This window comes from Lachnoclostridium phytofermentans ISDg, assembly GCF_000018685.1.
In the GTDB taxonomy this organism is placed as follows: Bacteria; Bacillota; Clostridia; order Lachnospirales; family Lachnospiraceae; genus Lachnoclostridium; species Lachnoclostridium phytofermentans.
The window spans coordinates 4016278-4073948 of record NC_010001.1; the positions used below are offsets into that span (position 1 = coordinate 4016278).

Genomic DNA, 57671 nt, shown 5'->3' on the forward strand with positions numbered 1-57671 from the left:
ATCTGCGAACATAAAATTATCGTTACGTTTTTCAATCACCGCAGTCTCAAATAGATAGCGGGAATAGATATCACAGATAATCTGTGTAGCATCCTGAAGCTGACCTTCGATTAATGCTAATCTTTCTTCCCCTTTTGCATCTTTAATTGCTGCATTAAGAATTACATTTTCATTAAAAGTAGATGCGGTTTCTGCTACTGGCATAGAATAATCGCTATTTAATAAGCGGTGGTCATGAATGTTATGGTTATGATAAGCATGACCAAGCTCATGTGCTAATGTAACAATATCAGAAATCGTACCATCATAATTTGATAAAATTCTGCTTTGTTTTATTGGTTGAAGGTTAGCGCAAAAAGCTCCGCCGACCTTACCTGCCTTAGGATAAAAATCAATCCAGCTTTCGTCGAATGCTCGCTCTACCATTTGAGCTAAATCTGGTGCAAAGGTACGAAAATGTGTTAATAAATACTCTTTTGCCTCTTCAATACTGTACTTTTTCTCACTAGCACCCATTGGTGCAAATAAGTCATACCAAGGTAAACCATTCTCATGTCCTAATGCTTTTCCTTTCGCACGAAGATACTCATGGAATTTTGGCATATACTCCTTCATAGCAGTAATCATTGCATTAAGCGTTTCCTTTTGCATGTGCGATTGATCTAAAGTCATATCGAGTACAGAAGAATACCCTCTTAACTTTGATAATGTTAAAACTTGGAGTTTGATACTATTTAAAGAATATGCGACACTGTCTTTTATTTTATTATAACATTCAAGTTCTGCTTCATAGGCTCTTTTTCGAGTAGATTTGTCCGTACTATATGCCATATTACGAATTTCTGATAGAGTAACTTCCTCTCCATCATACAATGCCTTCACCGTTGAAGTAAGATAGCTTTGTAATTCACTCCATGCATTAGCACCTGAAATTGACATCTTAGCAATGATTTCTTCTGTCTCATCGCTCAATAGATGTTTATTGTTTTCCTTTATTTTACGGATGAAATAAGCATATTCACTTAGTCTTTCATCCTCTTTTATTAACGCATCGATATCATCTATTTTAGCAATATATTTCATAAAAATAGTATTTGCTTTTGCTAAATTGGAGGATTTTTGATTGATTTGACCCAGATACGAAGTTGCTTCTGTTTCTTGTGTATTCGTAGACTGACGTAGAGAGCAGTAAGCAGCGAGATGCTCTAATCGAAAAGCTTCCTCTAAACAATCAAAAATTTGATTTAGTGCTTGTTTTTCCGGTAAATTATCAAGTTCTTTTGATAAATTATCCATCTTAACACTCATCAAATCAAACTGTTTCATATCCTCTTTAAAATTTTCATCATCATATCCAGTGTATAATGCATCTAATGACCATGTAGTATTCATATCCTTCTTCCTTTCGCTTTTAATATTTAATGAATCCTAAGTTGTTCTTTTGAACATAAAAATTTCAGTATGTAATCTTGAATGCTCGCTAGGTCTCTACCTTAAGTACAAAGACAATTTGATTAGTTGAAAATCTTCATCTAGCAAAATCCACAGGGTAAAGGTGCATCCCTAGAAGCATTTATCCTGAATTTTCATCTGTATTGAAACTAGCACTATACCACCTTTTTTATTATATAAGTAGTGTCATGTGAGTTTATAGATTATTATAACATAAATTTTCTCGTGTGTTGATAAATTTTGATTGGATTTTTCTTATATAACAGGAAAAAGTACACTTCTTAGCTTATCCATGTCAAGAATTAAGGAACTAGCAAAAACTAATGGATGTATGCTAGTTCCTTTCCTATTCCTCTTAATCTTATTTTGCACGGTTAATTGGTGCAATCCCTTCCTTTTTCGAATTATGCGTTTGATTTTGATTTTCTACTTTTGCCTTTTGAGTAGTACTGTTAAACTTTTCGTTTTGTTTCTTTTGCTCTCTTTTCTCAGAATTATTCGAATGAAATGAATTATTATTATTCATATGGCCTCCCTTAATGTGTTTTAACATATTCTGCCGCACTTTTTGCAGCAATTCTTCCAAAAACTACAATATCACATACCGCATTACCACCAATTCGGTTCGCACCGTGGATTCCTCCAGTAACTTCTCCTGCTGCGAATAACCCTTTGATTGGCTTGCCATCCGTAGAAATTACCTCTGCCTTCGTATTAATCTCTACACCACCCATCGTATGATGAATTGCAGGTGCTACTTTAATTGCATAATAAGGTGCTTTTGAAATAGTTGTCTCCATACCAGTGGTACGATTGAATAAATCTTGTCCCTTTTCTGTAATTGTTTTATTCCAATTTGCCACTGTCTGGATTAATTTATCTGGATCTACATTAATATCACTTGCAAGTTCTGAAAGATTATTCGCTTCTTTTACGATATCTGCATTGATATAACTTTCTACAGCACTTAGTTTCTCTCTTAGTTGTTGATCAAAAATTAGATAAGCGGAACTCCCCTCTTGTTCTAAAATTGCATTAGACAGTGAGTTTCTCGTACTTAATTCATTATAAAAACGCTCTCCGTTACGATTCACTAGGATTGCTCCTTGACCACGAACAGATTCTGTTATCATAATACTGTTTTCCTGCTCTACTGTCGAATGGGTTTGAATTTGATCCATATCAACTACATTTGCACCGATATCCTGTGCCATTATAATACCATCACCGGTAGCTCCAGGAGTATTCGTTGTTTTATAACCAGCAAGCTTTTTATCATATTCCTCTACCATAGCTTCATTAGCACCAAATCCACCTGTTGCAAGAACAACAGCTTCACATGCTATTTTATAGTCTTTCTCTTTTCCCTTTGCTAAAACTCCAGATACTTTACCTTGATCCATTAAAATTTCAGTTGCTTTTGTATTATATAGTATATCAATTCCATTACTTTCTATATTATTTAGAAAGGTATTCACAATGTAATTTCCAATTGGTGCTCCGCCTTCTGGTGCATGCATTCTCTTAAAAGTAGCTCCACCAGAAAATGATAAATTTGTTAATGGTGCTCCAATCGAATCTAACCAAGCGATAGCATCCGCTGAATTCTCCACCATAGTACGTACTAAAGCTTCATTATTTAAATATTTTCCGCCTTTCATGGTATCTGCAACGAAACTCTCAACTGTATCTGCAATTCCCAGTTGCTTTTGAAGAGGAGTATTTGCTGCATTAATACCACCGGTTGCCTTTACGGTATTCCCTCCCGCCATTGGCATCTTCTCTAAGATAACGACAGATAGCCCTGCAGCCTTGGCTTCAATTGCTGCTGTCATTCCAGCCCCACCTGCCCCGATAACACATACATCAACTGCTATCATTTCTTCTGGTAGTGAAGCTCCTTTTGTCGCTTCTGGTTCTACTGGTGCCAATTTAGATACATCGACACCAGCACTTGTAAGTGCTGCTGTAACTGCTTCTATAATTGCTTTACTTGTTGTAGTTGCACCGCTCACAACATCAACCTGAACTGATTGTTGTTCCTCAATTTTTGGTGGTAAGTCACTCACTGCAATGGATCCTATGTTCTTTGTCTCATTTGGTCCAAATACATTAACTGATTCAATTCGGTCATTACTTAGGACAACTGTCGCGGTTATTTCTCCGCCATACCCGGATGCTTTTCCTTCATAAGTTCCGGGTGTAAACCTTCCGCCCGCGGAAGGCGTTGCTGAGGGTGTAGCTCCTCCCTCGTTTTGTTTCTTACTACAAGACATTAATACAAATGCCATGATTACAATCATAGCGATTGCAACAATACGCCTTTTCATAATATTCTCCTTTACTAACAATAAAGCACAAAACTATTACGTTCTCTTATTGTTAAATATATTGCACTGCCAATTTCACAGTTGCTACCAATAGTTTGTATACTTTAATTGGAATTTATGTGTAAAAGAGAATATTATTTGGATTCTTTGACTTTCCACTCCTTAATGGTTGTTCCTAACACATTCTTAATCCGCTTACCCGCTTTCTCTAACGCTGTTGTAGTATTTCCTTTTTGAAACTCTTTTTGTGTCGGGACAATCACATAGTGTTTATTTTCATAAACAGGAAAAACTTTTAGTGGATAATATCCTGATTGCTTTAATGTTACTTTCCCATCTTCCTTACTAACCAGAAGGCGCAGGATGATTGTATCGTTATTTGCTTCGGTAGCCATACTTGATACAAAATTCCCCATAGAATACATGCATAGTACTTGTCTTTTATCACTTGTCTTTATGTATACTGCTTCTTGTAAACAATGAGGATGTGATCCGATAATAACGTCCACTCCAGCCTCTGCCATTTCTTTTGCATGTTGTTTCTGAAGATTCGTAATCTCTGTTGTATTTTCTATTCCCCAATGATTATACGCTATAACAAATTCTGCCCCAGCCTTTTTTGCTTCCTTAACATCACGTTCTACTGACGCTTTACTATAACAGTTAACAAAATTATTTAAATCATTTGCGGATAAACTTTGACGAAAATTAATATATTCCGTATAACTTAAAACCCCAATTTTAATTCCATTTACTTCATAGATAAGAAACCTAGGTAAATCATTTCCTAAGTAAGTTCCTACTTGTGCTATATGATATTCCTGTAATTTTTCTATTGTTTCTCTAATTCCGGCCATTCCACCATCGAGACAATGATTATTTGCAGTAACTACTGCGTCAAAACCTGCATACCGTAAAGCATCTAAAAAAGTTCCAGGCGCATTGCAATTAGGGGAACCTTCTATTGTTTTTTGTTCGTAGGTATAGTAATTTGAATGAGATGTTAAGGTTTCAAGATTTCCAATGACCAAATCACTATTTGAAAATATTTGTTTCACAAAAGAAAAACTATCATTAAAAACATATGTACTTTTACTCTTTGCCCCATACTGTTGAGCACGTAAGCACATAAGATCTCCAGTTATCATCACAGTCGCGCTTTTTGCGATATCCATTGGTTCATCCTTACCACTTAGTAATATTAGCTCGTCTTCGCTCATCTTTTTTCGATAAACACCATCATCCTCCAATATATAACGGTTCTTACTTATCTTACTTAGAGGCTGGTATGCTTTTCTTATTAGAGTTTCTTGCTTTTTTGCAAATACTATCTGACTTTTAAAGTTTGTACAACATAGGAATATAAGTATAAAAGTAAGAAGGAAAGCCCCTATATTTCGTAAGATATATTTCATATTCATAGTAAACTTTGTATTAATGCTAAACTTAATATTCATACTAAACATAATCTCCATATTAAAATTAAATATCATTTCTATCATATGCTCACTTGTCCCATAATATTCCACTAGAAATCCAGGTTATTTTTCTATACCATATTCACACAGTTACTTCTATAGATAAATTATGAGATAAACTATGTCTACAATAGCACACGGTGGGATACATCTTGGTTTTTACTCAGTATGAGCGAAACCTATTATTTTTAGCTATTCATCGATTTACTTATCACTTCATGGGAGTTTTACTAGAATTGTTAGACATGAGGAATTTTTATGAAAGGAAAAACACATATTATCGGTGGTCTTGCCATCTCAGGATTACTGCTTTATTGTAATAAAACTTATCACTGGGATTTACCCATTACATCATTTGATTATATCACTGCATCTGTATTAGGTTCTTTATTGCCAGATATCGACCATAAAAAGAGTTTTCTTGGGTCAATTGTTCATCTACCGATCAAACATAGAACCCTTACTCATAGCTTACTATTTTTATTTATTACCAGTATTATCGTACTTCAATTTAACTTAAGTATTGCTTTAGGGCTTTTTATTGGCATTAGTAGTCATTTAATTCTAGACATGTTACCACTACGTTCAAAAGGTATCTGCTTGTTTTATCCTTCGAAAAAACGCTACAGTTTCTTTCGTATTCCAAGATAAAAGAGTAAATGAGCTTGGAATCTACTGTGCTACCACAAAATTTGTGGCATCTGAATGCTCTGCATGAAAAAGACCTGTTGCAAAATATGATACCTTAGGTTTGGTAACTTATTTTGCAACAGGTCCTTTTGCCCCTATTATAAATCTTTTCTTTTTTCCTTCGCATGAAGCATAAAGGCTCCTAACAGCATAAAACCGATGATAACCAGTAGTATGTATATAATATCTACTTTAGCAGGTGCTTCCTCTGTATTAGCCTGTCCTTCTTGTTTAGGATTCTCTTCAATCGGCTTGTTCGCTTGTTCTTTAGGCAAAGTTTCCGATTTTATTAGGAAAGTATCAAATACCACAGACTGTAATACGGTTACGTTATCAATTCTTTTGTCAGATTCCTCTGAATATGTCGGTATAATTCCAAACGCCTCCATTGGATGAACTGAAGCTGATAAACATAACATTATCATTAGCATGAAAATGACTTTCTTCAATAAATTCACCCCTTAATCGTATACTCATATGTTAAATTTTGATATCCCCACATTTATTATAAGACGTTTGGAATTATATGTCAAACATTCATTTGTAATTTTTTACATTTCTATACAGTAATTCACATTTCATAAAGTTTAAACGGTTTATCTTTCTATTATGTAGTTGATTTGTGAAATTACTTTTATATATCATCCTACATTTTAATTATAAATAACTCTTTTTACAGATTATTTAATTTTTTACTTGATCCTTATTATATTTAAGTAACATTAAACTTGTTGAAAATCCTCTTTATAAATTATTTATTTGTTTTAATAGGTCTAATTTTTTCTACCAATTGTTCTCTTATAACTTCACAATTAGTATGATCCTAATTTTTCATGACACTTTCTTCAATTTTCACTAAGAAGATTCATTTTCTACACTATCTCAAGGTGTTTTGTATTATTCAAATATAAGATTCCACGTTTTCCATTCTCATATCGCAAACAATGGATTCCCGTATCACCAGTTGCATGCCAAATTTCAGATTCTATTGGTTGTTTTTCATAAGCTAACAAGAGCTGATTGATCATGCCACCATGTGATATGACAACCACGACCTCTTGTTCCTTATTGTTAGAAATTATCTCGGATAGTATAGCTTCTGCGCGAAAACGAAACTCTAATTTGGACTCCATCTCATATCTACTCTCGTGTATTGGCAAATCTGGAATCTCAGGATACTTACGTTTTGCTTCTTCACGATCTATTCCTGCTAATTTCCCGTTATTAAACTCCATTAAACCTTCTCTTAATTCAATTGGTACTTTAGTTTCCATTGATACCAAACTAGCAGTTTCTTCTGCTCTTAACAAAGTACTGGAATAGATTCTGTTAACTGAATAATTTTTACTAATCCACTTAGCTGCCTTACCTGCTTGTTCTCTTCCCCTATCCGTTAAAGGAAAATCAGCACGCCCTTCATGTACATCCATTAAGTCACCCTCTGACTCTCCATGGCGTAATAATAGAATAATCATAGAACCCTCCATTCTGTTGCAATACTCTATCTCCTACCCTTAAATGAAGCATCCAAGATGCCATAAGTATCTACTCCTTCCTAAAACTTATTTTTTCCATAAAAACACTCCAGCTTCTCCCAAAAAACTTATTTTCTACATAGAAACATTCCTGCCTGTTTTGTAATCTCAACTTGTCTTTTTTGCCGGAACAACTCTGCTAAATAATACTCAAACTCTTTACGATGTCCATGTAGTACCTCTATTTGGTTTCCATGACAAGAAAGAACATAGTGTAGCAATGGACGATAATCATCTAGAATTAAACTATCCTTATAATCCATTTTATTTACAGAAGAAAAATGAGGCTGTAAATAATCCATTGCATTTTCTAATCCAAATAAATCAGAAAGATTTATTTCCGATAGCGCTATCTTGGGATTGAACTTTTTGGTAATCTGTTCAATTTCCTTCATATGTTGTTGTCCGTAAGCTGTACATACAAATACACCATTCGGCTTTAAAATACGTGCAATGTCTTCACAAACCTTATTTCTGTCATTTGCATAGAATAGTACATGATTCGCTATTATAAGATCAAAGGATTCCTTCGTAAAATTAAGATGATTAATATCTAAAACATCATAGGTACAAGATAAACCGGTCTGGTCTATAGCTTCTTTTGCAACCTTTATCATCCCATCTGATATGTCTGTTATTGTAATTGATAATTTATCTGGTAGAATAGCTTCGTTTTCAACCCAAAAGGCACCATTACCGCAGCCAAGTTCTAATATCTTTTGATTTTTGGCAAAAGGAATATGACTGGCTAGGAAAGGATACCAGCCTTGTGGGTTTTTGGAGTACTTTTTATGTAATAAGATTCTAACATTCAGATGATCCGCATTTTTATAATTCTCTCTGATACTTTGTTTCATAGTCATTGCATGAATAATATCTGTAATCTTATCCCAACCGATTTCTGTTTCAGACTGCAACATATCTTCTGCTTGATCTATTGTACACTTTATCATTTCTAACTGATTAATCTTTGATTGCAGTAATTGTTTTTGCAGATGGAGAGAGTCTCTAAAACTCTCTCTATCCACAGTGCTGCTCGCCATACTTTCAATTTCTTCTAAGCTAAAATCAAAAAACTTTAATGCTAATATTTTTTGAAGTTTTAGAAAATCAGAATTCGTATATAAACGATAACCCGAGTCCGTTAGTTTTGATGGCGGAAGTATCCCTATCTTATCGTAATAACGAAGTGTTCTGATTGATATGTTCGCACACTTAGCAAATTCACCTACAGTAAAATAAACGTTCTCTTGGTTTAGTTTCATAATTTTCCTCATTTCTGCGTTTCGCAATGTCTTTATTGCAATACTCAACGAAATCTATATTCTTTTAGGTACCAATCTATTGTAACGGCCATTCCATTCTCAAAATCGGTTTTAGGTGTCCAATTAAGATTTGTCTCTATTTTATTTGTATCAACTGCATAACGTTTATCATGTCCAAGACGATCCTCTGTAAATTCAATCAAATCCATTGATAGGGAAGAATCCACGTGTTCTTTTAGATATTGAAGGATGGTAGTAACAATGTGGAGTGTACTCATCTCTTGATGGCTACCGATATTATATACCTCTCCTAATTCTCCTGTTAATAATACAGTATCCATCGCTATGCAGTGATCCTTAACAAAGAGCCATTCTCTTATATTTTCTCCATCCCCATACACTGGTATCTTCTTATGGTTTAAGCAGTTTTTGATACACTTTGGTATTAATTTTTCCTCATGCTGATAAGGGCCAAAATTGTTGCTGCATCTTGTCCTTACAATCGGTAATCCATAAGTCTTACGATAAGCGATTGCTACCATCTCTCCCCCTGCTTTGCTTGCAGAATAAGGATTGTTAGGATGTAAAGGCATATGCTCTATAAATTGCCCAGATTCCTCTAATTCACCATATACTTCATCTGTTGATACATGTAGAATTCTCTTATCGCTTATATCATCTTTCCACACGTTATGAATCACTTGATAAAGCATCCTCGTCCCAATGACATTTGTTTGAAAAAATTCAATATCTGATTGCAAACTTCGATCAACATGTGATTCTGCTGCCAGATGCACTACAAAATCTATCCCCTCTTCTTTAAAGATAGTTGTTAACAATTCTTTGTCTAGGATATCCCCTTGTACAAATCTATAGTTTTTCTTTCCTTCAAATGCTTCTAACCACTCACGATTTCCTGCATAAGTTAGCTTATCATAGTTAATAACCCTAACATCCTCACCATGAGATTCAAATAGGTACTTAATAAAATTTGTTCCAATAAACCCTGCACCACCTGTAACAAAATATGTTTTCATTCCTTACCTCCATTCAGGCACTTTTGCCCTTTCAAAGAACGATAGCAAAGTTATGCTATCATTGTTTTTAGTTTGTTCAAAGTCATCACGTGATAATTGGAGTATAAAGGGTGACGCAAGGATAGAGTCAAACACTATTTATTTTTATGTTGTTTTATGTTCATAATGTACGTTCATACATAGATAATATGGAATCACTGAAATACTTACCCATTTTTTCGACTTCACGCATAATCAGTTCGATATAATCATTTCTTGTAAACCAATTTTCTTTTGTTATACCTCTGTTATCCGTAACAGGGCAAACGAAAAACGTTGTATTCGCTGGAAACACTTTTTGGTATGAAAATAGTGCACGTCTACTATGATACGCCTTGCATACAAGAATCACTTTGGTTATATCTATACATTTTCCCATTAATAATTCGTAACTGAAAAGTGCGTTTTCATATGTGTTAGTAGCTTTATTTTCACATATAATTATATCTGAAGAGATGCCTCTTTTTATTGCTATTGTTTTTAAAAAATCCGCCTCATTTGGATAATCGGGTAATTTTTTATTTTTTCCGCCACTTGGAAGTATGTATTTTGCCATTCCCATTTCAAGCAAATCGACCGCTTTTTCCATTAACTGCGGATGGCTTCCACCGGGAATTAAGATGATATCACAAGGAAATATTTCATTTTCAACAAATATAAAATCGGTTATGCAATCAAACGGATAGTTCATTTAAATTCCTCCATTTAAGATCTAATCAACCTTTAATTAATCCTCTATAGAAAGTTTACGAGTATTTTTAGCAATATCCCTAGTACTATAACAATTACAATAAAATTAACTCCATAACTTATATTTCTTGTATACTTTAACATGCGTAATCTTGTTAAATCATTAAGTTCATCAGTTGATAAACCCGATGGAATACTATAATATAACTTCTCACATTTGGGATCATAGGATAAGTTGTCTGGTAAGGGTTGTCCTTCCTTCTTTAAATTAGCTAATTCCTCGTGCTGCTCTTTTGAACAATAATCTTTGTATATATAATCGAATTCTGCATAAAGGGTATTAAGTTCTTTCCGAATTTCCTTTTCTTGTTCCATCTGATTTTTTTGCATTTAATCCCTCCCTTTCATGGAGTGCCATTACGCATATGTTATTTTGAGTCGTAATTACATGGTGTAAATTTCTATAAAAATCTTTTCTTAACTCCATAAATTGTGATTTTAAAAAATGAAGTTTTACATAATTATGAAGTAATTTATAACTTTTCTTCATTTTAGCATAAATTATAGACGAGTTCCATATTTTCCTACTTATTTCAAGGCATTTAACCCTTCATTTTTTAGTTAATAAAAAAAGAAATGGTTGCATGAAATTATGATTCTTTTTATCATAATTTTCCTCAACCATTTCCATACATCAATCAACTATTATATTATATTCAAAATAAGCTATTATAAAAGAATTTCCTCTATAATAATACTTGGATTCTAATTGCAACCGTCTGTGGTGGTATACTAGCTGTCATAAAATTCTCATGAGTAATCCTTACCGTCTGCCCTGGTCTTAACTGTGATAAAGAGATACGATTTCCTCTTGGTCCAAATATCTCCGTGTTATTATTAACTACAAAGCGAATTTGGCTTGCAGGATTTCGAGAGTTTCCTGTTAATATCGTTTGATTTCTCACATTAACTTGTAAGATATTTTCAATCCTAGTTGGATTCCTAATTTCCCTTACGACAGTAATCTGAAACGCTGTGGTTTGCGGTGGATTACTTCTTGTAAAAATTGGTGATACTATGGCATTTACAAGCATACCCGGCTGTAAATCTCTCATTCTTATTCTTCGTCCAGAACTATCTAATATTATAGTACGTTCATCTACAAGCAAAACCAGTAATTCTCTTAAAATAATTTGATTTGGCTGTGTTACATCATAGGATACTGTAACTCTTCCTTGGTTTCCTCTAAAATCTACATCTTCAATGAGCGCACGATTAATACTCATACGGTTAGGGTCTTGCGGACAGCATAGCGGATCACTCATAGTGACCTCTTATCTTTTTTATGATATTATGTAATATTATATGATTCTTCTATGTAGCGGTGTACTATTTTTGATTAGATTAAAAATTTTGTCAAGATTAAATATTTTTTGTATTTTTTAGATCAAAAGAAAACATATTCTAATGATACACTTCAAGCTCCGCAATTTGCCCAGCTGCTGCACCTGAGTTTGCAGTAAAAGTTAGCTGAACATAACGGGTCTCAATATTTTCTAGCTTAATCTGAACTTCATTCCCCCTATCAGGGTCAAAAGTATACTGTTTGGATGGTACTATTTCCGTAAATGTCTCATTATCCTTACTAATTGATACAGAGAAATCCTGAGTTCTCTTTCCCCAGATACTCATTGGAGAGAGGCAAACACGTATTGTATGTATAGAGTATACTTCTTCTAAATCTACTGTTATGATATTCGGATAGCTTTTAGGTTTACCTTCCCAATAGGAAACTCCAACGGCAATTCCATCGGTTACTTTCCTTGCTGTATAGCTTTGAGCAAAACTATTTGAGGTAGCCTTTTTCCCAAGTGCAATATTTTCTCCCTCTGGAATGGTAGTAACATATTCTTCCTTAATAAAGTCAGGGTGTTCCAACGCTTCCGTCTGGTCTATCGCATCTACCGCAGTTACATGTGTTTCTATTGTTTCCCTCACCTTCGGTTCTTGCTTAGGTAACCGAAGGGTATAGATTAAAAGCACGGCATTAAAAACTACTAATAATAGGATAATAACTCGTTTTTTGTTCATCTTTCCCTCCATTTCTGCGCATGCTTTGTCTTGCTTGTAAGACAATGCATAATATTAAGTTTCAAGTCATGGATTACGCAGACACAAAACTTTTGGTTTCCTTCACACTTACTCAAGGATAATATTCTTTGTAGTCTTTTCATCTACTTCAAATTTTCCTTGTTCCAAATTCGTGATCTTCTCTCCTAACACATTGATATTTTTTAAAATAACACCATCAATGTTATGCTCTGCATCAAAGCCTTTAATTCTTGAAGAGCAGTTTTTACCACCAAGCACATCTACTCCGTCAATTACGACATTTTTGATAGTTCCTCGGTCTCTAGTTGAGGACCAATTAGAACTCCCGGCAATATTAATGTCAATGAGGTATGGCATCTCGTCACCATCGCCACTTCCCATCTGAGCATTTTCAACTACAATATTTTTGAAAGTAATTCCACTTATCGCTGCATCATCTGCATTATGAACTGATATTACAGGCTTATGGAAGTTATGAAGCACCGTAATATTCTCAAATGTGATATCAGAGATAAAAGCATTCTCTCGTTTGCCTTTATTCGTTTCATATCCAACCTCCATAGACTGCGCAAAATCCGTCCATAGCTGCATATTTTCAAACTTTATATTTTTTGAGTTATCATCATAATTTTTAATTACCAAAGAATCATCCCAGCTTCGAACAAAACCATTTTTAACGGTGTAATCTTGGCAGGACTGTAAAGTGATACCATCCCCATTTGGCCTTGAGGATATAATTTTTATATTATCTATAGTACCGTTTTTAGAATTAAATGCCTGACATACCCAAGCATTCGGATTTAATACTATAATATCTTTAATCGTGATGTTCTCGCAGTTATCAAACTTTAATGGTATGTATGCTTCTTTTCCCTTCCATCCATTAAATTTAGAACCATCGATAATTCCTCTTCCGCGAACGGTGATATTCTTAGCAAAATTAGCATTTACTATGCCATGAATTACAGCACCACCCGAGATATATAGTGTTTGATTATCCTCAAGAATAATGTTTTCAATATTCCATTCTCCAGGTCCAATATATACAACATCTTTATCATCTTTGGATGGTATATTCGTCTCTATTTCATTCGCAAATAAATGTACCGCTCTTTCCGGTGAGTTATTAAACATTATGGTATATTGGTCAGGTTTTGTAATTGTAAATGTAACGGTATGGTTTTCTACATCAAGTACTGGTATAATTCCATATTGCAATGGACTTACGCTAGCTGTTTCTAGGTCAATATTAGGTACCTTAATTGTTACTTCTACGATACCTTCAAAATCAAAATAGGAAATTGGAGTTCTTGCATTTGGAGGCATGTAATCGTTATACCATCTTCTAGAATGATTTACATTTGTATCATATACATAACAGTCATATCCATTTACCATTATTTTAGTATCGGTACAATGAAGAAGTGAAAAATCTTTAGAGCTCTCGTTTGCAGAAACCAAATCCTCCTTGGTAGCATCACGTAAAGACTTTGGGCCTTCATACAAAACTAGATTTGTTTCCTGAACCGAAATCACCTCCTTCGCTGGCCTTTTCTTATTCACTAACATAACCGAAAGACCTATCAGACATACGAATAACACTACAATTGCGATACCTTCCAACTTACGAAACTTTTGGCTCATATAGCTCCTCCCTTGTTTATACAATTTTTTTGCATACCGTATTCTGGTGCTTAAAAATTGTATGATATCTTTAACATCAAGTCCCAATCTGTCTCACTTAGCAATGTCTCTGAATCATAATCTGCCTCTAATAACTTACGTTCTGGTCCTACTGCCAAACTCTTCATCCCTGCTGCTTTTGCAGCCACAACACCCGCATAGGAATCCTCCACCACAAGGCATTCATTTGGTGGTAAACAAAGTTTTTTAGCAGCAACCAAAAAAACTTCCGGATCTGGTTTTGATTTCGTAACATCAATCCCACATGAAACTGCATCAATACTTGGCTCAAGTCCTGTTTTTTCTAGAATAAGAGGGGTGTTTTTTGAGGCTGAACCAACTCCTATCTTGATTCCTCTATTCTTTAGCATTGCCAGAGCTTCTTTTACATCCTTTAACACAGCAGAATCATTGAGAGAGTCTAGCATTTCTACATAGTAGTTGTTCTTTCTATCCGCAAGTGCTTCTTTCTCCTTCTCGGTATAAGCTATGTTTCCTTTCTTTAACACAATTTCTAAGGACTCCATTCTACTAATTCCTTTTTGTGCTTTGTTGTCCTCTTTCGTATAATTATTGATATTTAATTCTCTTGCTAATTTAGCCCATGCTTCATAATGCAGTTCGTCGGTGGAAACCAAAACTCCATCTAAATCAAAAATAACTCCCTTAATCAAACTATCTCCTCCTACTATTATAGGTTTTGTAATGAACAGCTACACTAAGTAACTTATTTTATTCATGACAAGAAAAAGTAAGCTTCATAACTCTTTCTTTTCATGAATAATGAATTTTATATAAATACTCACTAATTGACTACATCTGAATGCTGATACAGTGCTACACAACTATAGATTCTTTAAATGCTCACACTGATCTCCTTAAAAAATAACTCTATACATTTTTACATTTTAATGGTAAACTTACGCTATTAGGTTTAACCTTAAACCTGTTAAAAGGAGGAAACATCTCATGGCTACAATTAAAGATATTGCTCAAATCGTTGGTGTCAGTTGTACCACTGTTTCTAATGTCATAAATGGGAAATCAGGTCGTGTATCTGCTGAAACAATTGCAAAAATAAATGACACTATTAAGGAACTTGGCTATGTACCGAATATGTCTGCCCGTTCTTTGGTTTCTAATAATTCTAAAGTGATAGGAATTATCAATCACTTAATCGTCAATAAACAGGAAAACTTCATGGAGGACCCTTTCCACTCTGCTTTTATCGGAGCAATTGAAGCTACCTTACGGGAAAACGGTTACTATTTAATGTTACGAACAGTAGAAACTTCGGATGACTTACAAACCTTTCTTCGAAACTGGAATGTAGACGGTCTATTCTTTACTGGTATATTTAAAGATTCTTTTTATGAAGAATTAACGAAACTATCGATACCGATTGTATTAATCGATAGTTATGTCAGCCATCGTAACATGTGTAATGTTGGTCTTGAAGACTATAAAGGCGGATACCTTGCTACAAAGCATTTATTGGAGCACGGTCACCGAAACATTGCCTTTGTTTCTCCAATGATAAAAGAAAATGGTGTTCTCTATCAACGTTTGCTTGGATATAAGCAAGCATTGCAAGAATTTCATATTCCAATTCGTTCTGAGATGATTTTACAGGCTGGTATGGATGTTACTTCCTGCTTACGCACCGGCGCTAAAATTGCAGCAAGAAATGATATTACTGCATTATTTGCAACAGCAGATATTATGGCTGCCGGATTAATTGCGGGACTTCGTCAGGCTGGAAAACGTGTTCCTGAAGATATCTCAATTATTGGTTTTGATGATTTAAGCATTAGCCGTATTACCGATCCTCCTCTAACCACCATCCATCAGGATGCAAACGAGAAAGGTAGACAAGCGGCCTACTTTATGTTAGACCGCCTGGAAAATCGTACTCTAAAGCAAAGAGAGATTATACTTCCGGTTCACTTGGTGGAAAGAAACAGTGTCTTAACTATCTAGAGTCGAGACTTTTTGAATGATGCATCTGGAAGTTTCGACAAGTAATCGGTCTAGTTAATTTGTGAACGATACTAAATACACACTGCAAAAGCTTCTTCCTTCGTCACCGTAACTCGATATTTTTTCTCACCTATTTGAACTAAAAAACTTAACTTTGTTATGGAAGAAGGAAGGCATGGCTTAACGGCAATACTTCCTTCTTTTATGGTTAGTCCTGCAAATCCATATACTGCCGTCATATAAGCACCGCCAGCAGCGGCAGGATGAGTTCCTCCAATATATAATAGCCCTGCCCATTCCTTTCCACCACCTTTTAAATCAGCCATAGCTGACTTTAAAAAGAATGGATATGCCTGATCGGGATTACCACAATAACACGCTAATAATGCATACATACAAGCACTTAAACTTGACCCATGCTCTGTTCTTGGCTCATAATAATCCCAATTCTTTTGTAACGCATCCTGTTCATATTCCTCACGAAACAATGCCAATGTAGTTACTACATCTGCTTGTTTAATAATCTTTGTATCAGCAGCTACCCCGTACGCTCCACCCCAATATTCCTTTGGATGTATAACCTTACTTCGAACTTCATCAAGGGTAGAATCTTTTAATTTATAATAGCCGTCAAATTGCTCTATTAGCTTCGTATATTTATCCGGGTCTTTTAAATAGATCCGTTTGGAAGCTTCTTCAAACTTCGTTAATAATGCAGATAACCCATACTGTTTGGCTAATTTATTTTGTGTCTCCTTTGAAAGTTTTGATATGTTTTGAATTAATTCAACTGCCATATCAAAAGTAAACTTTGCCATACGATTGGTATAAAAATTGTTATTCACTCTTTCATGATATTCATCCGGCCCTACCACATCATGTAATTCAAATTGTCCAAAAGGAACTTTTTGAAGCAGCATGGAGTAATAAAACTGTGCACACTCAAGAACGACCTCGACTCCTCCTTCTTCTAGAACAGAGTAATCATTCGTCGTATGAACATAAGACATCAATCCATACACAACTGCTGAAGAAATATGGATCTGTTTATCACGAAAGTAAGTACGCATTGGACGTTCGGTAAATACATCGATAACGTTATAATCAGAACAAGCCTCGTATCCACCTTCTTGGCTCTCCCATGCATAAAATGCGCCTAAATAACCATACTCCTTCGCTTTCTTCTTAGCACCTACTAAAGTATCAATCCGGTATTTCACTAAACTTCGTGCGACCTTTGGCTCTGTGTAAAGGTAGAAAGGAAGTAAGAACATCTCCGTATCCCAAAATACAGCACCTTTATAAGTTTGTCCTGATAGACCTCTTGCCGGTATTGACATACTCTTACTATGTCTTGGGGCTATACAAATCAAATGATATAAAGAGTAATTTAATGCCTGCATGGCTTCCTCATCACCTTCTAGTACTACTTGATCTCTTTCCCAACATTTTTTCCACCATTCCATATGGTCACTTTTTAGGGTTCCGTATCCTTGTAGTAGGGCATGATGTAAAAGTTCTTTATTCTCCCTCTCATATAAGGCACTGTCTTTCTCTGTATAGATTCCTATGTATTTATAGAAACACACCATTCCATTTGCAGGCAATGAAATCGTAAATCGATTTAATATTTTACTTTCTGCTTTTACAACCTCATGTGTATATTGCTGTTTCTTTCTTTGTTCTAAACAGTCCGGGATAATATCATCTAGGATACGTAAAGAAGTGATCTCCCAAACATTGATTCCTATTCTCTTCTCTGAAGTATTCGCATGGACTGAAAGCTCAAAGGTATTCTCTTCTTTGCTGGAACTAGAAAACTTTACATTGTTAAGGTGTGGTCCATTGATATCCCAAACATCTGCATCAATTCCAGATACTAAAGTTACTTCCATATCGACACCCGTGTGAATGCAATATTTCATACAAATGATGTGAGGTTGCTCCATACAGCAAAAACGCTCACTTTCAACTGTAATCTCTCCATCCTTGGTAGGATAGGAAGTCTTCCTACCAAACAGTCCATGAGCAAAATCTAAGGTAATCTGATGAGATTTCGTCTCTGAATTAGGTAATCCAATTCGCTCACCTGCAATCTCTATATAGGTGTAAAGAGCATTCGGAGCATTAATTGGTTCTCGAAACTTCTTTTCAACCTGATCGTAAATTCCTGAAAGATTAATGGCAACCAATTGGTCTTTTTCGTATTCCTCGAGAGTACCTCGTATTCCCAGATATCCATTGCCTATAAAAAACTTATTTCCAAGCGTTGCAGCAAGGCTACTGTCATAACCATTTTCCGTCAACATCCAGTCCATAGCTTTCCTCCCCCATTCTTATGTTGCTCCTTGTGTATCTTTAGTTTGTGGATGCAACGCAGAACACAAACATACTGAGTAATAGAATCAATATAGCCTTAATTAAGGTAAAGGATCCCCTTTTTAGGTCAACATGGTATCTCAAGTTTTAGTTTCGATTGGTCTAAGGTATATTCGTTCTCATAGATTTTTACGAGAACATCACTTCCCTCCAATACTTGAAATGTAGCTTCCTTTTTTGATACCTCAACTAATATTACGTTTCCACGATACCCTATACGGAAGGAGTATGAAGTCCAAGTTTCTGGAATACTTGGTGTAAAACTTAGGAGTTCTCCATCTGCTCTCATACCACCAAATCCATATACAATATTCATCCATGCTGCTGCAATCGAAGTAGTGTGTAAACCTTCATCCGTATTACGATTATAATTATCTAAATCCATTCTTGTTGCAAAACCAAAGAACTGATAAGCTTCCTTATGTTTCTTTAACTGACTTGCCAGGATGGAATGAACCGATGGAGACAGGGAACTCTCATGAATACACCTTGGCTCATAAAATTCATAATTTGCTTTTAACTGATCTATTGTAAAGTTTGAGTTAAACAATAACATCATCATTAAGACATCCGGTTGTTTAATCATATCGTTTCGATAGATTCTATCATAGGTCCAATGGTGATAAAGAGGAAATTCCTCTATTGGTATTGCATCTACATCTACATGAGGAAGGTCAAAATACCCTTGATGTTGCTCAAATAGCAAGGTATCCGCATGATACGGTATCCACATGTCATCCGCTTTTTTCTTAAAATCTTCGATCTCCTCACTGGATACTTGATAACGATTTACGATCTCCTGCTCACTTAGTCCTTCTTCTTTTAGCTGCTTCATAACATCATAAGTAAATTTAAGTGTCAATTTGCCAAGAACATTCGTATAACAATTGTGATTCACCATCATCTGAAATTCATCTGGCCCCATCACACCATAATATCCATACTTAGTACCGTCAGCGTTATAATCTCCCCTCGTAACTAACATACGGCTTATTTCAATTAACATCGGAATTCCATATTGGTGTAAAAATTCAACATCATTCGTTAATTTCACATAACTCCAGATTCCATAGGCAACTCCTGTGGAAGCCTGTAGCTGTAGGCTTGAATGCTGCCATAAACTGCAACATTCTCTACCACTAATTGTAGCAATTGGATAAAATGCCCCTTTACAATCCAATTCCTTTGCGCGTAGCTTTGCTTCTTCTAAAGTCTCATAGCGAAACATTAATAAATTTTTTGCTGCTTTTAGGTTGTTAAATATATAAAATGGCAAACAATAAGTCTCGGTATCCCAAAACGCATTGCCGCTATAAGCCTCACCGGTTAGCCCTTTAGCACCAATATTAGTTCCAGCTTCTGTTCCGTGATAAGTCTGATGCATTTGAAAAATACAGTAACGGATCCCTTGTTGATTTAGTTCATCACCTTCAATTACAATATCCGATTCTTTCCACTTTTCTTTCCACCACATGATACTCTCAGCAAGAAGTTGGTCATAATGGAAGTTTGCTCTATTGTTCCATTTCTCTTCGCATCTAACGTTAAACTTTTTATATTCAGATTCATCTTTTTTCTTACAAACTAGATTACATATTACTTTTGTAATCACTGTTTCACGTTGTTTCTTTAATTCAATTTGATAAGCTATTGCAATTTTGTTTTCTTCTTTCTCAATGTTACCTGTTGCTGAATTCGGAACATCGATTTTACACATGGAAGCAATTTTTTGACCTGTGTTCTTCGTTGTTCCAATTAAAAATAAGCTGTCATCTTTTGCGCTATCTTCTAATGCCAGGCTCTTTTCTTCTGCCTGGCTATTTTCTTCAACCATGCTATTTTCTTCAGCCTTACTAATTTCTTCAGTCAGGCTATTTTTTTCAGCCGCGCTATCTTCTTCAGCGCTACCTTCAACACAGGTAAAATAGTTTTTGCCTGTCATATAATGAGGTCTTGTAAAATCTAATCCAAGGCTAACGTTTAACTTTCCATCAAAATTTAGTGGCAGGAATCGTATTCTCTGTCCAGCCATACAAGCGTCACTCATGGATAAAAAACGCTCAAACATGATTTCTATTTGTTTTCCATTTTGCAACTCCCATATAAAACTACGCTTTAAAACTCCTGTTTTTAGATCGAGGTAACGACGAAACTGATTTATTTTTACCTTCGCCAAATCAAGTTGTTCTCCGTCCAAAGATACTTTCGTATAAAAATAATCCACCGAATTCACCATAAACTCGGTATAATCTATAATACCTTTATAATTTTGTGAAGAAACTTCTGCTCTTTCATAAATACCATTGAAATAGCTTCCTACTAAACTATCGGAAGAATATCCTTCTTCAAAATATCCACGGACTCCCATATATTCATTTCCTAGAGAAAATATGGATTCCGAAACTTTTGCGTAGTTTGGGTCAAATCCTTCTTCAATAATTTGAAAAGGATCTGCTTTATAATATAAATCTGCTATTTTTGCCATAGTCTATCCCTTTATTGCGCCCATTGTGGCACCCTCTGTTATTTTTTTCTGGAAGATGATAAATAAAACGGTCGGAGGTATCATAGAAAATGCTACCGCACGTAAAACTTCAACGTCAGTTGCATTCGAAGTACGGAATGCAAACAATCGAACCATTACCGTTTCCTTTCCAGAACCATCCAAAACTAGATAAGGTAATAGGAAGTCTGACCAAGACGCTGTAATTGCAAAGATCATAATAACAGCAATAATTGGTTTTGATAATGGTAAAACAATTTGTTGAAATACGCGTAAAACGCCACAACCATCTAGCCTTGCTGCCTCCAACAATTCTGATGGAAGGCCTTCAAAAAATTGCTTAAACATTATGACAAAAAATGCATTTGCTCCAAATGCTAGCCATAGTGGAATAAATGATTGATTTAATCCCACACGATTAATGTTAACAAAAAGTGCAACAACACTCGTAGTAGCAGGAATTAATAAGCTCCACATGACAAGACCCAATAAAAACTTATGTCCTTTTGGGCGTAAAATAGCTAATCCATATGCGAGTAATCCATTAAAGATAACAGCACACACAACGGAGCCTGCGACTGAAATAAATGAGTTCATATAATACTTTAAGAAGCCTAAATCCTTCCAAGTCTTTGCAAATACACTTAAATCAAAGTGATTTGGAAGAATGGTTTCACTTTTTCGAAATTCTTTAATATCCTTAAAGCTCCCAAGGAAAACCCATATTGCAGGAAAGATGGATATGATAAACATCAAGAAGCAAAGAAGTAAAATTAGAATACAGAGTATTTTAATCTTCTTTGAATGAAGATCGTAAAATCGTATGGTTCCATCTTTTTTCTTACGATATTTTTCAAAAAACATACTCTCCCCCCTAATCTTCTTTCTTTGTAGTAAGTTTAAAGTAGATTCCACTTAAGATAATTAAAACGATGCAAATCATGACCGATAATGCCGCAGCCATTGGATATTTATAATCACGGAAAGCATAATTATATACTAGCTGCATAATAGATATACTAGCATTGTTCGGCCCACCATTGGTCATTACCAATGGTTCATAAAGTATCTGAAATACTGCAATCACCTGAAGTATTAATAATGTCTTAGCTAAAGAAAATACACTTGGCAGCGTTATAAAACGAATTCTTTGTCTAATACCTGCGCCATCAATTGTTGCTGCTTCATATAATTCTGGATTAATTCCGCTAATACCAGCCATATAAATCAAAGAGGTAGATCCGGCACTCTTCCATGTCATGGTTAAGACAATCAGTGGTATTGTCAACGCCGCATTATTTAACCATTTCTGACTTTCAATTCCGATTTTTGATAATAGAATATTTAAAACACCAGTATTACCCGGACGAAAGAAAAACCCCCACAACATAACTGTGGCAAGTCCTGGGATTATATTCGGAAAGTATACCCCCACTCGAAATAAACTACGAAAATGTATTGTCTCCGTGATAAGAAGTGCAATTATAATCGGAACTGCAAATCCAATAACTAATGACCAACCTATGTAAACAAACGTATTTTTTAATGCATCCATAAAGTCTGGATGTCGTAACACTCTTAGATAATTATCAAAACCAACAAAATCTTCTGTATGAATCCCCTTAGCCGTATATAATGATAACCGAACGCTTTCAATAAGAGGCTCCCATACGAAAAATGCAAATAAAATAATTGAAGGCAGCATGATCATCCAGCCAAGGAAATCTTTTTTCTTCCAAGATGTTTTTGGCACTTTCTTTTTTTCTTTCATTCCTTTAATTCTACCTCCATTCCAGTCAATGTTATAAACCATTTGCGTATGCAGTTTACTATTAAATCCACATACGCAAATGATTTTCTCACAATCTCTTAGCGCTGTATTCCAGTGCTAAAAAATTGTATACTATTTTTACTTATTTTTTGAAAAGATCATCTAATATGCTTTGATAATTAGCATTTGCTTTTTGCATTAATGCTGCAACATCTGCATCCTTATCTGTAACTACAGCCTGTAACACTTTCGTTAACTCTGCATATAAATCTTGAGCAGAACCTGGTTCTTCCATTCTAAGATTTCCGCTTTGCTTTGTTGCATTAAAATAACTCTCAAACATCTTAGGATCTACGTTACCATAATCTTTTATAATCTGAGATTCTGCGTCTAAAACTTTCTGAACAATCCAGCATGGGAATCTTGGAATTACTGGAACACCATTTGCTACTCTGTTCTCAGCATCTGCCTTCATACCAGCGATTGCTTCATCAGTAGCAACAGGAGCTTTACCCATAATCTCGAGATAATCTAAAGCTGCATCGATTTCTTCTGAAGTAGCATCCTTAGAGAACATGTATGGAGTACCGCCGGATAAAGAATACTGAGCACCATTAGGTCCTGCTGGTAGAGCACACATAGCTAATTTGTCTACAGGAAGACCATTTACCTGAGTAGGCTGATTTACTGCGTCATTCGCAGCTATGTACATTGCTGCTGTTCCAACACCAAGGTTAGCAAAGCCAGTACCCCAATCTTCGTTGATTGGATCTGGTGTTAAAACATCATATTTCCATCTTAAATCTTTAACATATTGCATAGCTGCAATAGCTTCTGCGGAATCTACATTTGCAGTAAAGGTTCCATCCCCATTATCTTTGGTTAATGTAGCACCAAATGCCCATGCTATATTGGAGAAATGCCATCCACCAGCACCGTCCTTAGCAAGTATGCAAATACCTGCCATACCAGTAGCATCTTTAATCTTCTTTGCTGTCTCAGCTAATTCGTCCCAAGTCTTTGGATAGATTGGGTAACCGTTGGCATCTACAAGACCTGCTTCTTCAAATAATTCCACATTTAGCATTAAGCCAAGAGCGTAACCATCACGTGGAATACCATAGATTCTTCCATCCTTGGACAATAAATCACGGATAGATGGATTAAGAGTATCTAACCATCCTCTTTTCTGTAAATTATCTGTGATATCAGCAACAAATCCGCCTGCAATTAACTTCTGTGGCTCTGTATACCAGGATTCAAAGATAGTTGGTAAGTTACCAGACTCAGCCTTTGGAACAAAGGTATCAACAGCGTATTTATAGTAAGCAGGAACTACTTCAACATTAGGATGGGTCTCATTAAATCTCTTTACAAATTCCTTGTGCATATTAATATCATCAGTAAGGGTATCTTCTGGCCAGATACCTAATTTTAGCTGGATCTTTTTTTCTACAGGATTACTTGCTTCTTTTGTAGGTACGGGAGTATTCGTCTGTTTTGCAGCATCTGTTGGCTTTGTATCGCCTGAGGTAGAATTTGCATCATTTTTCTTGCAGCCCGAAAGCAAACTAATTGCTAACGTTAAGCATAACAATAGGCCGATCATTTTTCGTTTCATAAAACTTATCCCCTTCCATTTTAATTAGATTTAACGTTAAACGTTAGAGAGTTTATTATTTACTATCCAATTGTGCACATTGTATAGATTTAACGTTCAACCTTATTGTATCATTTATATATTATGGTGTCAATACGAATTAATATTTTTATTTTTTGTATTTTAATTGTACAAAAATGCTATCTTTTCTATCTCTGTCTGTATAAAATTAAATATTTTCAGAAAATTTATGCTAGGATCTTTTTATATTCTATTCTTCTAAATACTGAAATTTCTCATGATTTAAGTGATCCGATAATAATTTGTATATGGATAAATATGTAAGTTGTGTAATTAATAAACGACTTAATATAATTCTTTATCATTTTTTATTGACAAATACTACTTTATCCAGTACGATTGATTTTAAAATATTGTTCATTTTTGAACTATTTATTCTAACATTAATCTCCTATCAAGCGAGAAAGGAAAAAGGGAATTACTATGGAAAGTTTTCTTGTAAATTTTATAAAAATGGATAAACTCTATCTTCAAACTTGTCATGAAGTAGTATGTGATTATGATCTCACAAGAAATGAAGTAATATGTTTGTTATTTCTCCAGAATAACAAACCTCTTGATAGTGCAAAAGATATTGTACAATACCGTAAGATATCAAAAGGTCTTGTGGCTAAAAGTGTCGAATCCCTTATAGATTCTGGGTATTTAACTGTGATAAAAGATGCTTTGGACAGTCGTATCTTGCACCTTCATCCTACAAAAGAATGTGAACCCATTTTAATAAAGTTGGCCAAAGCTCGTGATGAATTCCATAATTATTTAATGGCTGGTATCAGTGAAGAAGATCAATTATTGTTAGATAAAATTAGTCAACAAATGATAACGAATCTAGAAGGGATGATTTCATGAACAAACAAATGAGTGCTGATTTAGGTAATGGAAAGATCGGTAAGCTTTTATTTCAACTATCCGTACCTGCAATCGCAGCACAGATTATTAACGTACTCTACAACATGGTTGACCGTGCTTATATCGGTCATATTCCAGACATAGGTACACAGGCGTTAACTGGAGTTGGAGTAACTATGCCAGTAATCATGGCTATCAGTGCCTTTGCAGCTTTAGTTGCTATGGGAAGTGCCCCTAGAGCAGGTATTATGCTAGGAAAAAAGGATCCAGAAAGTGCTGAGAAGATTCTTGGAAACTCTTTTTTCTCCTTAATTACCGTGTCAATTATACTAACCGCAGTCATTTTAATATTTGGAGAACCAATTTTAATGATTTTTGGGGCCAGCGAGAATACCATAGGATACGGACTTGACTACCTTAATATCTATGCACTCGGTACCATCTTCGTACAAATCACACTTGGTATGAACGCATTTATCTCGACTCAGGGCTTTGCAAAAACTAGTATGTATACGGTGGCTATTGGTGCCATTATTAACATCATCTTAGACCCTATCCTAATCTTTGGTTTTGATATGGGGGTAAAGGGTGCTGCATTAGCAACAATACTTTCCCAGGCCGTATCCTGTATCTGGGTAATTCGATTCTTAATATCGGACAAATCAGTACTTCGGATTAAAAAAGAAAATGTAAGATTTACTCCTAAGATTATGCTTCCATGTATTGCACTTGGACTTTCTCCTTTTATCATGCAGTTCACAGAGGCCGTAATTATTGTTTGTTTCAACTCAAGTTTATATAAGTATGGTGGTGATCTCGCAGTAGGAGCGATGACCATCTTAGCCAGTATCATGCAATTTTCAATGTTACCACTCCAAGGACTTACCCAAGGTGCCCAACCGATTATTTCTTATAACTTCGGAGCAGGTAATATTGACCGTATAAAAAAGACTTTTAAAATTTTGGTAACTTCCTGTTTGACTTACTCCACATTGCTTTGGGCAATTGCAATGTTTGTACCAAAGCTATTTATTATAATCTTTGCTAATTCACCAGAGCTTATTGATTATACAGTATGGGCAGTTCGTATCTATATGGCGACTTCTTGTATCTTTGGTATTCAAATAGCATGCCAGCAAACTTTTATAGCGATAGGAAATGCAAAGATTAGTATGTTCCTTGCTTTATTAAGAAAAGTGTTTTTACTCATTCCACTTATCTTCATATTACCAATCTTTATTGAAGATAAAGTATTTGCAGTTTTCCTAGCTGAGCCAATTGCTGACTTCATAGCTGTTTCGACTACAGCATCGATGTTTATTTACACCTTTAGGAAACTTGGTGTGAATAAGGAAAATGCTATAGATGCTGCGAAGTAAGAGTTCGGAACTTAAGGATCAAAACTCGCATTACCTCAATTTTTACAGAGATATCTAATTGCGGAATGAGAGCGCCTTATAATAATATAGCCTTATAAATTTAAATACATTTAAACGACTATGCTTCCCTTACGATTATTCTTTAGATTGTAAAACAAAGATCATAGGGAAGCATATTTAACATGTCAAGTGCTTATATCTTTCGTTGTCTTATATAAATCCACCGTGATATAAATTATCTTCCATCAACATCCCTTCCTTAGATTAGATTATCTTTCCGTTCCTTATATATTAATTTCATGTAAGTTATTAATACAGAGAATAAAATACCACCTACCGTATGATAGATGGTCTTTAAGCATTAATATATGACACTAGTTTCTTTATTACATCTGTATCTTTAGCCTTAATACACGCACCATAATTAATATCATATAGCAACAGAAATGGGCTTCCATTTAAGCTGCATTCATTACTAATACCACCGCTTTGTCTTTAAATCGCTTGTATTCGATTTAAAGACGGATGATATGTTATCATAATCCATAGTAATAAATGTTTGGGAATACTGTTTCTTTAAAATTTCCTACTTCTCATTATTAGTATACTTTATTAATTGTCTTGAGCCAGATATGCGGCCAATGACACCTAACTATTTAAGAAAGACTATGGGAAGGATACTTAAACGCAATAATATGTCACACATATCCCCTTATAATGCTCGACACAGTTTTGGAACAAACATGATGAAAAACGCTGTAAATCCAAAAAAGTATCTGAAGCAATGCGTCATTCAGCAGTTAAAACAACACTTGATAGATATTCTCACGTGGATGATGAAATGAAAAAAATACATTTGAGGATTACGCAAATGGCGTCATGTAATAAACTCATAGAAAAACTCATTGAGCACAGGCAAAAAAATAAGACTTCCAAAATGCTGAAAGTCTTGATTTTACTAGAAAGCTGTTAACGGGAATCGAACCCGTGACCTCCACCTTACCAAGGTGACGCTCTACCGACTGAGCCATAACAGCTTAACGTTTATTATTACGTCCGAATTGTATGATACCATATTTATAAGTAAAATGCAACATCTAAATGAAATAATTAGCTAAATTGTTTAAATTGTTTTAATATTATCCAAAATTTGTTGATTCTAAATTATTCCTTAACCTTTTCCTTGTAGGTCTTTTAATGCAGTATTAAGCTTACGTTTGATACGCTGCAAACCATTATCGATTGCTTTTGGTTCTTTCTTTAGCATCTGTGCAATCTTACTGTAGCTATTATCGTTCAGATATAGAGTCAGGATCTTCTTTTCAAAAGAACTTAACGAATCCATCAGTTTCGTTTCCAGCTGAGATGTATTTTCTCTGTCAATTAGCATCTCTTCTGGATTCATGCTTCTAGCATGAGCCAAATGAGCTACATATGAGATAGAATCAGCTCCCTCTACATCATTATTGTAATTCGAACTATCGATTGAGATATAGTTATTTAGTGGCTGATTCTTTTTCGTATTCGAATTCTTGATTGCGGTATACATTTGTCTGGATACGCATAAATCAGCAAAGGTAAGAAAGGAAGCCTCCTTATCTTTTTGGTAGTCACGAATGGCTTTGTATAAACCTATCATTCCCTCCTGGATTAGATCTTCCCTATCTCCTCCAATCAAATACAAGGCTTTCGCTTTCTTACGCACTAGATTCTTGTATTTGTCGATTAAATAATCCATCGCTAGGCGGTCATCCCCGCGAATGAGTGAAATGATTTCTTCATCACTAATCATCTCATACTGCTTCTTGGACATTGCTCCCCCTCCTTGTGGTAAAATATTCACATCTACATCGTTCTTACCTTGCCTTTATCCACTATTACTGCTTGTTTTGTTACTTCTATCCACTTTTCATGAGAACTATCCACAATTATACGAGACTAGCATACCATTTAAAACGGAGTAACTTTAAATTAAATATACAACTATTTTCTCAATTTTTAATGCTAAATATTGGGGCTTTTTTCGAGTTTGCTTTAATAATAGGTCTACAGCATAGGAAACCGCCTCTATAAATAGAACGGCGGTTTTCTTTTATCATCTTATCAATTTTCTGTTTAAATAAATTTATTCTTTTATTTCGCAAAACTTCTCTGTCTAACAATTTCATAAGTTAATACACCCATAGCAACAGATGCATTAAGAGAATCGATGTCTCCTACCATAGGAATCTTAGTTACAAAATCACATTTTTCCTTTACAAGTCGAGAAACACCCTCTCCTTCACTACCAATTACCAAGCCGATTGGTCCAGTTAGATTCTGACGGTACATCACTTCACCACTCATATCGGCACATACAAACCATAGGCCTTTTTGTTTTAATTCCTCCATGGTTGCTACAAGGTTGGTAACCTTAGCAACTGGTGTATAATTGATAGCTCCTGCGCTCACCTTAGCTACAGTAGCTGTAAGTCCTACTGCACGGCGCTTAGGAATAATGATACCATGTGCTCCCGCTTGGTTTGCAGTTCGAAGCATTGCACCTAAGTTATGGGGATCTTCAATTCCATCTAATATAATTAAGAATGGTGCTTCTCCCTTTGCTTTTGCAGCCTCTAACAAATCATCAACTTCCGCATATTCATAGGCAGCTGCGTAAGCAATAACCCCTTGATGTTTCCCTTCTTCAGACATCTGATCAAGACGTTCCTTCTTAACGAATGTAATGATGGTATCGTACTTCTTTGCTTCTCTTAAAATTGATTTAATCGGACCATCCTGACAGCCATCTAAAATAAATAATCGGTCTATTGTCTTTCCCGCACGAAATGCTTCTAATACAGCATTTCTACCTACCATTGTTAATTCTTCGTATCTCATTTAACCTCCATAAATATATGTGAGAATCTTTTTTACACAATCTTTAAGCATACCCCTATCGTTTTAAAACATCGCTGGTATGAAATGTATTTCTTCACATTTTTAACGTAATGCCTTTTTATTGTTACACGAACAATCTAGAAGACATCAAACAAGTAAATCGGTTTTAGTCAAACCTTCCTTAACCAAATAGAGAATTCGCTCCATCTGCTCCGTCATATACAGGTAACCTATCATAGCTTCAAATCCGGTTGCTATTCGATAATCAGTCACAGATGCATTCTTTGCCGTTGTGACAGACTTAGCATTTCTTCCTCGTTTGAATACACCAAGTTCCTCCTCGGTTAATATATCCTGTATTGCATGGAGGATTTCCTTCTGTGCAGTTGCTTTTACTAAGCTACTAGCTTTTTGATGCAGTTTATTTACCTGTGAATTACCCTTCTCTACTAGCATCGTACGAATGATTAAATCATAGATGCCATCCCCAATATATGCTAGGGTGAGTGGAGAATAGGTTTTAATATCAGTCTCTGGGAGTGCAAAGGTATCACGTACCCTAGCGATTAAGCTCTCTTCCATTTTACTCCTTCTCTGGTATCTTCTAAGATAATTCCCTTTTCAAGGAGAAGATTTCTAATCTCATCTGATTTCGCAAAGTCTTTTGCTTTTCTGGCACTTTGTCTATCCGCAATGAGTTGTTCGATTTCTTCGTCCAGAATTTCTGCTTTTTTCTCTGTTTCCAATCCAAGTATATCACAAAATGTCGTGATATTGGAAAGAACTTTTTGAATCATTTCTACACTGCTCTCTACTGTTACATACGTATTTGATAACTTTACCATCTCAAAGATAGAACTAATAGCATCCGCAGTATTAAAGTCATCATCCATCGCGTCTTCGAACTTTTTAATTAGTGCATCAAATTCCTTCAAAAGAGTGCTTTCAGACTCTGTTAATTCAGTTGAAAGCTCACCTTTCTCAGCTTTTACTTTCGCTAAGAAGTGAAGCTGTTCTACTGCGGTTTGGATACGCTCTAAACCATTTTTTGATGATTCTATAATATCACGGCTAAAATTAATCGGGCTTCGATAATTTACGCTTAATAGGAAGAAACGAAGTACAGCCGGTGCATACTCTGCGAAGATTTCACGTACAGTAAAGAAATTTCCTTCGGATTTTGACATCTTCTTATTATCAACGTTTAAAAACCCATTATGCATCCAATACTTTGCGAATTCTTTACCAGTGCAGCATTCAGTTTGAGCGATTTCATTCTCATGATGCGGGAAAATTAGGTCTTCACCGCCTGCATGAATATCAATCTGATCTCCAAGATATTTTTTACTCATAACAGAACACTCAATATGCCAGCCTGGTCTACCATCACACCAAGGCGCACTCCAAGCAGGCTCGCCAACTTTCTTTGGTTTCCAAAGAACGAAATCCATTGGATCATCTTTCTCATCTGCTACTGCAATTCGCGCGCCTGCCTCTAGATCGTCTATATTTTTCTTTGATAACTTACCATATTGCTTAAAACTTCTTGTCTTAAAGTAAACGGTTCCATTTTTTTCGTAAGCATGACCTTTCTCTATGAGTTCTTCAATCATGTCAATCATACCATCGATTTCTTCTGTTGCCTTTGGTCTGGTTGTTACCGGTAATACATTAAGAGCTTCAGTATCTTTTAAGTATTCCTTGATGTAACGTTCTGAGATTTCATGTGCAGAAACCCCTTCTTCGTTTGCTTTTTTAATTATTTTATCATCAACATCAGTAAAATTAGATACGAAATTAACATCATATCCTTTATACTCTAGATATCGTCTTACCGTATCGAATACGACTACTGGTCTTGCATTTCCTATGTGGATATAATTATAAACAGTCGGGCCGCATACATACATGCTAACTTTACCTTCCTGTAAGGGTATGAATTCTTCTTTAGCTTTTGTTAATGTGTTGTATATCTTCATACGTTTCTCCTTCTTATTTATTGTATATAAATTAGTATTACCAATTTTTTTATTGTTTTTGTTCTAGTGCTTCTATTCTTTGCTTCATATCTCTTAATTCGGAACAAAGACGTTCATTTTCTTTTTGTAATTGCTCACAATCATTACGAACTGGGTCTGGTAAATGTACTTGATCCATCTCTTCTCTTGGCACCTTTTGATTATTCCTCTTCACAACACGACCTGGAACACCAACAACAGTGGAATTCGGCGGTACCTCTGACAATACAACAGAACCTGCACCTATTTTCGAATTTTCACCAACCGTAAAAGAACCAAGTACCTTCGCTCCAGCACTTATCATTACATTATCTCCGATCGTTGGATGACGTTTTCCTTGTTCCTTGCCAGTTCCTCCAAGTGTAACTCCCTGATAAAGGGTAACATTATCACCTATAATTGCTGTCTCTCCAATTACTACGCCATGTCCGTGATCAATAAATAATCCCTTTCCTATCGTAGCACCAGGATGAATCTCTATCCCAGTTTTTCTAACGGTACGTTGTGAATACCATCTTGCTAAGAAATAATGTTTTCTAGTATATAACCAATGAGCAACACGGTGCCTTAATAATGCTTTAAAGGTTGGGTAAAGAAAAACTTCCCAATTTGACTTTATAGCAGCATCTCTCTCTCGTATTACTTTCATTTCTTCTTTCACATAACGGAAGAATCCCATAATATTACCCCCCTATGTTAACACTACCATCCCTGTTTTAGCAATAGAAATGCACTTTTCTAATTTAAAGGTAATCGAAACGCAATATCCTATAATTAAGAAAAAGTAATCTTCGCGGACTATTCCTTGTCATGAACAAAAAAAACTTCGTCTCTTAATCTAAGAGACGAAGTAATCCGCGGTTCCACTCAAATTCGCATAATAGCGAGCTCAAAACAGGTAACGGCTGTAACCGAGTTAAGCTACTCTCTTCGCCTAACCAGCTCACGGATGCACTTCGCTTATAAGAAATTCAAGAATGCTTTCAGCCGGTGACATTCCCTCTCTGTGATTTCAGAATAAGCTACTCTTTCCGATCAATGCTTTTCACATATTTTGTAATTATTCTATGAAAAGATTTTGCTTTTGTCAACCTAAATTTCAGATAAGACAAACCAAATTATCATTTATTCCTGCAACATCCCTGACAACCAGAACAGTTTTTTGTTTCTGTGGCTTCAGGATCATAAACATATGCAACACTATCTGTACCATCGTACGCATAGTTATCAACTGTATTTAACAAACAAATTGCCTGAGCGGAAATTCCATCCCCGCTACCAGTAAAGCCAAGTCCTTCTTCTGTAGTTGCCTTGACATTAACCTGTTTTTCTGAGATATGAAGAGTTTTTGCAATATTAGTAACCATTTGAGGAATGTACTGTGCCATCTTTGGTCGCTGTGCGATGATTGTAGCATCGATGTTCCCAATGATATAACATTCTTTCTCAACTAATTCTTTCACTTTTTCTAATAAAACTATACTTGAAACACCTTCATACTCTTTTGATGTATCTGGAAAATGCTTTCCTATATCTCCAAGCGCTGCAGCACCAAGGATGGCATCCATAATGGCATGAACTAAAACGTCTGCATCTGAATGACCTAACAAACCCTTTTCATAAGGTACCGTAACGCCTCCTATAATTAAATCGCGTCCTTCTACTAATTTATGAACATCATAACCCATTCCTATTCTCATAAGGATTCCTTTCTAACGCTTGCGCTATGTGTATCATAAAACATTTTGACTAAGAAAACAAGGGGCATTAGCAAACATATTTTCCTTCCATAAGTTTACCCATTAACCTAGTACGATATTCTGATGGATTAAGACCGGTGCTTCTACGGAATACCTTGGTAAAATAATTATTATCGGTGTATCCAACTCTAGCACCAATCTCCTTAATACTAATATTTTGTTTTAACATCAATTGCTTTGCTATTCTAATGCGATATTGTGTAAGATATACTGTAAAATTTACATGAAAACACTGCTTAAATAACCTACTAAAATAAGCTTCGGAATAACACATAGTCTTAGCTGCATCTTGAAGTGAGATGTCCTTCGAATAATTTTCCTGAATGTATCTCTGCATCTGAGCAGCTATTTGTGCGAAGTAAGTTCCTTGCTCCAAATCCTCCGCTTGTACTCTGCATTCTTCCACTCGGTCCATTTTCTCATCCTCTATTAACATTACATTGTACATTCCTAAATCTCCTTTCTTAGGCACTTACCGCAAGTATATACAGAATTCTAACTTCCTCATCTGCTCCCTATCACGATTCCTAAGTTTTCATTCGTTCTTGCATTTAATATATCTGGGGTCTCACACTGCCTTTTCCCCGAACATAAGCAGTATGATTTACTATATTTTATATGATAACATGAATTTCGTTAAGTTGGTGTTAAGATTCTCATTATCTCTACTAATTTACTAGGAATTGTGACAATTTTTATAAAATCCCTGTATGGAGTTACACCTTACAAAAGAATCTTCTATACTAATATACCATCCTGGCTCTATGTACAAAGTTCGTGCTCACATGAGAATCAATAAAATTATTTTATAATATATAAATTTAGTTTAATTAAAAAGGCCATTATTAAGTAGCACATAAGAATCTCTTCTTAATAGCATACCTAATAATGGCTGTCCCTTTGATAACCGCATTAATTGGCGTGGCATACGCTGTTCCACTCACAATCACAGCATATTTCTTTCCACCTTCCAGTGTTTTTCAGTTTTTCATCAATCAATCTTGAGTAATCACGAAACATAATCTGATCACCTTCTTGAATGCCACATTCACTTAAACATTCTATATCATATCGCTTTACTTTTTCATTCGTCTCACAACCATTCTTATTGTGAGGACAACAATCGCAAAGCAAATCCTCTTTAAGACTTATAACAATTGGTTCTTCTTCAATTCGTTCTATCACATTAATCATATTTTGAACGAATTCTTTGCTATAACTTTTCCTTCAAATTTTTTTATACACATACCATGATGAGCTCTTAATTGTATCATCTTTTTCCTCATTTCTAATAAGTTTCTTTAGAAATCATTCTGCATAGAAAGAGGATAATTTCATCTCTTCTAACAATGTAATTTTTAATGTAATGACTTCATTGCATGTTATTCTATCCCAGTTAATTGGTATGATAACATCACAAAACTTATCTTGATTCTCTAAAGTAATATCACCTAGTTTTACCTCGGAACTCGCTACATCACTTTGCTTAATGTATGAAACTATCAGACTTCCTTCACCCACACATTGAACGGTAGAATGAAATTTAATTGGCTTTTCTTCTATTCTAACATCTCGGTAAAGAAGTATCGCTGCTTCAGTTTTATTCTTAACAACAACCGCAGTATCACCTAAGCTTCCACGGTGTAGGTACGAATTCCTGCAGTCGTCATAATGATCCGCTAAAATCTTTTTCCTAAGATTTCGAGATCCCACTTTCACTCCAGGAATGAAAGCTGTTTCGCGTAGTCTAATGTCCTCAGAAGATGCCCCAACTAAGATTGTATACTCAGATTCTTCTAATATCATACCACCATTTACTACATCATAATAGGTTAAATCACTGGTAGAAATTATAAATTCTATCTCCCTCTTCTCTCCAGGTAAGATATTCTTTACTCTCTCAAAAGCTTTTAGCTGCAAACGAGGTCTAACAGTTCTTGAGACTTCCTGCCTCACATAAACCTGCACCACTTCATCACTAATTCTATTTCCTGTATTTGCAATAGTTACTTTAATTAATAGATTAGTAAAATCCTCTAATTGCACTGTAAGCTTTTGATATTGCATAGTTGTATAGGTAAGACCATGTCCAAATGGGTATAACACCTCTTTGTTAAAATACTGGTAAGTTCGGTTACCGCGAATAATATCATAATCCTCTATCGGTGGTAAATCCTTCGTATCGAGATACCAAGTCATTGGCAACCTACCCGATGGTGATACATCACCAAATAACACAGCAGCAATCGCATTACCAAGTTCTTGACTTCCAGATGTAGTCGTTATAATTGCCGGAATATGTTCCTTTTCCCAGCGTATTGCATATGGATAATTTGTTATAAGTACAAGAATTACCTTAGGATTTACTTTATGTACTTGCTTTATTAATCTTTCTTGATATGGCGGTAGATCTAAATCATTCCGATCAATTTCTTCTTTACTGTTAATAACAGGATTACAACCCATTACTAGAATAGCATAATCACTATTCTTTGTATATTCTTTCGCTTCTTCGATACCATCGGATACAAGTTCAAGATCCAATGTAACTTTTTCTTCCTTAGAAAATGAAAGCTTTCCTTCCTTATTAATCGCTACATAATCATCCTTCCAAGTATCTATTGTTACGGATATTTCCTGTCTTTTTTGTTCACTTAGAATTTCAAATATAGTTTGAAAACTTTTTTCGCCTAAATTACCCACAAGATGGAAATCAAATGCTTCTTTTACAAACCATTCAAATACTTCCGTCTTAGTTGCAGTAATAAGTCCTTCTTCCTCATCTGCTGACAGGTATTTCCCTTGACTAGTCGCTATGGTCAGATTTCCGTTACCCCAGTCTGTGATAGTAAATGTCTCTGCTAATTCTTTACTCCCTAGTGTGACAAAACCTTCCTCTGTTACACAAAGATATTTCTCTTGATATCGAATTCTAACGCGAGGTAATCCATCCACCACCTTAGAATTCGTAAGATTCTTACGAGTCCCTTTGTTGTACTCTTTGATACCTTGTAATGGTGTTACGGAATATGGTGGTATCCCACTATACCAATCTTTATACCAAACATCGGATAATGGACCGATCACACAAAAGGATGAATTTTCTTTAGTAAGTGGCAATATCTGTCCTTCATTCTTTAATAATACCATGGCTTTTGTTGCAGCTTCTAGCGTTAAAGATTTATTCTCTTCACTATTAATATATTTTTCGGTTATATGTGCATATGGGTTTTGTCCTATCGCATCAAAATAACCAAGACGGATTCTGGTTGAAAATGAATTACAAATCGAGGTATCCAAATCTGCCTCTGTAATCAACCCGGCTTGATAAGCTTCTTTGGCTGCTTGTTTAACCACTTCACGATTATCAGTGAAACAATCAATACCTGCTTTTAACCCATAGGCAATGGTTTCTGCATGGGAGCCAAAATATTTATGATCACTAACTGTTTGCATCATGTCACCACCATCACATACAACATGCCCACGAAGCCCCCACTGTTCTTTTACAATGTTTTTTACTTCATTATTTACAATACAAGGGACTCCATTAATTTCGTTGTATGCCGTCATAATAGCTTCGGCTTTCCCCTCTGTAATTGCACGTTTGAAAGGTTCTAAATAATACTCATGTTTATTTCTAGGGTCGATAGAAGAGGATGAAAAAATTCTATCCTTTTCTGTATTATTAGCGTAGAAATGCTTTAAGGTCGCACCGCAACGAATATAAAACGGATCAACTCCACGCATACCTTGAATATATGCAGAAGCCATCTTCCCTGTAAGATAGGGGTCCTCCCCATAAGCTTCTTCTGTTCGTCCCCAACGTGGATCACGTTCCATGTCTATCGTTGGCGCCCAACGGCACAAACCTCCATTTTTGTGACGTTGATATAAAACTCTAGCTTCATTACCAACTGTTACGCCAATCTTAGTTAAAAGTGTCGTATCCCAAGTAGAGCTCATTCCAATCGGTTGCGGAAATATTGTCGTTGGTTCCGGCTCTCCTTTATTAAATGACTGGTCGTGTCTTGCTTCTATACCATGCGCAGCCTCTCCTCCATGAAAGGTACTTTGTATTCCAAGGCGTTCAATCGTCGGACATCCTGTCCCTAGAAACTCAAATTTTTCTTCCAATGTCAGGTTTTCAACGAGATAATCTAACCTTTTCTTAAGAGGTAAACTATTATCCCATAATGGTGTTTCAAGATATGATGCATTACCCATAAGCCCATCTCCTTTCCTAATTTCATTATACGAAGATGGGCTCTTTTAGCAATGTAGTATATATTTTATCTTGTCTATGATTCATGTCATATCTTTTCTTACTATATGCTATGGATTTACCTTAGCTACTCACTTTTGTTAATATCTTTCCGTCGTTGCTCTAAAACAATTCTTTGAATACTTTTCTCCGAGAGATAGAATTCCGCTGCAAGAATCCTATAATTCTTCCCCTGTGAATATCGCTTGTAAATAGCAACATTTCTTTGTTCCAGTTCCAATCTAGTATTGGTTTTCGCACCCCAGGGACTCTTATTTTCCTCTTTCTTAGGTATATAAATGGATGTACCATCAATATAATCTTGTATTTGTTCAATTAATTCATAAGGCAATATATTTTCAGCCTTTACATAGCTCATAGTTGCTCCTCCTAAAATGTTTCTACCTAGGATTAGCAAGCGCTATTGGCCAAAGAATCTGAACGCAATAGCTCTTGCTATGCGTTAGTTATTAGTTTTCTCATATATACCTCCATTTTTTCGAAAGTTCTTGATTAGTTCTTGATTGTATTAACACCTTCTGTCGTATCTTAACAACCTTATTACTCTATAATACCATACACTTATTTAAGAATGAACTTTTAACCGAAACCAACTATTTTTATCTTATTAGAGATAATATTCCTTCTGGTGATTGATTTGCTTGGGTTAACGATTCGTAAAATTTGATAGCATATTATGCTGAATAATCATAACTATGAATTCCCCCTACATACGTTGACATAATTCTCCATAATAATATCATTATAGTCCATATGACCTAAGTACGCAACAATATTTGTAAATATAAAAGCTATTAATCCTAATGATAATTACCAATAACAAAATCGCTTAGTACTCTGCTTTCTATTGAAAAAGGAGATGTATTGAATAATTCAAACAGGACTAAGTCCCTTCTGAAAGAATCAATAATACATCTCCTTTTTTATACAGCTGATTTCATTCATGCTAAATAAGAAAAGCTTATAATTTGTTGTATACCTGTATAGGCTGGTTATAAATCTCTAATTATGAGCTTCTATAACCATACCAATTCCTTATCAAATCACGGGTATTCATTCGTCTATTAATGCATGAATATTATATTACCCTAAAATTAGTGTTTCACAATACGATAATAAGTTCTGGCAGTAAGTCCATAAACAACAGCATAGAATATAATAAATACTCCTAAAGTCACTAATGTACAAGTTGCAAATAGAGTAACATTGAATAAACCTAAAACTGCCAATAGCTTTGTAATTACGTTAAATGCAAAAGCAATATGGATAGCAGCAGCTACGATCGGAAGGAAAAATACCGTTAACACCTGACTGTGAATCGTCTTTTTTACTTCCTCTTGACTCATACCAACTTTTTGCATAATTTCAAATCGTTCTCTATCGTCATTTCCTTCTGAAATCTGTTTATAATACATGATCAGTACGGTTGCCATTAAGAACAGTGTTCCTAAAAAGATACCAAGGAAAAAGAGACCGCCATAGACAAAGAAGAATTCATCTCTTACGTTTTCTACACTTTGTACATAAAATTTTTGATATAATTCTACATTATCTTGAGTTCTTAATTCTTGAATATTTTCATATAGCTCCAATTGCTTTTCTCTTGGTGCATCAAGATCAAATCCGTAATAATATTGGATTTTTCTATTGAAATCTTCTCCTATATCACTTAATTCTTTACTGATTTTTTCTAAGGAATCTGTATCAGGCAAGATGATATAATAGGTATCGATCATCTCCGGTGAATAAAAGAAATCATTTTGGGACACTTCTGATATTTCTTTAATATGATAACTTTCTTTCCCAAATGTTATCGTGTCCTCAGATAATTTACTTTTCATATACTTAACAAATACTTCATCTGATTCTAGTGTTTTTGTTTCTCCAAGTATCTTATTATAATCTGAAAGTGGTATCATATAAAGAAGTATTCCATCCTTATAGTAACCAGTGTCACTCTTTAGAAACTGGTTTCCCTGTTTCTTTGCCAATTGACTCACAAAACGATAAGAAATCATATCTTTTTGCTCTACTTGCTGGCTATTAGTAATCCCTGCTATCACTTTTTCAATTTCTTTTCCCTCTTCCTCACTAATATCACGTCCAGATATTTGAATGTTTTTTGGGAACATATTTTTTAGAGAGTCATCAAATCCAATATAAAGAGATACAGTAGAGGATATCATAACAAGAACCATAGTACTTAAGATACAAATATTTGCTAAACCGACTGCATTTTGTTTCATACGGTATATCATACCAGATACTGAGATAAAATGATTCGCTTTGTAATAATATCTCTTATTTTTACGAAGCATTTTTAGAACAGCGATACTACCTGCGGTAAATACACAGTAAGTTCCTATAATAACTAAGATTACTGCGATAAAAAATAATCCTATGGCATCCAAAGGCGATGTTGTTGTTACGGAAATATAATAACCGCCAGATAAACAAGCTAAACCAATCAACGTAAGAAGCCACTTTGTTTTCGGTTCTTTCTCCCCTACTTGTTTTCCACGTAGTAATTCAATTGGATTTGCCAGATGAATTTGTCGTAAATTATTTAGTAAAAGTAATAAGAAAATAACAACAAATAAAATCAATGTAGTTACTACAGCAAACTCAGAGATTTCAAATCCAAAAGCTATCTCGAAATTTAGCATCTTACCAAGCGCTAAGACCATTAACTTACTAAGTAAAATGCCGAATGATAATCCTAAAGTTAGGCTGATTATTGCAACATAAAGATTTTCAAATGCCAACACCTTGGCAATGTGCTTCTTCTCCATTCCCAATATGTTATAAAGACCGATTTCTTTTTTTCTTCGCTTAATTAAAAAACTATTCGTATAAAAAAGAAAAATAACTGCAAAAATTCCGATTACTATCGTTCCTAGACCTAAAATTACGGTAAGCGATCCCCCACCTGACATAGTACTTAGAGCAGAATTATTTGCCAAAAAACACATCATGTAAAACATCATTATCGTTATCAAACAAGTAAGAATGTATGGCACATAATTTTTAGCGTTTTTACGAATGTTCGTTGCAGCAAGTTTTGCATATAAAGAACTATTCATGTATGTCACCCCCGCGAGCAGATCCAGTTGCTATCATAGTTAGTGTGTCAGATATTTTAGCAAACATATCTTCTTTTGACATACCAGCACGGTATAGTTGATGATACACTTCACCATCCTTGATAAAAAGTACTCTTTTTGCATGGCTAGCAGCCTTTGTACTATGGGTTACCATTAAAATAGTCTGACCTTCGTCATTGAGATCTGAGAATACCTTTAGTAAACTATCGGTAGCTCTAGAATCAAGTGCACCTGTTGGCTCGTCCGCAAGAATTAAGCGTGGATTTGTTATCAATGCTCTTGCAACTGCAGCTCTTTGTTTCTGTCCTCCGGATACTTCATAAGGGAATTTATTTAACAAATCTGAGATACCTAATCTTGCAGCAATCTTTTGAAGTCTTTCTTTCATTTCATCATACTGCTTACCAGATAAAACTAATGGTAAAAAGATATTATCTTGTAGGGAAAATGTATCAAGTAAATTAAAATCCTGAAATACGAACCCTAAATTATTACGTCGAAATGCTGATATCTCAGACTCTTTTATTGTGTTAAGGCTCTTACCATCTAACAGCACTTCTCCACTGCTTGGCTTATCAAGAGAAGCTAAGATGTTTAGTAATGTTGTTTTTCCAGAGCCAGACTCACCCATAATGGCAACGTATTCTCCTTGCTCCACCGAAAATGAGACATTCGATAAGGCTTGAACCTGATTTCCACCAAATCGTGTGGTATATATTTTCTTTAAATTTTTAACTTCTAATAATGACATATCTATCCTCCTAAATAATTTTCTACCTCGAATATGGTGTTAGTATAACAAAGAAAGAGAATGCGTAGCCATCGCTTTGGCTTACATTCTCCTGTTCAAACTTACATTATTGTAAGATATTAAAGAAAAGTGCGCTTGTAAATCTTTTCTTTAAAAAAAGTATACTCTGCTAACTCTTTTAGTATAAAAGCACGCTTCTCGAATTTTTCTTTGTGAAAAGGCACACTCCAACCTTTTTTTGCAACAAAGCGCTTTGCGAACTTTTCCATGCCATGATTATTCTAGTTATTCCACGGTTAATTCTTTCGTAGCCAAGCCTATATACACCTTAGTTCCTATCGAAACTTCGGAGGTTATCGTCAGGGTGTGCGATAACTTATTTAAGATACGTTTGCAAAGATATAAACCGATTCCAGTAGATTTTTTATCTGCTCTACCATTATATCCAGTGTAACCTTTCTCACATACTCTTGGCAAATCCTCAGGGCTAATACCAATACCGGTATCTTCTATTACTAAGGTATCTTCAAGTTCTGCATCTAAATAAATTGAGATACTACCTGAATTCGTGTATTTTAATGCATTTGATATTAACTGTTCTATCGCAAAGACGAGCCATTTTTCATCTGTTAATACAATTTTTTGAATTTCTTCATAATGTAATGTAATCTTCTTTCTGATAAAAGACTTTGCATGCTTTTTTATAGCTTGTTTTACAATATCATCAAGGTCATACCGTGATAATAGCATATCTCCTGACATACTCTCTACACGCAGGTATTGGAGTACCATTCCTACATATTGCTCTATTTTAAATAATTGATCTTGTAATTCCTCTGACATTGACATTTCTTCACTCTGTAATAACAAACGCATTGCTGCAATTGGTGTCTTAATCTGATGTACCCACATGGTATAATAGTCTATCATGTCTGATAATTTTACATCTACATCAGATAACATCTTTGTATACCTTTCACTTAATATGCGGATAATTTCTTGATAATCTTCCTCTATCTTATCCTGTGGTTGCGGAAATTCTAGTTCTGATAGGGTGATTGTCTGCTTTAACCATTGAAGTTTTTGCTGCCTCTTATAATAGATATAAAAACGTATTATACCAAATAAACTAACTGCTACAATGGATAATGCAGTGGCATACAAAACCGCTTCGACTGGAAGATTATATAGACTGAATACGATAAGAAATAGTACTATCGTTATCCCTGCGGACACAATAATTGATATATGTCTTTTTATATAAGAAACTAAGAGCTTAAATACTATGTTAATACTCTGTTTCTTATTCTTCCTTATGTTCTTCCTTATGTTCTCCATCTCTACTCCTAACTATTTCTACATTACCATGTACCCAACACCTTTTTTTGTAGTGATATAATTTTCTAATCCTGCATCATCTAGCTTTTTTCGAAGTCTATTCACATTGACCGTCAAAGTATTATCATCAACAAAGCTATCATTTTCCCATAAACGTTCCATAATCGCTTCTCTTGTAATAGCACGTCCGATATTCTCCATTAAGATTTGCATAATACGGAACTCATTTTTTGTTAACTCTACCTTTTCATGTCCACAAATCATAGACATATCACTTAGATTTAAAATTGCTCCATTATGTTCAATCGCATTTAATTGTCCTTGAAAGGAATAAGTTCTGCGTAGGATTGCCTGAACTTTTGCAGTCAGTACATTAAGGTCTACAGGCTTTGCTATAAAGTCATCGCCACCCATATTCATCGCCATCACTATATTCATATTATCTGCGGCGGATGACAAAAACACCACAGGTACTTTCGATACTCGTCTTATCTCACTACACCAATGAAAACCATTATAATAAGGCAGATAAACATCCAATAAAACCAGATGAGGTTCGAATTTAATTACCTGTTCTGTTACATTCTGAAAATCGGTAATATATTCTGTTTCATAACCCCATTTGCACAGATGATCTTTAATTGCCTTTGCAATGGTCATGTCGTCTTCTATCATTAAGATTTTATACATAGTTTTCCTCATTTCTACGCTGCTTTTGTCTTTCTTGCAAAAATGCGTATGCTTGCAAATGTGGTACTGCTATAAACAAGTGGTAAAATTTCTTTTTATTTTTCACTTACCTCCTGTTATACTATTCGCCACCTCTTGAGACTGAAATAACAGCTAGATAATCTTTCAACTCTTTTCTACTTACCTTCATATAATTCAGATAGTGATCTGCTAATTGTTCTCTGGCCTTTAATAATTCCTCCACTCCAGGCATATTTTGCGGAATCGGTGAATATTGCATTAGATATAGACTCCTAGCAATATCATATTCTCTAGGACCTTTACAACAGTTCATAAAGTCAATGACAGATACCTTATCCCCTTCTATAAAAATATTGCCCGGATGATAATCTCCATGGCATAGATTCTCTCCATCTTTTAATGTTGTAAGCAAGTGAAGCATCTCTTCACCCTGTTTTCTAGCTTCCATATCCCCTGAAAGGACAACGCGCTGTAGATTGTTTTGCAAGAATTCTTTATAATCCATAAATTCATTTGCTTTATTCTCATTAATTCTATTTTGTAGCTGTGCTATTTTTTGAGCACAGACTTTCATATCTCCAGTCGTCATCAGCCAATCGAACATAGAAATTCCATTCACTTTATCATATAGAATACCATATTGCTCTGAGACCGCAACAATATCATACACCATTGGTTTTTCAAAGTTCATCAGATTCAATCTCTTTGCATTCTCATACTCTTTTTTAACAGAATTGATTGGATATCCTTGATGAAATAATTTTAATACCTTTCCATCTTCCCATTCATAAACGTTAGCGGTATTTCCTTGCCCAATCATTTTGTATTCCATGACAAATGACTCCCCCATTTTGCTATTCTTATAACGTTTTTATTTCTAATCCATAATTTATTCTAGCATTTTCCCCCTCATTCGTAAAGAATGAGATTCATTCGTAAAGAATGAGTTCAGATGCGGTTATACTTCGTAACCTGGCTGGGGGCGCGGTTAATTTTATCGTCTATTATTACTGACAAGAGCTATGATAGCACATAACATAAAAAGCAGAACTGAATTAAATAGGTTATTCCTCTATCCAATAATCCAATTCTGCTACACATCAAAACATATCAATTGCTTCAAATATACTTAATTTCTTTCAACCCAGCCATCATCTGTTAAATAAATTTTTCCTATTTCCTTATCTGATGCATTTTCTATTATTTTCTTAGGATTTTTTGAGTACTCCACACTAACTTCTTGTTCGTTTATAGAAATGTGACTACCTCCAATAGCATTCAGTTTAATTACTTTGGCTAGCACTTTATCAAATTTATCATCCATGATGGAAAGTATTAACTGATCCACTTTTGTTTCATTATCAATTGTTGTACTTCTAGTTACCACTACCGCCTTACCAAGTTTACATGGTATGGTTTCTACCTGATATTGTCTAGTTAATGATTGACTATCTACGGTTTCATAAAGAATAACCTTACCATTCTGTAATTCAAATTCATTTATCGTTGGTGGAATTTCCATCAACTTATCCTGTTCTGATTGATAGGTTCGTTCTTCTTTACTGCACAGCTTCTCCATAATTACTTGGGGTAAAAAAGAGTATTTACTAATCTTAATATTAGTAACAGCACCATCTCTACTCGATATCTGTAGATATCCATTTGCATAGACATACTCTTTTATAATACTTCCATTGTTTTTGTAAAGGCTTATATCCTCTTCCCCATAGATACTTTGAACCTCTTCTACAGAACTCTGAACCCGAATCTTGCCCTCTGGTGAGAAACCAAAACCAATTTCAATAGTTTCTAGCTTACCACTATCCGAAAATTCAAGCACACTACAAGCATATTGATTTCCAAAGTAATTATGACTAATCTCAATTTCATTACTAACTTCAAATGCTTGATAAGAGATTTGCTTTTTCTTTAGATACTGAATCACCTCGAAATATGAAGTCCCTAAAGGAAAATCTCTAAGTTCATGATTCATGATTTGACTATCTTTGCTGGTTAACCCTACTGGCACTAAGTCTGCTGATAGTTTAATTTTCTCTCCACTAACTATTTTCTCGTACTCACCAAACCCTACCCCACAACCCCAAAAGGTACCATCTTTCTTTTGAATAATCATTTGAGGAATAGGAAGCCTTGCTTCACTTTGTCTCATTCCATAAGTTATCTTCGTAACTGTAGAATTAAATGCTACTTCACCGAGCCATACCATATTTACATCAGTAGCGATCTGTTGAGGGGTTTCTACAGTACCTTCTTCATAATTTCCAGTACCTAAGACTCCTTTTCTGTTATCTCCCCAAGTCCATAAAGTTCCATCCGAGCGGATTGCTGCGCATTGAAAGCTATCTGTGGAAATATAGATTGCATCTTCTAACATCTTCTTTGGTTCCGAAATCGGGGTGTTTTCATACCAATCTATTGTTCCCATCGAATCTGGTTTTTGACTATCATCCTTGGTATCTCCAATTTTCCATACAGTTCCGTCTTTTTTAAGTACTAGGATATGATATTCACCACATCTAGCATAAGCAACGTCCTTCATTAACAAAACAGGACGAATTGCACAGACATCGATAGAATGATTAAAATACGAGCCTACCTGTTTTATTCCCATAAGTCCATCAAAATTAGCCCCCATTCCATAGAGACTGCCATCTTCCGTTAGATATACAGCAAAATAATTTCTGCTAGCATCTACATGGACAACATTCTCTGCTATTTTCACTGGTTCCTTGGTATAATCAACATATGCCTCACCGAAATAACCTTGCACACTCTGACCAAGCTGTCCTGCACGATTATCACCTAGTCCCCATAGTATTCCTTCTTTATCTATAATATATTGATTCTCTGGTTGCACTACATTGGTAAGATAACAATCCGATAGCCTAAACTCTCCTGTAAGATGAAGTTCTTCCATAGAAACTCTGACAGGAACTTCTCTTTCATTCCCGAATAAATTATCTTTCCCGTACTCTTCATTAATTTGATTACTCTCTTTGTTTTGCTGATTCTCATGGCTTTGTTCACTGTCTGAATTCTGTGAGTTATGTTCTCCTTGTTTATTTTCGTTTTGTTCTTTATTTTCGTTTTGTTCTTTATTTTCTTTATTTATTTGATCTACCTCATTTAAATCTACCGCTGCTTCTTTTTGTTTCTCTAATCGAATATGAACATTATAAATCAAGACACTAACAAAGAATATAACTGCTGCTATCGTCAAAATACGTGCTCCTAGCTTTAAGAAAGATACTCCTCTTCCTTCTATTTTCTTTTGATTTCTTAAGTTCAAATAGACATAGTCATGCGTTTCTTCTGAACTAGTGTCATTTTTTCTTAGTTCTATTTGTTGAATCCGTGCTAACAACTCTTGCTTTGATTTCGATTGGTATTTCATTCCTTCATATACTGCTTTCATATTAATTTTTAAATCATTTTCATTAAGTTCTCCATACTGTTTTGACTCTTTTTTCATCAATACACCCCTCCTTTCATTTGAAACTTAAGTTTTTCCTTGGCTCTACGTAACTTCGTAGCTACCGTGTTACTATTCATCTCTAATATTTTTGCTATCTCAGCCAGAGTATACTCTTCATAATAATATAGATAAACTATCGTTCTCTCCTGCTCTTTTAACTTCATCAGTTGGTTATAAAGTTCCTTTTGCTCCAAGGTATACTCAATCCCACTGCTATACGGAATATCCTCTGTAAGTTCTGTGATTTTTCGAAACCACCCTGATTTTAAATAATTTTTACAATAATTTATTGTGACGCGAATTAACCACGCTTTTTCATGTTGCATTGACTCAAAGGTAACCTGTTTCTCTAATAGTTTTAAAAAAACTTCCTGTGTGATATCTTCTGCAGCTGAAATACTTCGTACCGAATTAAGCGCAATACGGTAAACCATATCTGAATACTGATGAAAACTTTCCGTTATGGAATGTTTTTCATAGGAACTCTCCACTGCCACTCCCCCCAATCTATATGATGTTTTCTTAACCTATTGTTAGAATAATTTTTAATCCTTTAATAAGAATACAACTCAGTTACCAATATTTGTTCATTATTTTTTATTTATTAGGTTGTTTTTATCTATTTACTACTATTTGTTCTTTCTCATTACTGTAATTTGCCTTTTTAAATAAGATAGATATTAATTTTATTTTCCTTATATTTACACAATAAAATAAAACGAGTGTTATAAATCAATTTTGAATTAACAAACTTTTGATTATAACACTCGTTTAATATTATTATTTCTTAGTATAATTAGTATAATTTAAGCACTACCTATAATACTCGCTAGATAAAAATCAATGATTCTAGATGATCCAATGGTAAAAATAATGCCACTCTCACATTACTTAGGCTGTCTTGGAAAGAATCCAGCGTTTGACACTGGTTCTCCTTTCACATACAAATGAGCTGTGTCTCCTACCTCCCTACAGCGAAAGAATGCTTCATTATTCATACGCTCTTCTGTTTCTATTATAGTAACTGAAGTAGGTGCAATAAAGAATCCGTGCCACATTAATTGTGCTGAGATTCCAAGTAGATGTGAAAGTATAACACAAGTAATTCCAAGGTGGCAAAATAGCACGATTGTATCATCACTTCCTGGTATAGCTCGGTATAATCTACCATCTCTTTGATATCCATGTTTTAATAAAAGTTCATCAAGTCCAGCAGCTACTTTTTCATACTCTTCCTTAACCGGTCCTGTCTTCATCAAATCATTGTCAAACCATCGATCTCTGTCGTAAAATTCCTCTTGTTTCGTCCAATAACCAGGCATAAAATCCCACGGTACCAACTTTTTTTCATTACCACCAAGTTCAATTGGAGCATCGAACTCTCTAAGCCAAGGTAATATCTCAGCTTCGGTACCTAATTTTCGTAATGTTGCTTTTGCTGTGTCTTTTGCCCTTCCAAGAGGTGAACAATAAATTGCCGAAATTGGAAGCTTGCTGATTCTTTCAGAAAGAAAATCCGCTTCTCTCCATCCTTTTTCAGTAAGTGAATCAATCGAATAATTTGGTTCTCCGTGTCTTATTAGAATTAGTTTCATACTTTTCCTCATTTCTGCGCTAATTTCATACCTCACAAGCGTAAAGATAGAACAGCCACAAACTTGGAGGTGAAATTATCACTCATCTTTTCGTGTTTTTTATTTTTTTTAAAGCTTAGGTGTAAAACTTGCGTAATTAAAGTAACATCTTATTTCTTATCTTATTTGTAACTCTAGTTGTAACCCTATTTGTAACCATATTTGTAACCATATTTGTGACCATAAGAATAGGACCGAACATTTCTATCTTTCATCACTATTTATTAATGAGACGATATATAAAATCTACTATATTTTCATTTAAACTCTTAGAATATATTAATTCACGAACCATAACAGGATTATCCGTAATGACATTATCAACACCTACATCGATCACTTTCTGTACACTACTCTCATTATTCACAGTCCAAGCATAGATTTCTTTCCCTTGACGGTGAATGTCATTTACCAATTTACTTGTTACAAAGGTAGCTTCAATGCTATAAACATCCGCATACTCCATGGTTAATAAGGAGCCGTATGCAACCGTTGTTATATAAACTGTTTTTATATCAGGTGCATATTCCTTCACCTGTTTTAAACAATCATAACTCATCGAGGCTACGACACAGTCACCCTCTACCTTATACTTTTTAATCAAGTCAACAACATTCTTTTCAAAATCGACTTCATGACCACTTGGCTTAAGTTCAATATTTAATTTAATCTTACCCCTTGTCTCCTTAATTACCTCTTCTAATGTAGATAATCTAACAGAAGAAAAGTCACTGTGAAACCAACTTCCAACGTCGATATCTTTAATCTCATCGTAGGTAACTTCCCATATATTTATATTTTTACCAGAGATTCGTTTCAAATTGGAATCATGCGCTACTACAATCACTCCATCCTTCGTCTGTTGAACATCAAGTTCTATATAATCCGCTCGTTGTTCTATTGCACTTTGGAATGCGGGCATGGTATTCTCTGGCGCTATACTAGAATTACCACGATGCGCGGACACCTGTGTATGTTCAAATAATTGTACATTCCAATCAAAATTTTTATTGGTTACAACAGATACGTAGAAGACATTTATCACTGCAGCAACTAATACGCTAAATACTAATACCTTTTTCAACTTATGGAATGTAATATCAGAAGAACGATAAGTTGGGATTTCCTCCCCTGCATATCTCTTTTGTTTATAATATAATGCACTGATAAATGCAAAAGATATAGCCACTGAAAAATTGGCAAACACGATTAATAGTAATAGTAGCACACCTGCAACAATAGCAAGTGTCATAGAATAGGCAATCGTTGAATTGGTTAACGATTTAATTACAAGAGCCACTGCACCAATGGAAAGAGAGGTAAATAGTAACACAATCAAAGTTATGGATATATTCCATACAATTAATCCTATGGCATGCTTAATATAACGTCCTTTATTCATTCGAAGGCTTTCTTTTCTTGCTTTTTTATAGTTACAACCTTCTAGTGTAAACGCATGAATACTAAAAATCCAGCGCAATGCAATAATAGCAAAAAGGATCATACATAAAATAAATAGTACCGAAAGCAACCGATTGTTGTTGATATAATCCATAATAAATTCTGGTATTTTGATACTTGAAATATAACCAGACACTATCGCAAAATTCGTAATCGGGATAATAAATAAAACAAATACAACAATTAGTCCATTCCTTCTCCTAAATAATCGAAAAGCAGATCGATAGCCAGCCTGAAACATTTGTGCAACCGTCATCTTATTATTATGAAACGAAGCATGAAAACATTGAACTAAGGCAGTCATCTCAAATAAAGTAAATAATGTTACAGCCAATAAGACAATTAAGCTGATACCTATCGTTGTAGGCCTTCTTAGAAACTCGAAAAAATTATCATTAGTTAGATATTGTTCTCCCGAAAGCTTTAAGGCAAGATTTAACATACCAAGAAGCAATGGAGTAAATACAGTGGATCCAATTAATTTATAAAATAATTCAAATAGTAATACAGTTTTATAGTTCTTTTTTAACAAACGAAATGCTAAGGTATATTTGTTCACAGGCGTTTCCTTCTAATTCTCAATAATTTCAGTTATGATACTTTCTATTTCCTTTGGCGAAGTTACAACATAGTCTGGTTTCACTACCCATGTGGAAGCATCTGAACCGCTGTAATTCACTCCAATTGTAATTATTTTCACAGTACTATTTGTGTTCTTTTCACTTAACTGTTCTAACAAGCACTTTTCTGCATTCTTAGCAAAAATAACATCTTCTGCATGATCTCCAATATAAATTAATACGGAATCTTCATAATCTACCCCTAGCTTCGATAGACATTTTAAATATCCCGAAGGGTTCGGCTTTTGTTCATTAAAACCAACTTCGTCCACACCGATAATCACAGGAAAGAACGATGCTAGTCCATAGGAATCTAAAGTATTTTCTATGTTTTTTGAACTATTTTGAGAGCATATTCCCTGGGCTTTTACTGGCAACCTTGGAATTATTTCAAGTAATCCCTGAAACAACTCTGCATTTAAATCATCCTGTAGCTGATAAGGACTCCAAAGCTTCCCTGCCTCTTCAATCTGTTCCATAGACAACCCATATGCATGTTCATATAATTCTTTCCAGTTCTTATATTTATAATTTGCTTTTTGATATTCATCAATTGAGGTTAGCGCTATCGGCATATGTTGCTCGATTTCAGGTATAAAGTGCTTTAATACCTCTTTTGTAACGCGTATATTTTTTTTAGTACTATCGACTAAAGTACCATCATAATCCCACAGTATCGCTGCTAATCTCATACTGATTCCCCCTTTTCCTTCTACTATAACTCAAGATAGTTCTTTAAGTTATCGATGTCTTCTTCCATACGTCTTCTTCAGTACGTTTCCTATCACAATGACCTTTTCTTCGATATATAAGAAAATACTTTTCCTTCCATAATCTTCACATACAACCATAATAACATGTTTCAAATGACTGTCAATGCTAATTATAAATCAAGGAGAAACAAATATGTGCTACAGGCATGGCAAATTCTCCATACCTCGAATCTCTGGATTATGCTGTTAGTATTTCGTCATATAAGAAATTGTATTATCCGACTTGATGAATTTCGCACAAGTCCAGAAATGAAGATATTCTGTATTAAATGATTTCCCCATATTCTCCGCCAAATGTTTATGTGATATATTTCTCTAGCATCGCTTCCAAACGTCTTTGTAACTCGACTCGAACATAATTAGGTTCTATGCAAGTTAACTTGTTTCCGAAACTCATTAGAATACCATAACCATAGTCATCGTCAATAAAATTAATCTTTAAAAACAAGACGGTGGGGCTCAATGCTGTGAAGTTTTTCTTGCCCCCTGTGTCCGTAGTAGGAAAAAGTTACTGTATGCTTTTGTTCCATTGCGGATTTAACAATATCCAATACCTTGTTTAAATCTTTACCTCTTATCCACGAGGATAGGTCAAAGAAAATTTGATCTGTTTTTACAGTTATATCATCCGCCAGTTCTTCAGATATAAAGCTTCTTAACTTAGCATGTGCTGTTGTAATATCTTTACCCGACAGCGCACTTTGAACAACTCCAAGTCCCATCAGCATTGTACTAATATCATCTGCTGTAAAGATACCTTTTTCTATTTTATATTGTTCTATAATACTGATTCCTCCGCCGATACCAGAAGTGGTTAATATCGGAATCCCGGCTACATTAATTGCTTCAATATCCCGATAAATTGTTCGAAGCGATACCTCAAACATTTCTGCAAGCTCTTTTCCTGTTACTTTTTCCCTTTGTAAAAGTAGCATTACGATTGCTAGCATTCGTTCAAACTTCATAATTACACCTTGTACTTTATTTTAATTGACTGACATATAGATGTCAACAATACTTGGTTATAATAGAAATAAACCCAACAGGAGGATATTCGTATTGAAAAAACTATTTTTATCTTCATCGTTTAAGGATGTTGCAAATTTGTTCCCAGAGTTCGCATCCAGCGATTTAACAGAAAAAACTGTAACCTTTATTCCCACTGCTGCATTACACGAAAAAATGAATTTCTACGTAAAGTCAGGCAGGAAAGCACTGGAGAAACTGGGGCTTAAAGTGGATGAACTGGAGATTTCCACAGCAACGCAATCTGATATATTAAGCAAACTGCAAAACAACGATTTTATTTATGTTTCTGGTGGAAATACCTTCTTTTTACTTCAAGAGCTACGAAGAGTGGGAGCTGACAAAATAATTATGGAGCAAATCGAATCCGGGAAGATTTATATTGGTGAATCAGCTGGTTCAATGATTCTATCTCCCAATATTGAATATGTGAAAGATATGGACGATTACAAGAAGGCTAATGATTTAACTAACTTTAATGCCTTAAACATTATTGATTTTTATCCATTACCACACTATAATTGTTTCCCATTTCAGAAAACAGTAGAAAAAATTATTTCTAAGTATAAAGACACTTTGGTTTTGACACCTATTAATAACTCTCAAGTAATACTGATTAATGGTAGTGATATAAGAATTGGCGAATAAGTGCGAAGTCACTTTGTCGCACCGAACCAGTAGGGTGAGTGTGCATCCCTCGGAGAGTTTTTGATTTATAGGAAATTGTATTGTAATTTCCTATAAATTAAAAAAGCACCCTCTTTCAGGGTGCCACACTTTTACCTAACTGCTACAGCTATTAATTTTACTAATTTTTTAAAGCCGTTAACCGGAATCGAACCGGTGACCTATTCATTACGAGTGAATCGCACTACCGACTGTGCTATAACGGCATAATATTTTGATATGATTTAAAATTAAACCTATCCTCGAGGCGACAAGATTCGAACTTGCGGCTTCTACGTCCCGAACGTAGCGCTCTACCAAACTGAGCCACGCCTCGAATTGTGACTGTTGTATGTACAAGGAAAAAGAAGCAGGTCGCTATGATATTATGCTACAATTTATTTTAATTGTCAAGACCAAATAAAGGAAAATAATTCAATTAAATTAGCTATAACATTAGATGAAACCAAGGAAGATAGTATCTCAAAAAAGAACTTTTTGATCTATCTCCTTGGTTCACTCATGTAGTTAAATAATAACGTAAGTTTTATTTATCGATGCTCTCCCATATAACAAATACCGATTGCACCAGGACCGGAATGAGCTCCAATACTTGGGCTTACTGTATTCACAATAATGTCGTCGGTATGTAACTTTTCCTTTATGAGATTTACTAAGAAATTAGCATCCTCTTCGACATCTCCATGTACAACACAGATAACATTATTCTCGTTCTTATATTTTCCCATGGTAGATAGCATATTATCCACTAATGTAGCTAGTGATTTCTTTCTTCCACGAGTAGTTCCATTCGATACAAGCTGACCTTCGTTGTTAACGACCAAAATAGGCTTAATATTTATCATAGATCCTACAATAGCTGTTGCCTTAGAAACTCGACCACCTCTATGAAGATGATGTAAATCATCTACGGTAAATTGAACACAAAATTCTAATTTATGTTCTTCAATCCAGGCAGCTACTTCATCGATACTCTTGCCCTGCTCTCTCATCGCGGCAGCTTTCATTATAACCATACCTTGACCTAAGGATACATTCAAGGTATCAATAACAATAATCTTAGCGCCTTCATTTTCCTCACATACTTCTTTTGCACCTACCATAACATTGTTACAGCCACCACTAAGTGCAGATGAAAAACTAATATGAAGAACATCATACCCCTCACTAACATATTTCTGAAAGGTTTCGCGAATTACGGCAGGGTTACTTGCCATAGTTGTTGGCATAACACCTGCACGCATTTTATCATAGAATTCTTTCGCAGATAATAAATGGTCCTCCCCGTAAGTTATGCCTTCTAAATCATAATAATGAGAGATAATACCAATATTTTTCTCTTTAATGTAGGATGGCAATAAATCCGAATTGGAATCTGTTGTAATGACAAACTCTTTCATTTGGTCCTATCCTTTCCTTTCTCTACCGATTAGTAACAAACAATGATGCCGCCTTCATTTGCATATAAGCTAGAAATACCGCCCGTGTTTGCTATAAAACATTTTGCAAAAGGAATACACTTCATAATTTCTTCTTTTACAAATATTGCACGTTCAAAATTATTACAGTGTGAAATGCCAAGAACACGGTTCTTTGCATCAATCACATCCTCTTCCATATATTTTACCATCTTTAGTAGTGCTTTTTCAATCCCACGAGCCTGATCAATTTTAACAATATTTCCATCATCAGCTCCCATAATAGGTTTAATATTGAGAGCACTACAAATAACTGCGGTTAAGTTACTTAATCTACCATTTTTTCTTAACGTATCTAAGGTCTCTAAAACAAACTTTGTTTTTAATCCATCACGGAACTCATTTACTTTAGATACTACTTCAGAGAAGGAAAATCCTTTTTCAATCAACTCTTGAATCTTCATTGCGATAAGGGTCTGGCCAACCGATGCAGATTTGGAATCAACCACTTCGATGTTTTTATTTGGATGATCTTCTAAATATAACTTTTTAGCAAGTTCCGCACTATTATAGGATCCACTTAAACGAGAGGATAAGGTTACCACATAGATATCTTCTGCTTCATCAAAATGAGACATATAACTGTCTGGAGACGGACAGGATGATTTCGGACAATTCTTGCTATCGTTCATTTTCCGTAAAAAATCAATCTGATTAAATGTCTCGTCGTCGATAATGTTTTCTTCTTCTATTTGAATGGACAATGCTACTTTTACAATATGTTCATCCTGTTGTAACTCCATTGGTAAATCAGTACAACTGTCGCATAAAATTTTATAAGACATAATAGTCCTCCTGTCAATTGTAAATATTGTGATGATGTCTTTATCACGTAGTAATTATCTATCACATAACGTAGTTTTAAATACTATATAATATCATATCATAGTTTTTTAATTTTGAAAAGTGAAAATTTTAAAAACAAAAAGTGATTTTATCTAAGTAAATACGCATCGCCTTGCAAAAAAAGGATGAGCAATCTAAATAAAAAAAGCAATAGAAAGCCCGTTAATTTGCTTTCTATTGCTTACTAAATGCTTTTAACAGAACCATTTATTATTCTGGGTAAAAAAATGAACTCTATTCATTTTTTTATTATTTCCCTTGAAAGATTACTCCTCACAATATAAATGTCTTGGAAGTCCCTCAACCATAATTGGAGTAAGTTCTGCCTGAATTAATGGTCTTGCATAATTAATGAAATCCTGTGTTACATAATAATTTGGAACGTCAATCCATTCCATAGGTACACGTTTTTCTACGTTAGCAATTGCCTTTATGTCATAGATATCGGTAGTACACTGATATGGTTCATCACTAACACGTTTTAAGGTAATCATCTTGCCAGTCTCACCTTCATAAGCTGCTTTTACTGCTGCACCACCAACTTGGAATGCTTCTGAAATATCCGTACGTGATACGATATGAGAGGCACAACGTTGCAAGGTACTAAATTCAATCGCACGTGCTTTACAGCCAAGCTCACCAGCCACTAAGTTAGCTAATACACGACCTGTACCAGAAAGCTGTTTATGCCCAAACGCATCGACACTGCCATTTGCATCTCCGACCTCACAAACATATCTACCATCTGCAAGACGAACACCCTCTGAAACAGCAATCACTACGGACTTCTTACGCTTTTGAATTTCATCCACTTTTTGTATAAAGTCTTTCGTATCAAATGGAACTTCCGGAAGAAGAATCATATCCGGTCCTTCGCAGTCTTCACTCTTAGCAAGAGCAGCTGCACCAGTTAACCACCCAGCATTTCTACCCATGATTTCTAAAATAGTAACGCTTTTAATATCATAAACTAATCCATCACGAATTACCTCTTTTGTAATTGAAGCAATGTATTTTGCCGCACTACCAAAACCAGGAGTATGATCCGTTGCAGCTAAGTCATTATCGATTGTTTTTGGTACGCCCATAAAACGAATGTGACTTCCTGTCATTTCTGCATACTCAGATAATTTCTTGATAGTATCCATGGAATCATTACCACCAATATAGAAGAAATACTCAATGTTTAATTCATGAAGCTTTTGAAAGATGGTCTCATAAACTTCTTTGTTCACGGAAACTTCAGGAAGCTTATATCTGCATGAACCAAGATAAGAAGAAGGTGTACGCTTTAATAACTCGAGGTCGAGATTGCTCTTAATATGATCGGATAAGTCAACAATCTGCCCGTTAAGAAAGCCCTGAATACCATGTTGCATACCGTAGACTTTATTAGCCCCTCGATCCATTGCTGTTTTGTATACCCCCGCCAAACTTGAATTAATAACCGCTGTTGGTCCTCCAGACTGTCCAACAATGACATTGCCACTCATGTAATTGCCTCCTCATTTTTAGTTGTGTCCCATTTAGTTACCATAACGCCATGTATGGAATTTGCACTCTATGTACAAATTGCACAATTTTGCGCAATCGCGCTCACTACGAGATTATAGCAGATGATTTTTGATAATACAATATTAAAAGGTGTTAAATAATAAACTTATCATGCACTTTTAACAAAAAACTATTCTAAATTTCACTCTTTTAACGATATTTAAGATATTTTTACCAAAAACTTGTTAACGATACGGACATAGAATTAGGGTCACGGATAGCAAAAATGCCAATTCGTAACCCCATAAATTCCTAATATTTAAAATATGGAACTGTAAATATTTCTTATAATAATGCTAAAATTACAAAGTTTGCAATAAATAAACCTGTTGCCACCCAAAGTACCGGTGTTACCTCTTTTACTTTTCCCTTAACACATTTTACAATAATATAGAA

49 protein-coding genes, 3 tRNA genes, 1 pseudogene and 1 other annotated feature (2 of these 54 only partly in view) are annotated in these 57671 nt (G+C 34.9%); of the genes and pseudogenes, 5 read left to right on the forward strand and 48 right to left on the reverse strand.

Going from position 1 to position 57671, the window contains the following annotated elements; genetic code table 11:
• The 4 genes from CPHY_RS17085 to CPHY_RS17095 form a co-directional block, all read right to left on the reverse strand.
• Positions 1 to 1392, reverse strand: the 5' portion of a protein-coding gene (locus tag CPHY_RS17085) for a M3 family oligoendopeptidase (protein WP_012201301.1). The gene continues 357 nt to the left of window position 1, outside the view; the window shows 1392 of its 1749 coding nt (coding positions 1-1392); it begins with the start codon at positions 1390 to 1392; the stop codon falls past the left edge of the window.
• 421 nt (positions 1393 to 1813) lie between these two features.
• A complete protein-coding gene (locus CPHY_RS22010; protein ID WP_198301324.1) occupies positions 1814 to 1978 on the reverse strand; it encodes a hypothetical protein in 165 nt (54 codons plus the stop codon).
• A 10-nt stretch (positions 1979 to 1988) separates the two neighbouring features.
• Positions 1989 to 3782, reverse strand: coding sequence for a flavocytochrome c (locus CPHY_RS17090; protein WP_012201302.1), 1794 nt, complete (start codon positions 3780 to 3782; stop codon positions 1989 to 1991).
• Between the two features lie 134 nt (positions 3783 to 3916).
• Positions 3917 to 5239 carry a CapA family protein gene (locus tag CPHY_RS17095; RefSeq protein ID WP_041703757.1) on the reverse strand — a complete coding sequence of 441 codons (1323 nt, stop codon included), beginning with the start codon at positions 5237 to 5239 and terminating at the stop codon, positions 3917 to 3919.
• Between the two features lie 279 nt (positions 5240 to 5518).
• On the opposite strand from CPHY_RS17095, the gene CPHY_RS17100 reads away from it, so the two are divergent.
• The gene (locus CPHY_RS17100) at positions 5519 to 5911 is read left to right on the forward strand and encodes a metal-dependent hydrolase (protein ID WP_012201304.1); all 393 of its coding nucleotides are present in this window, start codon (positions 5519 to 5521) and stop codon (positions 5909 to 5911) included.
• 137 nt (positions 5912 to 6048) lie between these two features.
• Here CPHY_RS17100 and CPHY_RS17105 read toward each other — a convergent pair whose 3' ends face one another.
• From CPHY_RS17105 to pgmB, 10 genes are all read right to left on the reverse strand, one after another.
• Positions 6049 to 6399 carry a hypothetical protein gene (locus CPHY_RS17105; RefSeq protein ID WP_012201305.1) on the reverse strand — a complete coding sequence of 117 codons (351 nt, stop codon included), beginning with the start codon at positions 6397 to 6399 and terminating at the stop codon, positions 6049 to 6051.
• A gap of 423 nt (positions 6400 to 6822) precedes the next feature.
• A complete protein-coding gene (locus CPHY_RS17110; protein ID WP_012201306.1) occupies positions 6823 to 7425 on the reverse strand; it encodes a histidine phosphatase family protein in 603 nt (200 codons plus the stop codon).
• Between the two features lie 128 nt (positions 7426 to 7553).
• Positions 7554 to 8750: a MerR family transcriptional regulator gene (locus CPHY_RS17115; RefSeq protein WP_012201307.1), complete on the reverse strand. Its 1197-nt coding sequence runs from the start codon at positions 8748 to 8750 to the stop codon at positions 7554 to 7556.
• Between the two features lie 44 nt (positions 8751 to 8794).
• A complete protein-coding gene (rfbB, locus tag CPHY_RS17120) occupies positions 8795 to 9787 on the reverse strand; it encodes a dTDP-glucose 4,6-dehydratase (RefSeq protein ID WP_012201308.1) in 993 nt (330 codons plus the stop codon).
• Positions 9788 to 9947: 160 nt separating this feature from the next.
• Positions 9948 to 10517 carry a YdcF family protein gene (locus CPHY_RS17125; RefSeq protein ID WP_012201309.1) on the reverse strand — a complete coding sequence of 190 codons (570 nt, stop codon included), beginning with the start codon at positions 10515 to 10517 and terminating at the stop codon, positions 9948 to 9950.
• A 44-nt stretch (positions 10518 to 10561) separates the two neighbouring features.
• The gene (locus tag CPHY_RS17130) at positions 10562 to 10906 is read right to left on the reverse strand and encodes a hypothetical protein (protein WP_012201310.1); all 345 of its coding nucleotides are present in this window, start codon (positions 10904 to 10906) and stop codon (positions 10562 to 10564) included.
• A gap of 356 nt (positions 10907 to 11262) precedes the next feature.
• Entirely contained in the window at positions 11263 to 11841 is a 579-nt protein-coding gene (locus CPHY_RS17135; protein ID WP_012201311.1) for a hypothetical protein, read from the reverse strand.
• A gap of 139 nt (positions 11842 to 11980) precedes the next feature.
• The gene (locus CPHY_RS17140; protein ID WP_012201312.1) at positions 11981 to 12607 is read right to left on the reverse strand and encodes a discoidin domain-containing protein; all 627 of its coding nucleotides are present in this window, start codon (positions 12605 to 12607) and stop codon (positions 11981 to 11983) included.
• Between the two features lie 108 nt (positions 12608 to 12715).
• On the reverse strand, positions 12716 to 14272 hold the full coding sequence (locus tag CPHY_RS17145) for a glycosyl hydrolase family 28 protein (protein WP_012201313.1): 1557 nt from the start codon (positions 14270 to 14272) through the stop codon (positions 12716 to 12718).
• Positions 14273 to 14322: 50 nt separating this feature from the next.
• A complete protein-coding gene (pgmB, locus tag CPHY_RS17150) occupies positions 14323 to 14985 on the reverse strand; it encodes a beta-phosphoglucomutase (RefSeq protein ID WP_012201314.1) in 663 nt (220 codons plus the stop codon).
• A gap of 295 nt (positions 14986 to 15280) precedes the next feature.
• Here pgmB and CPHY_RS17155 point away from each other — a divergent pair, with 295 nt between their 5' ends.
• A complete protein-coding gene (locus tag CPHY_RS17155) occupies positions 15281 to 16291 on the forward strand; it encodes a LacI family DNA-binding transcriptional regulator (RefSeq protein ID WP_012201315.1) in 1011 nt (336 codons plus the stop codon).
• Positions 16292 to 16362: 71 nt separating this feature from the next.
• On the opposite strand, the gene CPHY_RS17160 is transcribed toward CPHY_RS17155, so the two are convergent.
• The 5 genes from CPHY_RS17160 to CPHY_RS17180 all read right to left on the reverse strand — a co-directional run bounded on the left by CPHY_RS17160 (position 16363) and on the right by CPHY_RS17180 (position 24565).
• The gene (locus CPHY_RS17160) at positions 16363 to 18609 is read right to left on the reverse strand and encodes a glycoside hydrolase family 65 protein (protein ID WP_012201316.1); all 2247 of its coding nucleotides are present in this window, start codon (positions 18607 to 18609) and stop codon (positions 16363 to 16365) included.
• Positions 18610 to 18737: 128 nt separating this feature from the next.
• Positions 18738 to 21155, reverse strand: a complete 2418-nt coding sequence (locus tag CPHY_RS17165; protein WP_012201317.1) for a glycoside hydrolase family 65 protein — start codon at positions 21153 to 21155, stop codon at positions 18738 to 18740.
• A 3-nt stretch (positions 21156 to 21158) separates the two neighbouring features.
• Positions 21159 to 22037 (reverse strand): carbohydrate ABC transporter permease, encoded by an 879-nt coding sequence (locus CPHY_RS17170; protein ID WP_012201318.1) that lies wholly within the window; start codon positions 22035 to 22037, stop codon positions 21159 to 21161.
• Between the two features lie 10 nt (positions 22038 to 22047).
• Positions 22048 to 22944 (reverse strand): carbohydrate ABC transporter permease, encoded by an 897-nt coding sequence (locus CPHY_RS17175; RefSeq protein ID WP_012201319.1) that lies wholly within the window; start codon positions 22942 to 22944, stop codon positions 22048 to 22050.
• A 142-nt stretch (positions 22945 to 23086) separates the two neighbouring features.
• Entirely contained in the window at positions 23087 to 24565 is a 1479-nt protein-coding gene (locus tag CPHY_RS17180) for an ABC transporter substrate-binding protein (protein ID WP_012201320.1), read from the reverse strand.
• A 483-nt stretch (positions 24566 to 25048) separates the two neighbouring features.
• Between CPHY_RS17180 and CPHY_RS17185 the strand changes: the two genes are divergently transcribed.
• Both CPHY_RS17185 and CPHY_RS17190 read left to right on the forward strand, forming a co-directional pair.
• Positions 25049 to 25474, forward strand: coding sequence for a MarR family winged helix-turn-helix transcriptional regulator (locus CPHY_RS17185; protein WP_012201321.1), 426 nt, complete (start codon positions 25049 to 25051; stop codon positions 25472 to 25474).
• Entirely contained in the window at positions 25471 to 26853 is a 1383-nt protein-coding gene (locus CPHY_RS17190; protein ID WP_012201322.1) for an MATE family efflux transporter, read from the forward strand. The genes CPHY_RS17185 and CPHY_RS17190 overlap by 4 nt, the downstream gene beginning before the upstream one ends.
• Positions 26854 to 27817: 964 nt before the next feature.
• Here CPHY_RS17190 and CPHY_RS17195 read toward each other — a convergent pair.
• The 23 genes and pseudogenes from CPHY_RS17195 to CPHY_RS17300 form a co-directional block, all read right to left on the reverse strand.
• Positions 27818 to 27890 (reverse strand) — tRNA-Thr (locus CPHY_RS17195).
• Between the two features lie 134 nt (positions 27891 to 28024).
• The gene (gene sigH / locus CPHY_RS17200; RefSeq protein ID WP_012201323.1) at positions 28025 to 28666 is read right to left on the reverse strand and encodes an RNA polymerase sporulation sigma factor SigH; all 642 of its coding nucleotides are present in this window, start codon (positions 28664 to 28666) and stop codon (positions 28025 to 28027) included.
• A gap of 320 nt (positions 28667 to 28986) precedes the next feature.
• Complete coding sequence (gene rlmB / locus CPHY_RS17205) at positions 28987 to 29733, reverse strand: 23S rRNA (guanosine(2251)-2'-O)-methyltransferase RlmB (protein ID WP_012201324.1); 747 nt, start codon at positions 29731 to 29733, stop codon at positions 28987 to 28989.
• Positions 29734 to 29880: 147 nt separating this feature from the next.
• Positions 29881 to 30315, reverse strand: a complete 435-nt coding sequence (locus CPHY_RS17210; protein WP_012201325.1) for a Mini-ribonuclease 3 — start codon at positions 30313 to 30315, stop codon at positions 29881 to 29883.
• The gene (cysS, locus tag CPHY_RS17215; RefSeq protein WP_012201326.1) at positions 30300 to 31712 is read right to left on the reverse strand and encodes a cysteine--tRNA ligase; all 1413 of its coding nucleotides are present in this window, start codon (positions 31710 to 31712) and stop codon (positions 30300 to 30302) included. The genes CPHY_RS17210 and cysS overlap by 16 nt, the downstream gene beginning before the upstream one ends.
• Positions 31713 to 31761: 49 nt before the next feature.
• A complete protein-coding gene (gene epsC, locus CPHY_RS17220) occupies positions 31762 to 32430 on the reverse strand; it encodes a serine O-acetyltransferase EpsC (protein ID WP_012201327.1) in 669 nt (222 codons plus the stop codon).
• A gap of 159 nt (positions 32431 to 32589) precedes the next feature.
• Positions 32590 to 32799 (reverse strand) — a binding site (T-box leader).
• 73 nt (positions 32800 to 32872) lie between these two features.
• The gene (gene ispF / locus CPHY_RS17225; protein WP_012201328.1) at positions 32873 to 33451 is read right to left on the reverse strand and encodes a 2-C-methyl-D-erythritol 2,4-cyclodiphosphate synthase; all 579 of its coding nucleotides are present in this window, start codon (positions 33449 to 33451) and stop codon (positions 32873 to 32875) included.
• A gap of 67 nt (positions 33452 to 33518) precedes the next feature.
• On the reverse strand, positions 33519 to 33959 hold the full coding sequence (locus CPHY_RS17230; protein ID WP_012201329.1) for a helix-turn-helix domain-containing protein: 441 nt from the start codon (positions 33957 to 33959) through the stop codon (positions 33519 to 33521).
• A gap of 464 nt (positions 33960 to 34423) precedes the next feature.
• A pseudogene (locus CPHY_RS17235) lies at positions 34424 to 34717 on the reverse strand (DUF1284 domain-containing protein); the annotation flags it as partial.
• A gap of 102 nt (positions 34718 to 34819) precedes the next feature.
• Positions 34820 to 37738, reverse strand: a complete 2919-nt coding sequence (locus CPHY_RS17240) for a glycoside hydrolase family 3 C-terminal domain-containing protein (protein ID WP_012201331.1) — start codon at positions 37736 to 37738, stop codon at positions 34820 to 34822.
• A gap of 125 nt (positions 37739 to 37863) precedes the next feature.
• Positions 37864 to 38154: a CD3324 family protein gene (locus CPHY_RS17245; protein WP_012201332.1), complete on the reverse strand. Its 291-nt coding sequence runs from the start codon at positions 38152 to 38154 to the stop codon at positions 37864 to 37866.
• 736 nt (positions 38155 to 38890) lie between these two features.
• A complete protein-coding gene (locus tag CPHY_RS17250) occupies positions 38891 to 40879 on the reverse strand; it encodes an ABC transporter permease (RefSeq protein ID WP_012201333.1) in 1989 nt (662 codons plus the stop codon).
• Complete coding sequence (locus CPHY_RS17255; RefSeq protein WP_012201334.1) at positions 40872 to 41651, reverse strand: ABC transporter ATP-binding protein; 780 nt, start codon at positions 41649 to 41651, stop codon at positions 40872 to 40874. Before CPHY_RS17255 ends, CPHY_RS17250 begins: the two co-directional genes overlap by 8 nt.
• A gap of 285 nt (positions 41652 to 41936) precedes the next feature.
• The gene (locus CPHY_RS17260) at positions 41937 to 42989 is read right to left on the reverse strand and encodes a sensor histidine kinase (protein ID WP_012201335.1); all 1053 of its coding nucleotides are present in this window, start codon (positions 42987 to 42989) and stop codon (positions 41937 to 41939) included.
• A gap of 18 nt (positions 42990 to 43007) precedes the next feature.
• Positions 43008 to 43679: a response regulator transcription factor gene (locus CPHY_RS17265; RefSeq protein WP_012201336.1), complete on the reverse strand. Its 672-nt coding sequence runs from the start codon at positions 43677 to 43679 to the stop codon at positions 43008 to 43010.
• 121 nt (positions 43680 to 43800) lie between these two features.
• Complete coding sequence (locus CPHY_RS17270; protein ID WP_012201337.1) at positions 43801 to 44532, reverse strand: aminoglycoside phosphotransferase family protein; 732 nt, start codon at positions 44530 to 44532, stop codon at positions 43801 to 43803.
• Positions 44533 to 44829: 297 nt separating this feature from the next.
• Positions 44830 to 47193 (reverse strand): RCC1 domain-containing protein, encoded by a 2364-nt coding sequence (locus CPHY_RS21010; RefSeq protein WP_012201338.1) that lies wholly within the window; start codon positions 47191 to 47193, stop codon positions 44830 to 44832.
• Positions 47193 to 47687: an RNA polymerase sigma factor gene (locus tag CPHY_RS17280; protein ID WP_012201339.1), complete on the reverse strand. Its 495-nt coding sequence runs from the start codon at positions 47685 to 47687 to the stop codon at positions 47193 to 47195. The genes CPHY_RS21010 and CPHY_RS17280 overlap by 1 nt, the downstream gene beginning before the upstream one ends.
• 396 nt (positions 47688 to 48083) lie before the next feature.
• Entirely contained in the window at positions 48084 to 48791 is a 708-nt protein-coding gene (locus tag CPHY_RS17285) for a histidine phosphatase family protein (RefSeq protein ID WP_012201340.1), read from the reverse strand.
• A gap of 256 nt (positions 48792 to 49047) precedes the next feature.
• Positions 49048 to 50850 (reverse strand): glycerophosphodiester phosphodiesterase, encoded by a 1803-nt coding sequence (locus CPHY_RS17290; protein WP_012201341.1) that lies wholly within the window; start codon positions 50848 to 50850, stop codon positions 49048 to 49050.
• 12 nt (positions 50851 to 50862) lie between these two features.
• On the reverse strand, positions 50863 to 51603 hold the full coding sequence (locus CPHY_RS17295; protein WP_012201342.1) for an HAD family hydrolase: 741 nt from the start codon (positions 51601 to 51603) through the stop codon (positions 50863 to 50865).
• 379 nt (positions 51604 to 51982) lie between these two features.
• Positions 51983 to 52081, reverse strand: coding sequence for a hypothetical protein (locus tag CPHY_RS22725; protein ID WP_456297496.1), 99 nt, complete (start codon positions 52079 to 52081; stop codon positions 51983 to 51985).
• 34 nt (positions 52082 to 52115) lie between these two features.
• Positions 52116 to 52649: a helix-turn-helix transcriptional regulator gene (locus CPHY_RS17300; protein ID WP_012201343.1), complete on the reverse strand. Its 534-nt coding sequence runs from the start codon at positions 52647 to 52649 to the stop codon at positions 52116 to 52118.
• Between the two features lie 94 nt (positions 52650 to 52743).
• Between CPHY_RS17300 and CPHY_RS17305 the strand changes: the two genes are divergently transcribed.
• Positions 52744 to 53358: a Type 1 glutamine amidotransferase-like domain-containing protein gene (locus CPHY_RS17305; RefSeq protein WP_012201344.1), complete on the forward strand. Its 615-nt coding sequence runs from the start codon at positions 52744 to 52746 to the stop codon at positions 53356 to 53358.
• Between the two features lie 172 nt (positions 53359 to 53530).
• On the opposite strand, the gene CPHY_RS17310 is transcribed toward CPHY_RS17305, so the two are convergent.
• The 6 genes from CPHY_RS17310 to CPHY_RS17335 all read right to left on the reverse strand — a co-directional run.
• Positions 53531 to 53603, reverse strand: a tRNA-Thr gene (locus CPHY_RS17310).
• Between the two features lie 36 nt (positions 53604 to 53639).
• Positions 53640 to 53713 (reverse strand) — tRNA-Pro (locus tag CPHY_RS17315).
• 214 nt (positions 53714 to 53927) lie between these two features.
• Complete coding sequence (locus tag CPHY_RS17320; protein ID WP_012201345.1) at positions 53928 to 54797, reverse strand: DegV family protein; 870 nt, start codon at positions 54795 to 54797, stop codon at positions 53928 to 53930.
• A gap of 29 nt (positions 54798 to 54826) precedes the next feature.
• Positions 54827 to 55660 carry a DegV family protein gene (locus CPHY_RS17325; RefSeq protein ID WP_012201346.1) on the reverse strand — a complete coding sequence of 278 codons (834 nt, stop codon included), beginning with the start codon at positions 55658 to 55660 and terminating at the stop codon, positions 54827 to 54829.
• A gap of 327 nt (positions 55661 to 55987) precedes the next feature.
• Positions 55988 to 57214: a 6-phosphofructokinase gene (locus CPHY_RS17330; RefSeq protein WP_012201347.1), complete on the reverse strand. Its 1227-nt coding sequence runs from the start codon at positions 57212 to 57214 to the stop codon at positions 55988 to 55990.
• Positions 57215 to 57560: 346 nt separating this feature from the next.
• A protein-coding gene (locus CPHY_RS17335; protein ID WP_012201348.1) for an NCS2 family permease crosses the window boundary here: on the reverse strand, positions 57561 to 57671 show its final stretch. It continues 1251 nt past the right edge of the window; 111 of the gene's 1362 nt are visible here — the last part of the coding sequence; the start codon falls outside the window, past its right edge — the gene reads right to left on this strand; it ends in the stop codon at positions 57561 to 57563.

Excerpts from the sequence above, each read along its gene's own strand:
- CPHY_RS22010 (WP_198301324.1), bottom strand. The coding sequence starts at position 1,978 with ATGAATAATAATAATTCATTTCATTCGAATAATTCTGAGAAAAGAGAG.
- CPHY_RS17090 (WP_012201302.1), bottom strand. The coding sequence starts at position 3,782 with ATGAAAAGGCGTATTGTTGCAATCGCTATGATTGTAATCATGGCATTT.
- CPHY_RS17095 (WP_041703757.1), bottom strand. The coding sequence starts at position 5,239 with ATGAATATTAAGTTTAGCATTAATACAAAGTTTACTATGAATATGAAA.
- CPHY_RS17100 (WP_012201304.1), top strand. The coding sequence starts at position 5,519 with ATGAAAGGAAAAACACATATTATCGGTGGTCTTGCCATCTCAGGATTA.
- CPHY_RS17110 (WP_012201306.1), bottom strand. The coding sequence starts at position 7,425 with ATGATTATTCTATTATTACGCCATGGAGAGTCAGAGGGTGACTTAATG.
- CPHY_RS17115 (WP_012201307.1), bottom strand. The coding sequence starts at position 8,750 with ATGAAACTAAACCAAGAGAACGTTTATTTTACTGTAGGTGAATTTGCT.
- rfbB (WP_012201308.1), bottom strand. The coding sequence starts at position 9,787 with ATGAAAACATATTTTGTTACAGGTGGTGCAGGGTTTATTGGAACAAAT.
- CPHY_RS17125 (WP_012201309.1), bottom strand. The coding sequence starts at position 10,517 with ATGAACTATCCGTTTGATTGCATAACCGATTTTATATTTGTTGAAAAT.
- CPHY_RS17130 (WP_012201310.1), bottom strand. The coding sequence starts at position 10,906 with ATGCAAAAAAATCAGATGGAACAAGAAAAGGAAATTCGGAAAGAACTT.
- CPHY_RS17135 (WP_012201311.1), bottom strand. The coding sequence starts at position 11,841 with ATGAGTGATCCGCTATGCTGTCCGCAAGACCCTAACCGTATGAGTATT.
- CPHY_RS17140 (WP_012201312.1), bottom strand. The coding sequence starts at position 12,607 with ATGAACAAAAAACGAGTTATTATCCTATTATTAGTAGTTTTTAATGCC.
- CPHY_RS17145 (WP_012201313.1), bottom strand. The coding sequence starts at position 14,272 with ATGAGCCAAAAGTTTCGTAAGTTGGAAGGTATCGCAATTGTAGTGTTA.
- CPHY_RS17155 (WP_012201315.1), top strand. The coding sequence starts at position 15,281 with ATGGCTACAATTAAAGATATTGCTCAAATCGTTGGTGTCAGTTGTACC.
- CPHY_RS17160 (WP_012201316.1), bottom strand. The coding sequence starts at position 18,609 with ATGGACTGGATGTTGACGGAAAATGGTTATGACAGTAGCCTTGCTGCA.
- CPHY_RS17165 (WP_012201317.1), bottom strand. The coding sequence starts at position 21,155 with ATGGCAAAAATAGCAGATTTATATTATAAAGCAGATCCTTTTCAAATT.
- CPHY_RS17170 (WP_012201318.1), bottom strand. The coding sequence starts at position 22,037 with ATGTTTTTTGAAAAATATCGTAAGAAAAAAGATGGAACCATACGATTT.
- CPHY_RS17175 (WP_012201319.1), bottom strand. The coding sequence starts at position 22,944 with ATGAAAGAAAAAAAGAAAGTGCCAAAAACATCTTGGAAGAAAAAAGAT.
- CPHY_RS17180 (WP_012201320.1), bottom strand. The coding sequence starts at position 24,565 with ATGAAACGAAAAATGATCGGCCTATTGTTATGCTTAACGTTAGCAATT.
- CPHY_RS17185 (WP_012201321.1), top strand. The coding sequence starts at position 25,049 with ATGGAAAGTTTTCTTGTAAATTTTATAAAAATGGATAAACTCTATCTT.
- CPHY_RS17190 (WP_012201322.1), top strand. The coding sequence starts at position 25,471 with ATGAACAAACAAATGAGTGCTGATTTAGGTAATGGAAAGATCGGTAAG.
- sigH (WP_012201323.1), bottom strand. The coding sequence starts at position 28,666 with ATGTCCAAGAAGCAGTATGAGATGATTAGTGATGAAGAAATCATTTCA.
- rlmB (WP_012201324.1), bottom strand. The coding sequence starts at position 29,733 with ATGAGATACGAAGAATTAACAATGGTAGGTAGAAATGCTGTATTAGAA.
- CPHY_RS17210 (WP_012201325.1), bottom strand. The coding sequence starts at position 30,315 with ATGGAAGAGAGCTTAATCGCTAGGGTACGTGATACCTTTGCACTCCCA.
- cysS (WP_012201326.1), bottom strand. The coding sequence starts at position 31,712 with ATGAAGATATACAACACATTAACAAAAGCTAAAGAAGAATTCATACCC.
- epsC (WP_012201327.1), bottom strand. The coding sequence starts at position 32,430 with ATGGGATTCTTCCGTTATGTGAAAGAAGAAATGAAAGTAATACGAGAG.
- ispF (WP_012201328.1), bottom strand. The coding sequence starts at position 33,451 with ATGAGAATAGGAATGGGTTATGATGTTCATAAATTAGTAGAAGGACGC.
- CPHY_RS17230 (WP_012201329.1), bottom strand. The coding sequence starts at position 33,959 with ATGTACAATGTAATGTTAATAGAGGATGAGAAAATGGACCGAGTGGAA.
- CPHY_RS17240 (WP_012201331.1), bottom strand. The coding sequence starts at position 37,738 with ATGGGTAATGCATCATATCTTGAAACACCATTATGGGATAATAGTTTA.
- CPHY_RS17245 (WP_012201332.1), bottom strand. The coding sequence starts at position 38,154 with ATGAGCTATGTAAAGGCTGAAAATATATTGCCTTATGAATTAATTGAA.
- CPHY_RS17250 (WP_012201333.1), bottom strand. The coding sequence starts at position 40,879 with ATGAATAGTTCTTTATATGCAAAACTTGCTGCAACGAACATTCGTAAA.
- CPHY_RS17255 (WP_012201334.1), bottom strand. The coding sequence starts at position 41,651 with ATGTCATTATTAGAAGTTAAAAATTTAAAGAAAATATATACCACACGA.
- CPHY_RS17260 (WP_012201335.1), bottom strand. The coding sequence starts at position 42,989 with ATGGAGAACATAAGGAAGAACATAAGGAAGAATAAGAAACAGAGTATT.
- CPHY_RS17265 (WP_012201336.1), bottom strand. The coding sequence starts at position 43,679 with ATGTATAAAATCTTAATGATAGAAGACGACATGACCATTGCAAAGGCA.
- CPHY_RS17270 (WP_012201337.1), bottom strand. The coding sequence starts at position 44,532 with ATGGAATACAAAATGATTGGGCAAGGAAATACCGCTAACGTTTATGAA.
- CPHY_RS21010 (WP_012201338.1), bottom strand. The coding sequence starts at position 47,193 with ATGAAAAAAGAGTCAAAACAGTATGGAGAACTTAATGAAAATGATTTA.
- CPHY_RS17285 (WP_012201340.1), bottom strand. The coding sequence starts at position 48,791 with ATGAAACTAATTCTAATAAGACACGGAGAACCAAATTATTCGATTGAT.
- CPHY_RS17295 (WP_012201342.1), bottom strand. The coding sequence starts at position 51,603 with ATGAGATTAGCAGCGATACTGTGGGATTATGATGGTACTTTAGTCGAT.
- CPHY_RS22725 (WP_456297496.1), bottom strand. The coding sequence starts at position 52,081 with ATGAGTTTCGGAAACAAGTTAACTTGCATAGAACCTAATTATGTTCGA.
- CPHY_RS17300 (WP_012201343.1), bottom strand. The coding sequence starts at position 52,649 with ATGAAGTTTGAACGAATGCTAGCAATCGTAATGCTACTTTTACAAAGG.
- CPHY_RS17320 (WP_012201345.1), bottom strand. The coding sequence starts at position 54,797 with ATGAAAGAGTTTGTCATTACAACAGATTCCAATTCGGATTTATTGCCA.
- CPHY_RS17325 (WP_012201346.1), bottom strand. The coding sequence starts at position 55,660 with ATGTCTTATAAAATTTTATGCGACAGTTGTACTGATTTACCAATGGAG.
- CPHY_RS17330 (WP_012201347.1), bottom strand. The coding sequence starts at position 57,214 with ATGAGTGGCAATGTCATTGTTGGACAGTCTGGAGGACCAACAGCGGTT.